Below are 56,460 nucleotides of genomic sequence, written 5' to 3'. Positions count from 1 at the left end.
CGCGACCGTCATCTTGCCCTTGGACCGGACATAGACGCTGCTCGCCGGATCTTCGCCCACCAGCACGACGGCGAGGCCCGGCTTGCGCCCGGTCGCCTCGACGAAAGCGCCGACGCCGTCGGCCACCTTGTCGCGCAGGGTGGCGGCAAAGGCCTTGCCGTCGATGATCTTGCCGATGGTCATGTCTGTTCTACCCATGTTGTAATGAGGGCGGTCAGGCGCGCCGACGCCCCGCCACCGCCGATAATCCGCAATCGCTTTAGCCGGTTGGTATCGCCCGATTCCAGCAAAATCGCGCTGCGCGGCCAATCCAGCCGCTTGGCCAACAACGCGATCAGCGCAGCATTGGCCTTGCCCTTCTCCGGCACCGCCCGCACCCGCACTGCCAGCCAGCCCGCGCCCTGCGCATCGGTCCAGCCACCGCCGATCGCCTCCTTCGCCGATCCCGGCGTCAGCCGGACGCTCAGCAGCAGGTCATCGCCCGCCGCGCTCCATACAGCGTTCAGGCCACGGCCCGCATCAGCGCCGCGAACAGATTCTGCCGGATCGGCCCTTGCAGGATGATGATCGCCAGCAGCACCACCATCGGCGCCAGGTCCAGCGCGCCCAGGTCGGGCATGAACTTGCGCACCGGGCGATAGAGCGGCTCGGTCATCCGGTCGAGCGCATAGAGGCCGTTGCGGACATATTCGTTGGAGGTGTTGATGACGTTGAACACGATCAGCCAGCTCAGCACCGCCTGCACGATGATGATCCACCAGATCGCTTCCAGCACGATGTAGACGATGCCGTTCAGGGCGTTGAGAAGTTCGAACAAGCTACCGGCCTTCCATGCTGCGCTGCCGCGAATGTGACGCTATATCTAGCGGCGGGGCGCCGCCGGGACAAGCATCGGCCGACGCTTATTCCACCAACATCGCGTCGCGTCGGCCAGCGACGGGTCGCCCATAGCCGACGGGAAGGGCCAGATCACCCGGCTTGATCCCCCTGCCCCCCGCGCCTACACCCGCACGCATGACCTACGCACCCTATCCGGCGCTGCGCCTGCGCCGCACCCGTGCATCGGCCTGGAGCCGGGCGATGCATGCCGAAAACCGCCTGTCGCCCAGCGACTTCATCTGGCCGCTGTTCGTGACTGAAGGCAAAGGCGTGGAAGAACCGATCGGCGCCCTGCCCGGCGTGTCGCGCTGGTCGGTGGACCTGATGGTCGAACGGGCGAAGGACGCGCGCGATGCCGGCATCCCCTGCCTTGCCCTCTTCCCCAATACGCAGGCGGACCGGCGCAGCGATGACGGGGCCGAAGCGCTCAATCCCGATAACCTCATGTGCCGGGCGATCCGCGCGATCAAGGATGCGGTGCCCGATATCGGCATCCTGACCGACGTCGCGCTCGACCCCTACACCGCCCATGGGCAGGACGGGTTGCTGGACGACACCGGCTATGTCCTCAACGACGCGACGATCGACGTGCTGATCGGCCAGTCGCTCAATCAGGCGGCGGCGGGTGCGGACATCATTGCCCCCAGCGACATGATGGACGGCCGCGTCGGCGCGATCCGCGCCGCGCTGGAACAGAGCGGCCACGCCAATGTGCAGATCATGGCCTATGCCGCCAAATATGCGAGCGCCTTCTACGGCCCGTTCCGCGATGCGGTGGGATCGCGCGGCCTGCTGAAGGGCGACAAGAAAAATTACCAGATGGACCCCGCCAATGGCGAGGAAGCCCTGCGCGAGGTCGCGCTGGATCTGGCCGAAGGCGCCGACAGCGTGATGGTGAAGCCGGGCTTGCCCTATCTGGACATCGTCGCGCGCGTGCGCGACCGCTTCGCCGTGCCGGTCTTCGCCTATCAGGTGTCGGGCGAATATGCGATGATCGAACATGCCGTCGCCGCCGGATCGGCGGATCGCGATGCGATCGTGCTGGAAACGCTGATGGCGTTCAAGCGCGCCGGCTGCGCGGGCGTGCTGACCTATCATGCGCTCCACGCGGCACGGTTGCTGGGCGGCTGATTCAAAACCGCCTTCGGTGATCTTCCGCTTGTCTCCTGTCTGCCTGCTGCCCCATGAAAGGGGCCGGGGCGACAGGAGGACAGGCATTTGATCGGCACGCGCACCCGCTTCGTCATCACGATCTGCGCGGGGTCGTTCCTGCTCTTCCTGGTCCAGCCGATGATCGCCCGCATGGCGCTCCCGCGCCTCGGCGGCGCGCCGTCGGTCTGGAACTCGGCCATGCTGGTCTATCAGGCGCTGCTGCTGGCGGGCTATGCCTATGCACATCTGCTGGGCCAGATGCCCGCACGGCGGCAGGCGCTGATCCATCTCGGTCTCTTCCTCCTCTCCGCCATCTTCCTGCCGATCGGGCTGATGGACTGGCAACCACCCGCCGCCATGGAACCGGCCATCTGGATATTGTGGCTGCTCGGCGCATCGATCGGCCCGCTCTTCTTCGTCGTCGCGGCACAGGCACCGCTGCTGCAACGCTGGTATGCCCTGTCGGAAGGGCGCGATCCCTATCCGCTCTATGCCGCGTCGAACCTCGGCAGTTTCGCCGGCCTGATCGCCTATCCCCTGCTGGTCGAACCGCTGCTGGCGCTCAAGGCGCAGAGCATCCTCTGGTCGCTCTGCTATGGCGCGCTCTTCTTCCTCGTCTATCTGAGCGCCCGGCGCCTGCCGGCCGACAGCCCCGGCGAAGTGGCTGTGGCGGCAAGCGACGCGCCGCCGCCCGACCGGCGACGCAGGCTGCACTGGCTGGCATTGTCGGCCGTGCCATCCGGGCTGATGCTGGCGACCAGCCTCTATCTCACCACCGACATCGTCGCCATGCCTTTGCTGTGGATCGTGCCGCTCGGCCTCTATCTGCTCAGTTTCTCGGTCGCCTTTTCGGCGCGGCGCGGCGCGGCCGACCTCTGCCTGTCGATCGCCCCTCTGGCCCTGCTGATCGGCGCCTGCATCGCCTTTACCGGCGGCGTGCATTTCCCGGTCTTCATCGCGCTCGGCATCGTGACCGTGCTGTTCGTCGCCGCGACCGCGCTCCATGCCCGGCTCTATGACCTGCGCCCCGCACCGGCGCATCTGACCCGCTTCTATCTGCTGATGTCGGTCGGCGGCATGTTGGGCGGGCTGTTCTGCGCGCTGGTCGCACCGCTGATCTTCGACTGGACCTATGAATATCCGATCCTGCTGGTGGCCGCCGCGCTGCTGCTGCCCGATCGGGAGGCGATGTTGCGCCTGCCCCGCCTGATCTGGAAAAATCCGCACAGGCGAGTCTGGCTGGCGACGATCCTGCTGCTGCTCGGCCTGGCCCTCTCGCTGGTCGGCGGCGGGCTCGTGCCCGATCTCAAGACGCCGGTCATCAAGACTATCAGTTTCGTCACCATCATCGCGCTGGCGGTGCTGGCGCTCGGCCATCGCTGGCTGACGGCCGGCATGCTCGTCTATCTGATGCTGTGCCTCAGCGGATGGGAGAAGCTGGCTCAGTCGGCCAGCGGCATGCTGACGCGCAGCTATTTCGGCGTCTATGGCGTGGCGAACAAGGGGACGGGCGAACGCATCCTCTTCCACGGCACCACCCTGCACGGCATCCAGAACCGGGCAAAGGATCGGGAACTGGACCCGACCAGCTATTATGCGCCGGCCTCCGGCGTCGGGCTGGCGATGCGCCATGCGCCCGCCTTGTTCGGCCCGACCGCCCGGATCGATGTGGTGGGCCTCGGCGCGGGCACGCTGGCCTGCTATATCCGGCCGGGGCAGCGATGGCGCTTTTACGAGATCGACCCGGCGATGGCGGCCATCGCCCGCAACCCGGCCGACTTCACTTTCCTCTCGCGCTGCCAGCCGGACGCGGACATCGTCATCGGCGACGCGCGCATGACGCTGGCGCGGCAGCCGGCCGGCGGCGCGGACCTGCTGGTGATCGACGCCTTTTCCTCCGACTCCATTCCCATGCACCTGCTCACGCGCGAGGCGCTGGACATTTACGGCCGCCGGCTGGCGCGCCATGGCGTGCTGCTCATCCATATCTCCAACCGCTATCTCGACCTGCGGCCGGTGGTCGCCGGCGATGCCGCGGCGGAAGGCTGGCATGCCCGGCTGCGCCATTATGTGCCGGACAAGCGTGACGAGGGACGACATTATACCGCGTCGATCTGGGTTGCCTTGTCCCGCGATCCCGCGCAACTGGATCATCTGGTCCGCCTGTCCGGCTCGAACAACTGGCAGTTGCTGCCGGTCCGGCCGGGCTTTACGGCCTGGACCGACGACCATGCCAGCATCCTGCCCGTGCTGAAGATCAGACCTTGAGAGGAGAGCCATAATGGCCGCGACCGATTATCCCGATGCCAGCATCATCCCCTTCAACGGCAAGACCCCACGCATCCACCCCAGCGCCTTCATTGCGCCGGGATGCCGGATCGTGGGCGATGTCGAAATCGGCGAGGATGCGAGCATCTGGTATAATTGCGTCATCCGCGGCGACGTGAACCGGGTGCGGATCGGCGCGCGGACCAATGTGCAGGATGGCACCGTCATCCATTGCGACAGCCCCGGCGACCGGGCCGACGGCCGCCCCGCCGACGGCTGGCCGGCGATCATCGGCGACGATGTGCTGATCGGCCATATGGCGATGATCCATGGCTGCGTGCTGGAGGATCGGGCATTCGTCGGGCTGGGCGCGATCGTGATGAGCGGGTGCACGGTGGAATGCGACGCGATGCTGGCCGCCGGCGCCCTGCTGTCGCCGGGCAAGCGGGTGCTGCATCGCCAGCTCTGGGCCGGACGCCCGGCCAAATATATGCGCGACCTCAGCGATTCGGCGCTGATCGACATGCGCGAAGGCGTCGATCATTATGTCCATAATGCCAAGGCGCATAAGGGCGCGGTCAAGGCCAGCCTGGAATAGCCGCCAGGATTCCGGCCGCGCTTCGGGTTCGGGTCGGGCGGCCCCCGACCCCACGCCTGATCCTATTTGCGGACCAGCGTACCCGCACCGCGATCGGTGAAGATTTCCAGCAGCATCGCATGCGGCACCCGGCCGTCCAGGATGACCGCCGCGTCCACGCCGCCTTCGACCGCGCGGACGCAGGTTTCCAGCTTGGGAATCATGCCGCCGCTGATCGTACCGTCATTCTGCAACACATCGATCGCTGCCGGATCAAGGTCCGTCAGCAACTGGCCCTGCTTGTCCAGCACCCCCGCCACATCGGTCAGCAGGAAGAAGCGCGATGCCTTCAGCTCCGCTGCAATGGCCCCCGCCATCGTGTCGGCGTTGACATTATAGGTATGGCCGTCGGTGCCGATGCCGACCGGCGCCACCACCGGAATGATGCCGCTGGCCGCCAGCGTATCAAGGATGCGGCGGTCGACCGACACCGGATCGCCGACGAAGCCCAGGTCGACATTGCGCTCGATCCCCGAATTGGGGTCCGCCTCGCGCTTGCCCGCCACCTTCTCGCACAGGACCAGACCACCATCCTTGCCCGAAATGCCCACGGCCCGGCCGCCCGCGCCAGCGATCCAGGCGACGATTTCCTTGTTGATGGACCCGGCCAGCACCATTTCGGCGATCTTGGCGGTTTCCGCATCGGTCACGCGCAGCCCGCCTACGAACTGCGATTCGACGCCCAGCTTCTTGAGCATCGCGCCGATCTGCGGCCCGCCGCCATGGACGACGACGACATTGATGCCCACCGCCTTCATCAGCACAACATCCTCGGCAAAGTCGCGCGCGGCTTCGGGATCGCCCATGGCATGACCGCCATATTTGACCACGAAGGTCTGGCCGGCATATCGCTGCATATAGGGCAGCGCCTCGACAAGGGTTTCGGCCTTCGCGAGGAGCGCGGGATCGGGAGCGTGCTTGCTGTTCATGCGCGCGCGCATAGGGCTATATGGTGCGCACCGCAAGTTTTGCGCACCGATCCTGATTTAATTAGTTAGCTAAGCAATGAAATTGCCGTAGCAATTCACCTGTCTAAATCGCTGTCTCACTTATGCGCCCGGACGATCCAGCCGCCGCCCCAGCCCCACCAGCAGATAGATGACCGGCGGCACCAATATGGCGGACAGCAAAACCTTGGCCAGCATCTGCCCCAGCAGCAGTTCGCCGATCGGAAACACGCCATAGAAAGCGATCGACACGAACAGCAACGTATCCACGATCTGCGACAATATGCTCGCCGTCGCGGCGCGCAGCCACAGCATCCGGCTCCCCTCCCGCCCCTTGAGCGCCGCGAACAGGGTCACGTTCAGCGTCTGCGAAATGCCATAGGCGATGATCCCGCCCAGCCAGATGCGCGGCGTACCGCCCATCATCATGGCAAAGGCTTTCGCCCGTTCCGGGTCCATGTCCCCCGCTGCCGGTGCGGCCAGCACCAGGATGGAAATCAGGATCGACGCGATCAGCGGCAGGAAACCGATCTGCACCAGCCGGTTGGCGGTCTTGCGGCCATGCAGTTCCGCCACGGCGCTGGAAATGGTGACCAGTAGCAGGAAGGCGAAGATGCCCGCCTCCACCGCCAGCGGCCCCAGCCCGACCATCGGCCCGATCGCCGAGAGCGGCCCCAATGCCACCTGCTTGTTCCCCAGCACGCCCGCAATGCAGACCATGCCGCCATAGAAGATCGAAAAGGCGAAGAGCGAACGGCTGATGGGCGCGGGCGATGCAGTCATCGGCCGCCCTTACCGGGATTCATCCGCCGGGGGAAGATGGGGACTCGTCACGCCGCCGACCCGATTTTGCCTTGGCGGTCGCCCGGCGCTTCGCCTATCCCTCTGCCATGAAAACATCGCTGACCCTTCGCTCCGCCCTTGCGGCGATCGCCATCGCCTCCACCCCGGCCCTGATCGCCGCCGCCCCGGCCACCACCGACGACCCCTTCCTCTGGCTGGAGGATATTGAAGGGGCAAAGGCCATCGCCCAGGTCGAACAATGGAACGGGCAAACCGACCGGCTGCTGCGCGCCGCGCCCACCTTCGAACAGGATCGCGCCCGCGCCCGCGCCATCCTCGACGATGAAAGCCAGATCGCCCTGCCCGACCGGGTCATGGGCGACCGCGTCACGAACCTGTGGCGCGATGCGAAGAACCCGCGCGGCCTCTGGCGCTCCAGCGACCTGGCCGCCTATCTGGCCGGCAAGCCCAACTGGAAAACGATCATCGACGTCGATGCGCTCGGCAAGGCAGAGGGCAAGAGCTGGGTCTGGCACAATGCCGACTGCCTCGCCCCCGATTACAGCCGCTGCCTCGTCTCGCTCAGCCCCGGCGGCACCGACGCTGACGTCGTGCGCGAATATGACCTGGCCACCGGCCAGTTCGTCAAGGACGGCTTCACCCTGCCCGAAGCCAAGAGCAATGTCGCCTGGGCGGATCGGGACACGTTGCTGGTCGCGACCGATTATGGCGCCGGCTCGCTCACCGATTCGGGCTATCCGCGCATCGTGAAGCGCTGGAAGCGGGGCACGCCCCTGTCCGCCGCCACGCTGGTGAAGGAAGGCGTCGCCGCCGACATCTCCGTTCGCCCCCGCGCCGAAATGGATGGCGACCGGCGCTGGACCTTCATCGACCGGGGTTTGAGCTTCTACGCCAGCGAACTCTATGTCGAGGGCAAGGACGGCACGCTGATCCGCACCCCGCTCCCCGAAACCGCCGATTTCCGCGGCCTGTTCGACGGCCAGATGATCGTGCTGCTGAACGATCCGCTGGGCAACATCCCGGCCGGGTCGCTCGTCTCCTGGCCCATCGCCGACGTCGCGGCGGGCAAGGCCGGCGCGCCGCAAGTCGTGCTCAAGCCCACCGCGACGACCGTGGTGGAGGAAGTCCGCGCCACCGACCATATCCTCTGGGTCAAGCAACTGGACAATGTCTCGGGCGCGCTGCTCGCCATGACCCGCGACGCCGCCACCGGCCGCTGGACCAGCCGCCCCGTCCCGCTCGCGGACAAGGCGACCGTGCATCTGGTCGGCACCGCCGACAGGCAGGACATGGTCTTTGCCTCGGTCGAAGGGATGCTGACTCCGCCCAGCCTGATGGCGGCGGGCGCATCCGGTCCGGCCCGCACCGTCCAGCAACTGCCCGCTCGCTTCGACGCCAGCCAGTTCACCGTCGAACAGCGTTTCGCCACGTCGAAGGACGGCACCCGCATCCCCTATTTCCTCGCCCGCAAGAAGGGCGTGAAGGGTCCGGTCCCCGCCTTCATCCATGCCTATGGCGGCTTCCGCGCGGCGCAGACGCCCACCTACCTCACCACCGAACCCTATCGCGCCGGGCCGCTCGGCCTGTTCTGGGTGGAGGATGGCAATGCCTATGTCCTCGCCAACATCCGGGGCGGCGGCGAATATGGCCCGACCTGGCATCAGGCGGCGCTGCGCGAAAAGCGCCAGAACGCCTTTGACGATCTCGCCGCCGTGGCGGAGGATCTGGTGAAGACCGGCGTATCTACGAAGGGCCGCATCGGCATCTCCGGCCGCTCCAATGGCGGCGTGCTGGTCGGCGCGGCGATGACGCAGCGCCCAGACCTCTATGGCGCGGTCATTGCCGGGTCGCCGCTGGAGGATATGAAGCGCTATTCGCACCTCTCGGCCGGCGCCTCCTGGGTCGCGGAATTCGGCGATCCCGACAATCCGTCCGACTGGGCCTTCCTGTCGAAATGGTCGCCCTATCAGAATGTGAAGACCGGCGTGACATATCCGCCCGCCTTCTTCTACCTGTCGACCAAGGATGATCGCGTCCATCCCGGCCACGCCCGCAAGATGGCGGCGAAGCTGATGGGCACCGGCAGCGCCGTTTATTATCATGAATATCGCGAAGGCGGCCATTCGGTCGGCGCCGACCATGCCGAAGACGCGGTGCGCGCCGCCCTGCTCCACGCCTTCCTGACGAAGGAACTGGTGCAGAAGAAATAAACGGAAATGGGGCGGCCAACCGGTCGCCCCGACCTTTTACGCCTGCACGCTCAGCAACTGATATTTCAGCCCCATGGCCTGCGCCAGATTCTTCAACCGCCGCTCGACCGCCTCGCCATAAAGATCGGCGTCGCCATCGCGCAGATGCAGGTCGATCCGGTCCCCCTGCCGCTCCAGATGCGACACCGCCAGCGGCCCTTCGACCCCACCCGACAGCCGCTGCGCCAGCCGGATCGCCAGCCCCCACCAGGCCGCCCGGCGCAGCCCATCGGCCGGCGCGATTCGATCCAGTTCCATCGGCGCCGTCATCCCGCCACCGAAATGGCTGTGCAGCGCCTGCCCCAGCATCGCCCGCTCTGCCGCTGTGATGCCCACCCAATTGCTGTGCAGCGCAATCTCGACACCCCGCTCCGCCCGAAAATCCGGGTTGGCGCGCCAACTGACATCGGCCAGCAGACAGGCGGCACGGCGGATGCGCCGGGCGGCGGCATCGTCATCGGGGAAGAGCGGCGCGATCCAGCGGTCGATCCGGTCGCCATGGCCGCGGAAGCGCGCCTGCGCCTCCCCTTCGGCCTCGGCCGCAACCAGCAGCGGGTCATGCGCGCGGATATCCTCGGGCAGATCCTCGTACAGCAGCCCTTCGCGCAGGCCATAGGCCGACACGATCATCCGGCTGGACCGCAACTGCCGCACCACGATCGACAGCAAGGCGGTCGCATCCGGCATGGTCGGCACGCGCGATCCGGTCATCGCCGGTATCTGCTTCAACCGGGTCCGGTCGACATGGCTGACGATCCGCGTCAGCTGCTCGGCCCGCGCCGCGCTCATCTCATATTGATGGACCACGGGCAGCGGGAAACTGGTCAACTGCATGTCGAACCGCGCCAGCGCCCGCCAGGAACCACCCACCAGATAGAAGGGCAGGTCCGGCTCGACGGCCCATCCCGCCTTGTCCAGCATCTTGGCAACGGTCCGCTCCAGCGCGCGCGCCCCCTTTGCGCGTATCTGCGGCAGGCGCAACACACCCAGCGGCAGCGATATGGTCTGCTCCACCGCGCCATTGCGCACCCGCGCCAGTTCCAGACTGCCCCCGCCCAGATCGCCGACGATCCCGTCCGCGCCGGGAATGCCGGACATCACCCCCATCGCCGCGCCGATCGCCTCCTGCGCGCCGGTCAGCAATTCGACGGTCAGGCCCATATCTTTCGCCCGTGCGATAAACTCGGCCCCATTGGTCGCGTCCCGCACCGCCGCCGTGGCGACGCAGCGTATCTCGGTCACCTTCATCGCCCGACACAGATGGGCAAAGCGCCCCACGGCGCGCAGCCCGCGATCCATGGCTTCGGGTTCGATCGTGCCGGTCCGCGCCAGCGACGCGCCCAGCCCCGCCATCACCTTTTCATTGAACAGGATGAACGGGATGCGCCTCGGCCCGTCATAGACGACCAGACGCACGCTGTTCGACCCGATGTCGATGATCGCGGTGCGCGCATGCGCCGGTTCGGGCGATGTCGTCATCTGCTCGGCGACGGCCCGCACCCGGCTCAGCATCGAATTCATGCTGTCAGGCCCCGCAAGCGCAGCGTCGGCACCGCCTCATTGTCGAACGCCGCCCCGCGCCCGGACAGGGACGGATTGGTCATGAAATAGCGGTGCAGGTTGAACGGCTTGTCGCCCGGCTCCAGCCGCGCATAATGGCCATCGCTGTCCAGCGACCAGCTTTGCTCGGTGTCGATCAGATTGGCGACCATCACCTGATCCAAAATCTGGTCATGGACCGTCCGATTCTCCACCGGCGCCAGGAATTCGACCCGCCGGTCGAAATTGCGCGGCATCCAGTCGGCCGAACTGATGAAGACCTTGGCGCCATTATTGGGCAGCGCCTTGCCATTGCCGAACACCGCGATGCGGCTATGCTCCAGGAAGCGGCCGACGATCGACTTCACCCGGATATTCTCCGACATGCCTGGCACGCCCGGCCGCAGGCAGCAAATGCCCCGGATAATGAGGTCGACCTGCACCCCGGCATTGCTCGCGGCATAGAGTTTCTCGATCATCGCCGGATCGACCAGACTGTTCATCTTGGCCCAGATCGTCCCCGGTCGCCCGGCGCGCGCATGTTCGATCTCCGCGTCGATCAACTGACATAGCGTATTGCGCAGGTCGCGCGGGCTCATCACCAGCTTTTCCAGCTGCTTGGGCTCGACATAGCCGGTGATGTAATTGAACAGCGCGGCCGCGTCGCGGCTATAGGCCGGATCGGCGGTAAAGAAGCTGAGGTCGGTATAGATACGCGCCGTGATCGGGTGATAATTGCCCGTGCCGAAATGACAGTAGCTGCGGAACTGCTCGCCCTCGCGCCGGATCACCATCGAAATCTTGGCGTGGGTCTTCCAGTCAATGAAGCCATAGACCACCTGCACGCCTGCCCGCTCCAGCGCGTCGGCCCACATCAGGTTCTGCTCTTCGTCGAACCGCGCCTTCAGCTCGACCACGGCGGTCACGGACTTGCCCGCCTCCGCCGCGTCGATCAGCGCGCGGATGATCGCCGACTGCTTGCCCGCGCGGTACAGCGTCTGCTTGATCGCCACCACGTCCGGGTCGGATGCCGCCTGCTTCAGGAAGGATACGACGACGTCGAACGCCTCATAGGGGTGATGGACGACGATGTCCTTGGCCCGGATTGCGGCAAAGCAATCGCCGCCATATTCGCGGATACGCTCGGGAAAGCGCGGGACATAGGGTTCGAACTTCAGGTCCGGGCGGTCCGTATCGACGATACCGGACAGGTCACCGATGCCGATAAAGCCCTCCACCTCATCGACGATCGCCTCGTGCCCTTGCAGCATGTCCTGCAACATCTCCTCGACCGGTTCGGGGATGCGCTCTTCTATCTCCATGCGGATCACGCGCCCGCGCCGGCGACGCTTGATCGCGCTGCGGAAGTAACGGACCAGATCCTCCGCCTCTTCCTCGATCTCGATATCGCTGTCGCGGATGATGCGGAACACGCCGCTGTTGCGCACCCGATATCCAGGGAAGAGATCGGCCGAAAAGCGCCGGATCACCGCTTCCAGCGCCATATAGCGTACCGGCTCGCCCGGCACTCGCACGAAGCGGGCGAGCGAGGACGGGATCATCACCAGTTCGCGGATCGGCTGCTTGTCCGACAATCGCTCCAGATCGAAAACGATCGACAAACCCTGATTGGGGATGAAGGGAAAGGGATGGGCCGGGTCCAAAGCCTGCGGCGTCAGGATCGGGAACACCTGCGTCAGGAAATGCTCGCGCAGCCAGCCAGCGCACACCACATCCATCTCGGCGGACGGGCCGATCACCTCGATCCCGACCTGCGTCAGTTCGGCATGGACTGCGCCCCACACCTTCTGCTGCGCCCGCATCAGCCGCGCGCTTTCCTCGGTGATGGCGGCCAGTTGCTGCCCCGGAGTCAGCCCGTCGGCGGAGCGCAGGTCGACATCCTGCAATTGCTGCCCCTTCAGCCCCGCCACCCGGACGGAGAAGAATTCGTCCAGATTGGCGCCCGAAATCGACAGGAAGCGCAGCCGCTCCAGCAGCGGATGGGCGCGGTTCATCGCCTCCTCCAGCACCCTCTGGTTGAACGCCAGCCAGGACAGCTCGCGATTGAAATAGCGGTCGCTGGGCAGCGCCAGGCTGGCGGAGGGATCGGCTTCGGCCACGGATTACTCGCGTTGCGGAGGGGGAGGATCGGACGGGACTATAGGCAGAAAGCCTGCGGATTGCAGGGTCTCTTTCGCCATTGCGACAGAAATCTTGCGTCCAGATGACAATGCAGCGCGATCAAGCAGCCCCGTCACCTGCGCAATCACGTCATAACGGCGCTCGACCCGGCGCAGCAGCCAGTCGGGCACATCCGGCGCATAGCTGGCCCCCGCCAGATCGAATGCACGGCAGATCAGCGCGCGCGCCAGCAACTCGTCCGGCGCCTCGATCGCGACATGCGGCACGGCGGCCAGCCGCGATCGCAGGTCGGGCAGCTGCACGTCCCAGCCGGACGGCGGCGTATCGCCCACCATCAGCAACGGCCGGTGCGCGGTCTGCGCCTCGTTCCAGGCATGGAAGAGGAAATGGTCATCGCGCCGCCCTTTTATCCCTTGGGCATCGTCGATCACCTCGCCCCCGCTCATCTGCGCGAAATGACGGGCCAGGATGGATCGGCCGGACAGCGCAGGCCCGGTCAGCACGCTGATCGACAGCGGCCATTCGCGCCATCTCTCCAGATGGGCGACGGCGATGCGATTGGCATCGCTGACCAGGAAATCACCTTCGCTTGATCCCCCATGCCGTTCGAAGGGCAGGCTGATCTGGCTCATTGCGGCGGCGGGGATGCCTGACGCCGCGTAATCCGCAGCGTGTTGCCGGACGCCGCGACGGTAAAGCCACGCGCCTGCAAGCCCGCCCGCAGCATGTCGACCGTGCCGTCGAAGCTGACCTGCATCACCGACGTACCGCCCAGCGCCAGGCTGCTCGTATTGGCCAGCCTTACGCCGGGGATCGACCGCACGCTCGCCTCGCCCGATCCGACCGACGCGACGTCGGGCGTGTCGAACTGGATGGTGAAGCTGGCGCCGCTAGTGGCCACGGTCGGCAGGTCGAGCGCCTCGACCGGCGCTTCCACCGCATTTTCGATTTCCAGCGCGGCAGGATCGACCGGCTCCTCGATGACCAGCGACGGATCGGGGCGCAGGCGACCATCGTTCAGCGCGCGGATATAGAGTTCGTCGATCCGGCGCGCGCCCTCGTCCATCATCTGCGGGATGCCGCTGTCATTGGACGCGCGCAGCGTGACGCTGCCGATCAGGCTGTCGTCAGGGCCATAGCGCGCGGTGAAGGTGCCGGTGACGGGACCGCCGGGATAGGCCCGGTCCAGCCGCGCGATCGGCACGACCACATCGGCCGCGCCATATTGGTCCAGCAGCACGCGCCACCACAAGCGCCCGCGCCGCCCGGTCTGGCCGGCATTCAGCAGGATCGGATCGGCGATGGAGCCGGCCACACGCACATAATCGATCGCGCTGTCCCCGGTGCGGTATCGCGCCCAGGCCTTTTGCCACTCATTCGTCCGCTCATAGGATACGGCGCTGCCGCCATCCCACAGCACTGGAATCACCAGCAACGGGGGCGATCGCATCACATTGCCGGACACGCCCAGCAACTGCCCGGTCCGCGCGCGATCGAACAGGATGCCCAGCGTCGCGACATAGCGATTGGGGCCATTCTGCTCATATTCCACCTCGATGCCCGACACCATCGCCTCGATCTGCGAATCGGACAGGGCCGGCGCGCCGCCGCCGCCATGGGTGCGGGTCCACAGCATCCGCCACGCCTGCCGCTGCGCCATGCGCCATCCGGCATAGCGGGCGCTGTCGGCATCCTTGGCGAACACATCGACCTTGACCCCGCGCACCTCGAAGTCGCCGCCGCTGGCGATCGGCGGCACGCCGCGCTCGCCTTCCATCTGCGCGAACAGCGCCGCGGCGGCGAGGCCGATCAGAATCGCGATGATGATCTGGACGGGCCGCGAAAGCAGCCGAACAAAGGCTGCCGGGCGGGGAAGGGTCTGGCTCAGGCTCACGGGCGCCCTTTTGGCGAACATTGCCCGCAATGCCAAGCGGCAAGGCGTGACTTATCCCCACCTTTCGCCTCAGCGCTCTTATATAGGAAAGCTTCTCAACCTCCGTTCGTCCTGAGCCTGTCGAAGGACGCGGGCACGCCCTTCGACAGGCTCAGGACGAACGGGTAGATGCGTATGACGGCGCAAAACTCGACATTGTGGCGTTTCGACCGTAGAGCGCTGCCTCATGAGCGACAACGAATCCTACAGCTACGCCAAGGCTGGCGTCGACATCGCCGCCGGCAACGCCCTTGTCCGTGCCATTGCCCCGCTGGCCAAGGCCACCCGCCGCCCCGGCGCCGACGCCGAACTGGGCGGCTTTGGCGGCTTCTTCGACCTCAAGGCCGCCGGCTATGACGATCCCCTGCTGGTCGCGGCCAATGATGGCGTCGGCACCAAACTCAAACTGGCGATCGACCATGACCGCCACGACGGCGTGGGCATCGACCTCGTCGCCATGTGCGCCAACGACCTGATCGTGCAGGGCGCCGAACCGCTCTTCTTCCTCGACTATTATGCCACCGGCAAGCTGGAGTCGGGCGTGGCCGAGCGCGTCATCGCCGGCATCGCCGACGGCTGCCGCATCGCCGGCTGCGCGCTGATCGGTGGCGAAACCGCCGAAATGCCCGGCATGTACAGCGATGGCGACTATGATCTTGCCGGCTTCTGCGTCGGCGCGGTGGAACGCTCCAAGGCGTTGACCGGCAACAAGGTGAAGGCCGGCGACGTCCTCATCGGCCTCGCTTCGTCGGGCGTCCACTCCAACGGCTTCTCGCTGGTCCGCCGCCTCGCCACCGACAAGGGCTGGAAGCTCGACCGCCCCGCCCTGTTCGACAATGAGGTGCTGCTGATCGACGCGCTGATGGCGCCCACGAAGATCTATGTGAAGAGCCTGCTCCCGCTGGTCCGCGCCGGCATGATCAATGCCCTCGCCCACATCACCGGCGGCGGCCTGCTGGAAAACATCCCCCGCGTCCTGCCCGACGGCGCCCATGCCACGGTGAACGCCGATGCGTGGGAACAGCCGCGCCTGATGGCCTTCCTCCAGGCCCAGGGCAATATCGAGCCGCAGGAAATGGCGCGCACCTTCAACTGCGGCATCGGCATGGTGCTGGCCGTGGACGAAGCCCATGTCGCCGCCGTCACCAAGGCGCTGGAGGATGCGGGCGAAACCGTGTTCCGCATCGGCGCGGTGGAAGACGGCGAGAAGGGCTGCACCGTCAAGGGCAGCGCCGAGACCTGGAGCGCCAAGGCCGACTGGTCCGCCACGCATCTGGGCTGACAATTACGCAACCTCCGTTCGGTTCGAGCTTGTCGAGAACGGCGCGCAGGGTTCTCGACAAGCTCGAACCGAACGGGGTTGGTTATGCAAAAGGCAAAAGTCGGCGTCCTGATTTCCGGCCGTGGCTCGAACATGGCGGCTTTGCTCTACGCGGCCAAGGCTGACGACTGCCCCTATGAGATCATACTGGTCGCCGCCAACGATCCGCAAGCCCCCGGCCTTGCTCTCGCCGCCGCCGAAGGCATCCCCACCTTCGGCCAGAGCCACAAGGGCCTGAAGCGCGCCGAATTCGACCGCATCATCGACGCGCAGCTACGCGAAGCCGGCGCCCATTATGTCGCGCTCGCCGGCTATATGCGCCTGCTCTCGCCGGAATTCGTCGCCGGCTGGGAAGGTCGGATGCTCAACATTCACCCCAGCCTGCTCCCCAAATACAAGGGCCTCGACACCCACCAGCGCGCGATCGACGCGGGCGACAGCCATGCCGGCTGCTCGGTCCATATCGTCACCGCGCAGCTGGACGACGGCCCGGTGCTGGGTCAGACCCCGGTCGCGATCCTGCCCGGCGACACCGAAGACAGCCTTGCCGCCCGCATCCTGATCGCCGAACATCAACTCTATTCCCGTACCCTCGCCAGCTTCGTCACGCGCGAACGGCAACCCGACTGGCTGCTCAACAAGGTCCGCGAAGCCGCCCTCGCTTTGCCGCAGGCGGATGAGATCGTCTCCCACGGCATGCCCTGTTTCGGCGTCGTGAAGGGCAAGAAATTCGCTTATTTCACCCGCGACCATCATGGCGATGGCATCATCGCCGTCCTGGTGAAGACCACCGCGCCGGAAGAACAGGCGACGCTGATGGAAGCGGACCCGGAACGCTATTACCGCCCGGCCTATTTCGGCACCGACTGGGTCGGCATCCGCCTCGACCTCGGCGACACCGACTGGGACCATATCGCCGACCGCCTCCGCTCCAGCTGGCGCGAGATCGCGCCGAAAAAGCTGCTGGGCCTGATGGATATCGCGGACGAGTTTTGACGGGGCAGGAAGGCCGCGTTTTTAGCCCTCTCCCGCTTTCCGTGGGATAGGGTCTTTCTTCCGGTATCTCTGCACGAATTTATTCGGTCCGGCGCCAGATCAGTCTGCCCTTTCCTACACGCGCCTTTTCTGATCCATACTCTCGGATGGACCAGCCCCTTCTCCCCCAGCCGCCCGCCCCCGCAACCCGCGCCGCGCGCGCCCGCTGGACACCAGCGAAGCAGCGGCTCTTCCTCGCCGCCCTGCTTGAATTTGGCAGCGTCGGCCGCGCCGCGCAGGCGGCGGGCATGTCACGGTCCAGCGCGCACCGGCTGCGCGCGCGCCTGCCTGGCAGCGCCTTCGACCGCATCTGGGCCAACGCACTGGCCCTGCACGCCGCGCGGCTGGCCGATCCCTTCGCCCCGCCAGCACCCCGCCAACCCACGCCCCGGCCAGTCCGATGAAAATCGCCCCGCCCGGCGTCCCGTTCCGGTCGCTTACCTGTCGCGTCAGTGGCGCGCACCTGTCGCGTCAGGAGCGCGTTCGTGACGCGCGCCGGTCGCCTCGCGGGCGCTTCCCTGACGCAATGGCCCCGAAATGCCCCCGCAGACCCCCGCAACGGTGTGAACTTCGCCTGTCGCGTCGCCTCAGCCTCTTTCTTTCCCCTGCTTCCATCCCCATAGAGCAAGCATGACCGACGCCCCGCAAGCCGCAATCGAGATCCGCAACCTCACCAAAGTCTATAAGGGCGGCAAGCGCGCGCTCGACGGGATCAACCTCAGCATTCCGCGCGGCCAGATTTACGGGCTGCTCGGCCCCAATGGCGCGGGCAAGTCGACCACGATCAACATTCTGGCCGGCATGGTGAACAAAACGGCGGGCGATGTCAGCATCTGGGGCTTCGACATCGACGCGCACCCGCGCAATGCGAAGAACAGCATCGGCATCGTACCGCAGGAAATCGTTTTCGATCCCTTCTTCACCCCGTTCGAGACGCTGGAAAATCAGGCCGGCTATTATGGCGTGCCCAAGGACCGCCGCCGCTCGATGGAATTGCTGCGCGCCGTCCATCTGGACGACAAGGCCAATGCCTATGCCCGCACGCTCTCGGGCGGCATGAAGCGTCGCCTGCTGGTGGCCAAGGCAATGGTCCATTCGCCGCCCATCCTGGTGCTGGACGAGCCGACCGCCGGCGTCGACGTGCAACTGCGCCAGCAGCTCTGGGAATATGTTCGCGAATTGAATGCACTTGGCGTCACGATCGTGCTGACGACGCACTATCTGGAAGAAGCCGAGGAACTGTGCGACCGCATCGGCATCATCAACCATGGCAAGGTGATCACCGACAAGCCGACCCGCGAATTGCTGGCGATGGCGCAGGAAAAGGTGGTGCAGGTCACGGTCGACCGCGACGTGACGGTCGCTCCTGACGCGCCCTGTTTCGAAAAGGTCGAACTTTCGGGCGAGCGCACGCTCACCATCACCTATATGAAGGACCGCGCCAATGCCGGCCAGGTGTTGAGCGCCGTGCAGGCCAGCGGCCTTGCCATTGTCGATGTCGTCACGCGCGACCCGGATCTGGAGGATGTCTTCCTCAACCTGACTGCGGCTGCATAAGGCCCATTCAATCCCCCGTTCGCCCTGGGCTTGTCGAAGGGCATCACTTGCTTGAAAACAAGGGCTGGGCTTCGACAGGCTCAGCCCGAACGGACAGAGAAGTCGGAGTTTAGTTGATGCCCACCATCACCCATGACGTCATCATCATCGGTTCCGGCGCGGCGGGGCTGACGGCCGCCATCAACCTGGCGCAGGACCGCAAGGTGCTGGTGCTGGCCAAGGGCGCGCTCGATGGCGGGTCGACCAACTGGGCGCAGGGCGGCATTGCCGCCGTACTCGACGCGGGTGACAGTTTCGAGGCGCATGTCCATGACACGATGGTCGCGGGCGCGGGCCTCAACAATCTGGACACGGTCCGGTTCGTCGTATCCGAAGCCCCAGCCGCGATCGAGCGGCTCGCCGACCTCGGCGTCCCCTTCAATGGTGGCGAAGCCTTCGGCAAGCGCTGGGATCTGACCCGCGAAGGCGGCCACAGCCATCGCCGCATCGTCCATGTCGATGACGCCACTGGCCATGCCGTGCAGGTCGCGCTGCTGAAAGCCGCCCGCGCCAATCCCAACATCACCCTGATGGAGGACATGGTCGCCATCGACCTCATCACATCCCGCCATGGGGAACGCTATTCGGGCGACGGCCATGTCTGGGGCGTCTATGCCTTCAACCGCGCGACCAAGCGGGTGGATGCCCTGCTCGGCCGGGCAACGATCCTGTGCACCGGCGGCGCAGGCCGCACCTACCTCTTCTCCACCGCGCCCCGCGGCGCGACCGGCGACGGCATCGCCATGGCCTGGCGCGCGGGCTGCCGCGTGTCGAACATGGAAATGAACCAGTTCCACCCGACCTGCCTCTACGATCTGGAGGTCAAGAATTTCCTGATCACAGAGGCGGTGCGCGGCGAAGGTGGCCATCTCAAGCTCCCCCCCGGCGTCCCCGGCGGCGGCGAGCGCTTCATGCCCCGCTTTGACTCACGCGCCGAACTCGCCCCACGCGACGTGGTCGCCCGCGCCATCGACCATGAAATCAAGCGCTTGGGCCTCGACTATGTCCATCTGGACATCAGCCACAAAGACCCGGAGTTCGTGAAGCATCACTTCCCGACCATCTATGCCCGGCTGCTGGACCTCGACATCGACATCACCAAGGAGCCGATTCCGGTCGTTCCGGCGCAGCATTATACCTGCGGCGGGGTGGTGATCGACCTCGACGGCCGCACCGACCTGCCCGGCCTCTATGCCGCCGGCGAAGTCAGCGAAAGCGGCCTGCACGGCGCCAACCGCCTCGCGTCCAACTCGCTGCTCGAATGTTTCGTCTTCGGTGAAGCGGCGGCGAAGCATATCCGCGCCAACTGGGAAGATTTGCCGTCCCCGCCGCCGATCCGGCCATGGGACGAAAGCCGCGTCACCAACAGCGACGAAGAGGTGATCGTCCAGCATAACTGGAAGGAAATCCGCCGCTTCATGTGGGACTATGTCGGTATCGTCCGCACCACCAAGCGGCTGGAGCGCGCCCAGCACCGAATCGATCTGCTCTCGAAGGAAGTCGATGATTATTACGGCAATTTCCGGGTGACGCCTGACCTGATCGAACTGCGCAATCTGCTGGAAGTGGCACGCCTGGTGGTCCGCTCCGCCCTCCACCGCAAGGAAAGCCGCGGCCTCCATTACACGCTCGACTATCCCGAAACCCTGGCCGAGGCGGTCGACACGGTGCTGACACCATAAAAAATGACGCGGTCGTCCGGGGGGACGCCGCGCCATGAGGTGGAGGAGGGAAGCGCTGAAAGCGCATCCGGTTCTGCTTTCCTACTTACCCTTTCCCCGTCATGGTTTGACCGGTGTCAAAGGGCGAGAAAATCCTTCAGCAAAGCATTGAAGCGGGCGGGTTGGTCGGCCATCACCATATGGCCGCTAGGCCCCAGCGCTTTCAGCACCGCGCCTTTCTTCCCCGCATAGGCGCTCTGGAAACTGCGTGTAATCGACGCCGCCTGCTGCGCATCGCTGCCGACGGCATAGACTACCTCGAGCGGTGCGCCCAGCCGCGACAGCTGCGGCGCCAGATCGATATTCGCCAGATCGCGCAGCGCATTGGCGATGACGTCGGGATCACTGCCCTTCGCGCCCGGCGCCTGCGCGACGATTTGCGCCAGATAGCGGCGCCCCGCCTGCGTGCCGGTGAAATAGCCGCTCAACTGATCCGCCAGATAGCCCATGCCGCTGGCCGTCCCACCGACCATCGCCGCGCCGGCCGGCAGCATGTCGACCACCATGACCCGGCTCGCCAGCCCCTTGAGGCCCAGCAACATCGCCAGCGTACCGCCCATGCTATGCCCGACGATTGCCGGACGCTTCAGGCCGGCGGCGGTCGCATAGCGGGCAATCTCGTCGGCGATCGGCTGGAGCAGCGTCCCGCTGGCGTTGCCGTCAGGCGCCAGCCCGGCGAAGCCCCGCACATGTACCAGATGATAGCGATATCCCGTCACCCCGCCCAGCACCCCGTTCCATATGCCGGGACCGCTGGCGAGACCGGGGATCAGGATCACGTCGCGGCCCGCGCCCCGTACGGCCATGGATATCCGACGCGACACGAAAGGTGCTGCCCACGCCGTTCCGCTCCGCATCATCATGCCAGCCGCAATACCCAGCAGCAGCGCCCGTCTATCCAGTCCGTCCATTGTCATATGTCCGCCATTGCCCGTCTGCTCCTGAACCGCAACGGAACGATCTTGCGCCGGATCAAGCGGTTGCGTCGTTCATCCTCCTTACATCGCATTTGTGGAATCATTCGTCGCATGAGTCTTGCCGGGCGAGCGGCAGGCCGCCCCTATTGTGGCTTGAGAGAGTGCGGGGACGCTAATGACATCGAATGAAAGCCGGGCAGCTTCGGCGCGTCTGGTCCTGCTGGTAGCGGCGCTGTCCGCCTGTGTAAGCGCACCCGAACCACCCCGTGCGCAAGCCGCCGCGGCGGTACCACAAAAGCCGATCCCCGGTCGGCCACAGCCGACCACCAACACATGGCCGATCCGTGCCGTGGCCAATCCGCCGCTGCCCTATCGCGACATCGACCAGAATGAAACGCCGCCGCCCGCGCTGGTCAGCGTCGTGCGCAACCTCGGCCAGAGCTTCCGGGGCAAGGTCGGCATCGCGGTACGCCGCGTGGGTGCCGACTGGACCGTCGCCTGGAACGGCACCTCGCTCTTCCCGCAGCAGAGCGTGTCGAAACTCTGGGTGTCGATGACCTTCCTCGACGCGGTCGATCGCGGCAAGCTGCGCATCACCGACACCACCACCATCACCCGCAACGATCTGACCCTGTTCCATCAGCCGTCCGCCGCCCTGGTTGCCCAGAATGGTGGCTGGACCACCAGCTATTCTGATCTGATGCGCCGGGCGATGACGCAAAGCGACAATACCGCCAACGACACGCTGCTGCGCGCCGTCGGCGGGCCGGACGCGGTGCGCGGCTTCCTGGCGCGCCGGATGATCAAGGATATCCGCTTTGGCCCCGGCGAACGGCTGCTACAATCGGCCACCGCCGGTCTCGACTGGCGACAGGATTATTCGATCGGCCGCAACTTCTACACCGCACGGTCGAAGCTGCCCATGTCCGTGCGGCAAAAGGCGCTCGACAATTATCTCGCCAGCCCACCCGACGGCGCAGCGCCCTCCTCGATCGTGCAGGCGCTGGCGAAACTGAAGCAGAATGACATGCTCTCCCCCGCGTCCTCGCGACTGCTGCTCTCGATCATGTCGGAAGCGAAGACCGGGCCGCAGCGGATCAAGGGCGGCGTACCGCCCGGCTGGTCCTATCTGCACAAGACCGGGACCGGTCAGGATCTGCCGCCTCGCTCCACCGGCTTCAACGATATCGGCATCATGACCGCACCGGACGGCACCAGCTATGCGGTGGCGGTGATGATCGGATCGACCACCGTCGCCATTCCCGAACGCTGGGCACTCATGCAGGCCGTGGCCAAGGCCGTCGTGGCCAACCACGAACCGCGCTGAGTCAGAAACGCCGGACGACGCCGAAATAGACTTCCCCATCCGGGCTGTCCGCATTCAGCCCGGCATTGACGCCGATGTCGAACTGCATGTCGCCATTGGGCTGCCAGGCGAAGGACAGGCCGGCCAGCGTCTCAGTGGTATGGCCGGACGGATCATCGTCGCGAATCAGCGACGCTTCGATGGTCCCGGACAGGCTATCGCTCAGGTCAAAGCCCAGCCCGGCGACACTGCCATAGGCGACATGCCGGCCGGACCGGTCTTCGTCGACCGCGGCGTCGATCTCCGGCACCCATTCCAGCGACAGGCCATGGCCGATATCGAAGCTTACCGGCAGCAACAGCCCCGCTCCCCAATCGCCATCCCCGATCGCCGATCCGCCGGTCGGCACAGAGGCATAGGGCATCAGCGCCACCGAAAAGCCCGATCCATCCGGGTTACGCAGGTTCCGCCGCAGCGCCACCCGCATATCCCCGACCCCGCCATCCGTCTCAATCGCACCGCTTACCCGGTCGCGCGTGCGAACATGGCCATAGGCGGTCCAGCCGACCTGCGCTTCCAGATGCTCGGTCAGACCAAACCGCACCAGCATGTCGCCGGTCTGGATCATGTCGGTCCGACTTGCCCCGTCCTGGTTCTGCGCCCAGTCGCCCAGCCCCAGTTCCACCACGACACGCCTCTTGTCGACCGTACAGGCCGGCGTGCCCAGCCCCGGCCGGTCCGCACATAGATCGCGTGGTTCGTCCGTCTGTGCGAACGCCATCCCCGGCATCAGCACAGCCAACAACATGCAAATCCGCTTCACCCTCATCCCCCTCTTGTTGCCAGGCAGCATAGCAGGAAACAGACTGGAAATAATCGACTTCCTGCACGCAATCTGGCCAAAGGCGCGCCGTTGCGGCATGAACCAGCGATGGCATGGGCCCGATCTCTGTCGAAGCCGATCAGCGCGCGCACCATTGATGAGGGCGAATGCGTCACGTCGGTCCTGCTGGCGATCCTGGTCGCCCATCTGCTTGGCGCAACCCACATCTCCTGGGCCGCCTTTGCCGGCTATATGGTCATACGCGGCCATGCCGCCGAAACACTGATACGCGGCGCGCTGCGGATCGTCGGCACGCTAGCCGGCGGCCTGCTGGCGCTGGGCGTTGCGCCGCTTATCCTCCCCTTCTGGCCGGTCGTGGCACTGGCGATGATGCTGGTCGGCACCGTCAGCCTCTATGCCGCCATCACGTCCCGCCGTTCCTATGCCTGGCTCTTCTTCGGCCTGACCTTCGCCATGGTGCTGCTCGACAAGCTGGAGCATCCGGACATCGCGCTCGCCGCCTTCGTGCAAACCCGCATCCTCGAAACGGTGGCCGGCATCGCCGCCTGCCTTACCGTCAGTCTAATCAGCACGCTCACTCTACGGCGACGCTGGCCCGCCCCACCTACGCCACCGCCGGTCGGTGCGCGCTGGCACCGCGATGCCTTCCGCCATGCCTGTCAGGCCGGCGTCGCGCTCGCCTTGCTGGTAGCGCTCGGTACTTTCCTTCCCATTCCCGCGCTCGCGCAAGGCGCAATCATGATCATGGCAGTCATGGTCCTCCCCGCGACCGGCATCGGCCAGAGCAGCCTTGCCCCGGTCAGCCGCCGCATTCTCCAGCGCACCATCGGCTGCGGCATCGGCGCACTCTTTTCCGCCGCTTTCCTGCTGGGGGCTGGCGGGTCGGCCCTGCCCCTGCTGGTTGGCACCGCCATCGGCACGGCGCTGGGGCGGCATCTGGAAAATGGTGAGCCGGCCCATCGCTATATCGGCACGCAATTCACCCTCGTCGTGCTGGTGACGCTCGTGCCTGACCGCTACGACGCTGCCGAACTTCTGCCGGCGCTGGAGCGGCTGACCGCTATCTTCGTCGGCATCGCCATGCTGCTGCCGGTGCTGCTGATCGGCCATGCAATCGGCTTCCGTCGGCCACCCACGCCCGCACCGCAACCGCAGGATGATGCCGGCGGCGTCTGATGGAATAAACATGAGTCGGCAGGCGTATGCCCGGCATGAACGCCTTTTCCCCTACTGCCATTTCTTCCAGCGTCGTGCCGATCCGGCCGATCGCAACCAGCCGGCCGCCGCTCCGCATCGCCCTCTTTTCCGGCAATTATGACTGCGTCCGCGATGGCGCCAACCGCGCACTTAATCGGCTCGTCGCTCATCTTTTGCACCGGATCGGCGCGCAGGTCCGCGTCTATTCGCCCACTGCGCCCCGGCCCGCCTTCGCCTCGGTCGGCGACGTTCATTCTGTCCCCTCGCTCAGCCTCCCCGGCCGGCCGGAATATCGGCTCGCCATCGGCCTGACGCGCGGGGTGCGCCGCGATCTCGACGCCTTCGCGCCGGACATCATCCACCTCTCCGCCCCTGACCTGCTGGGCCGACAGGCGCAGAAACATGCACAGGCCCGTGGCATACCGGTCGTCGCCAGCCTGCACACGCGGTTCGAAACCTATCTCGATTATTATCGGCTTGGTTTTCTGCGCGGGACGATGGAGCGTTATCTCGATCGCTTTTACGGCGATGCCGACTGCATATTGGCACCAACCCCACCGATCCGCGACGAAATGGCCGCCCGTCATGGCATGGCGAAGGTAGCTGTCTGGGGCCGGGGCATCGACCCGACCCAGTTTGCCCCGACATTGCGAGATCCCGCATTGCGGTCTGCGCTCGGCTATGAGGATCGGGATGTCGTGCCGCTCTTCTTCGGCCGGTTGGTACTGGAAAAGGGATTGGCCATCTTCGCCGATGCCATCGCCGCGATCCGAGCGCGCGGACATCAGGTCCGCCCGCTGATTGTGGGGGAAGGGCCCGCCCGGTCCTGGCTGGCGCAGCGCCTGCCCAATGCCAATTTCATGGGCCATCTGAGCGGCGCCGACCTCGGCCGCGCGGTGGCAAGCGCCGATCTGCTCATCAACCCCAGCGTCACCGAAGCCTTTGGCAACGTCAATCTGGAGGCAATGGCCTCCGGCCTCGCCGTCCTGTCCGCTGACGTCCCCAGCGCTGCCAGCTTGATCGACGCCGGCCATACCGGGTTGCTGCTGCCCCCAACGGACGCGGACGCCTATGCCGATGCCGCCGCGATGCTGATCCGGACGCCAACGCGCCTCGCCGCCATGCGCCGGGCGGCTGCCAATGCCGCCAGTCGCCATCGCTGGGATGATGTGCTGCAATCGGTCGTGCAGGCCTATGCGCGCCTGCTCGGCATTCCGACGCCCGCCGATCGCCAGGCACTAGCGATCGCCGCTTGCCCCGCCCGCGCCGGCACGGGATAAGCCGCCCATGGACGACCCGCGCGACATGGAGGCGGACCTGCTGGCGATGCGCCGCTATGCCCGGTCGCTCGCCCGCGACCATGTGGATGCCGACGATGTCGTGCAGGACGCGCTGCTGCGCGCGATCGAGCGCAAGGCGACCTATCAGCCCGATCGCAGCCGCACCCGCTGGTTGCTGGCGATCGTCCATAATGTGTTCGTTTCGGGCAAACGGCGCCAGGCCGCCGAAACGCGCCGGAACGACCGATTCGCCGAAACCCTGCTATCCAGTGTCGATCCGCAGCAGGAAGAGCATGTGCGGCTGGCGGAGATTGCGCAGGGCTTCGCCGCCCTGCCCGACGCCCAGCGCGCGGTGCTGCATCTGACCGCGATCGAGGGGCTGAGCTATCAGCAGGCGGCCGACATATTGGACATTCCGATCGGCACCGTGATGTCGCGGCTGTCGCGGGCGCGGGCTGCGCTTCGAGAAGGGCAAACAGGGAAAAGCCAGCCGCACCTGCGGCTGGTGGGAGGACAGGATGAGCAATGACGTCAACGCGCTGGAAATCGACGCCTATGTCGACGATCAGCTCGACTTGTCCCGCCGCTTCGTGGTGGAGACGCATCTGTCCCGCCATCCCGATCAGGCGGCGCAGGTCATGGCCGATCTTTCGACCCGCAGCGCCCTGCGGATGATGGCGCCGCGTCCCGATGCGATCCCGCCGGCCATGGCCGACGCAGCCGCCCGGTTGCAGGCCGCTCCCACCCGGCCACGCTGGCGCCGGGCCCTGCCGCTGGTGGCCCCGCTCGCGGCGGCGGCCGGTCTGGCTCTGGCCTTTCTGCCTCCGTCCGGCCCGCCCGACTATGTCGATTATGCGGTCAATTCGCACCGCATCGCGATGATGCGCGCGGCCATGGTATCGCAGGTGGAAACCCCCAGATATGACGCCCGCGAAATCGCGTCCAACACCCGGATCGCCATGCCGCATCTGCCCGACGACTGGCGGGTGACCGACGTCCAGCTCTTCCCCACCGAGCGTGGCCCGGCGCTGGTGGTGGCGGTGAAGACGGAAGGGGGCCAGAATTTCTCGCTCTTTGCCCTGCGCGATCGCAGCCGTGCGCCCGAACGGCCCGACGCGGTGCAGGAAGGCGCGGAATCGGTCGCCTATTGGCGGCGCGGCGACATGTCCTATGCCCTGACCGGCAGCGGCGAACCGCGCCTGATGGACGCCACGGCAGAGGCTTTGACGCGCGACTGGTCCTGAAGGCTGGAGGGGATAGACGTTAAGGGACTTTTTGTCGTCGCATCGCTAGAGCAGAAAACCGGTTCCCACTTTTCTGCGCGATGCTTTATCGCTCTCCCCATGACCCAGAATCATCTCTACCTTGTCGACGGCAGTGGCTATATTTTCCGCGCCTACCACCAGCTTCCCCCGCTCACCAACCAGCATGGCCAGCCGGTCGGCGCGGTCTATGGCTATACGACGATGCTGTGGAAACTGGCCGAGGATCTGGGCAAGGCGGAAGGCCCCACCCACCTCGCCGTCGTGCTGGACAAGGGATCGCACACCTTTCGCAACGACATGTACGACCAGTATAAGGCGAACCGTCCGCCTGCGCCGGAAGACCTCGTCCCGCAATTCCCCATGATCCGCGACGCGACCCGCGCCTTCTCCCTCCCCTGCATCGAGGAAGCGGGGTTCGAGGCCGACGACATCATCGCCAGCTATACGCAGGCCGCCGTGCGCGCAGGATGGCATGTCACCATCGTCAGCTCCGACAAGGATCTGATGCAGCTGATCCAGCCTGGCGTCGACATGTACGACACGATGAAGAATGAACGGCGCGGCGCGGACTATGTGGTCGGCAAGTTCGGCGTGCAGCCGGAGCAACTGGGCGACGTCCTCGCGCTGATGGGCGACAGCGTGGATAATGTCCCCGGCATCCCCGGCATCGGCCCCAAGACGGCGGCCAAGCTGATCACCGAATATGGATCGCTGGAGGCCGCACTGGAGGCTGCGCCTTCGATGAAGAAGTCGAAGATGCAGGAAAACCTGATCGCCCATGCCGACATGGCCCGGCTGTCGCGGCGGCTGGTGGCGCTGCATGACAGCATGGATCTGCCCGAACCGCTGGACGACCTGACGCTCAAGGGCATTCCCAAGGAACCCTTGCAGGAGTTTCTGTCGCATCATGGTTTCAAGACGCTGCTCAATCGTCTGGGGGCGCCCGCTGCTGCCGTCGCGGTGGCAGCCACAGCTGCGACCAATGAGGCGATCGCTCCCGCGGCCCCGGCGCCTGTAGAAGAACCCGCTATCGACCGCAGCCTTTATGAAACGGTCGTGACGCAGGATGCTCTGGATAGGTGGATCGCCGCTGCCTATGCCGAGGGGCTGGTAGCCGTCGATACCGAGACGGACATGCTGGATGCCATATCCTGCCAACTGGTCGGCATCAGCCTGGCCACCGGCCCGAACAAGGCCTGCTATATCCCGGTCGGCCATGGCGGCACCGACATGTTCGCCGAACGACCGGAGCAGTTGGACAAGGCGCTGGTCATCGCGAAGCTGAAGCCGCTGCTGGAGGATGACTCCATCCTCAAGATCGGCCAGAATCTGAAATATGACCTGACTGTGCTGCGCCGCCACGGCATAGAAATCGCGCCCTATGACGACACCATCGTCATGAGCTTCGATCTGGACGCGGGGCAAAGCCTCGCCGGTCATGGCATGGACGAGGCGGCCAAGACCCACCTCAATCACATCTGCATCAGCTTCAAGGAGGTGGTCGGCACCGGCAAGAGCCAGATCAGCTTCGCCGAAGTGCCCCTGCCCCGCGCCACCGAATATGCGGCCGAGGATGCCGATGTGACGCTGCGCCTGTGGAAGCGGTTCAAGACGCGCGTCGCCAATGAGGGCGCCAACCGCGTCTACGAACTGGTCGATCGCCCGCTGGTCGGCGTAATCGCCGCGATGGAGCATCGGGGCATCAAGGTCGATCGCGAGCATCTGTCGCGCCTGTCGGCCGAGTTCACCGCCGGGATCGCCGCGCTGGAAACCGAAATCCACGAGATTGCGGGGCAGCCCTTCGCGATCGGATCGACCCAGCAGCTTGGCGCGATCCTGTTCGACAAGATGGGTTATAAGGGCGGCAAGAAGGGCAAGTCGGGGGCCTACTCCACCGACGTTACGATCCTGGAGCAGTTGAAGGCCCAGGGCGCGCCGATCGCGGACAAGGTGCTGGAATGGCGGCAGCTATCGAAGCTGAAGTCCACCTATACCGATGCGCTTCAGGCGCAGATCAACAAGAATACGGGCCGCGTCCATACCAGCTACTCGCTGACCGGCGCGCAAACCGGTCGCCTGTCCTCGACCGACCCGAACCTCCAGAACATCCCGATCCGCACCGAGGTCGGTCGGCAGATCCGCCATGCCTTCGTCGCGGAGCCGGGCAATGTCATTTTGGCGGCGGACTATAGCCAGATCGAATTGCGGCTGGCGGCGCATATGGCCGATGTCCCGGCGCTCAAGGACGCCTTCGCAAACGGCGAGGATATTCACGCCGCCACCGCGATGCAGCTGTTTGGCGAGGTCAATCGCGACACGCGCGGCCGGGCGAAGACGATCAACTTCGCGATCCTCTACGGCATTTCGCGCTGGGGGCTGGCCGGCCGGCTGGAGATCAGCGCGGACGAGGCGCAGGACATGATCAGCCGCTATTATGAGCGCTTCCCCGGCATCAGCATCTATATCAACGAGACGATCGAGAAGGCTCGGGAGCGCGGCTATACCGAGACATTGTTCGGCCGGAAGACATGGTTCCCCCGCATCAAGGCGTCGATCCAGCATGAGCGTCAGGGCGCCGAACGCGCCGCGATCAACGCGCCCATTCAGGGCACCAGTGCCGACATCATCAAGCGGGCCATGGCGCGCATGGGACCGGCGCTGGAGGCGGCGAGCCTGCCCAATGTGAAGATGCTGCTGCAAGTGCATGACGAACTGGTGTTCGAACTACCCGAAGACGATGTGGATGCGGCCAGCGCGGTCATCCGGCAGGTGATGGAGAGCGCCGCAGAACCGATCGTGAAGCTGAGCGTCCCGCTGGGCGTGGAGATCGGCACGGGACCGAGTTGGGGCGCGGCGCATTAATGGCAAAAGGCCGGCCCCATCGGGACCGGCCTTTCTTCAATCGAACAGCTCTTCCAGAAAGCTCTTCTTGCGCTTCTTCTGATAGTGGCGCCCATCATCGCGATAGTCCCGGTCCGGGCGATAGCTTTGTTGGGCGAAAGGGGCGGGCTGCGGCGTGGGGGCGCTCGCCTGCCCGGATCGTTCGATGATCTTGTCCAGTTCGCCCCGGTCCAGCCAGACGCCCCGGCATTGCGGGCAATAGTCGATCTCGACCCCCTGCCGGCCCGTCATCGCCAAACCGACATGACAGACCGGGCAGAGCATCGCCGACACCTGAGCGGGATCGCGCATTATTCGCGTTCGCCCGTCAGGCTGAGCAGCATCTGGAACAGGTTGACGAAGTTCAGGTAAAGCGACAGCGCGCCCATCACCTGCATCTTCCCTGCTACTTCATGGCCGGCATAGTAGAAATATTCCGACTTGATGCGCTGCACGTCCCAAGCGGTGAGGCCGGTGAAGACCACCACGCCGATGATCGAGATGACCATGGCCATCGCCGACGAACCGATGAAGATGTTGATCAGGCTGGCCACCATGATGCCGATCAGGCCCATGATGAGGAAGCTGCCCATCTTCGTCAGGTCACGCTGGGTAGTATAGCCCCACAGCGCCATGGCGAGGAACATGACCGCGGCCGAGAAGAAGGCCTGAGCGATGCTGCCGCCGGTGAAGACCAGGAAGACGCTGCCCAGCGACACGCCCATGACGGCGGCGAAGGCGTAGAAGGCGGTACGAGCGCCCGAGGTCGTCATCTTTTCCATACGGAAGCTGAAGAAGAAGACGAAGGCCAGCGGCGCGAAGATCGCGACCCACTTCAACGGCGTGCCATAGATGGCGGCGGCCAGCGCCGGGGTATTGCCGACCAGCGCGGCGACCAGACCTGTGATAACCAGGCCGATACCCATATTGCGGAAGACGCCCAGCATGTGCGCGCGCAGGCCGGCGTCGGTCTGCGCCGTCTGGCTGGCACCATAGCCGGGCATGCGAACGGGATTATTCATCGGAAACACTCACTCCAAAAAAGTTGGTTCGAGTGGCCCGGTGCGGTCTCCTGCGGCGACGAGAGGGGGCAAATCGCCGCAAAACCTGCACCGGGCACACCCGATGCGGTCCGACATCGCGACAGGATAAAGGGGGAATCCATGTCGCCAGAGGGGCCCGGCCCGCATCAGCAATATCGGGTGGCCAACGCCAGGCTGCAAGGGATCGGCCCGTCCGCAACATTTTATTACAATCGGACTGGGTCGCCCCGCCACGAAGGGGGCGGCGGTCACGAATGAGACAGCGAGTTAGACACCTAAAATTGCCCGTGCAGTTTCGTTGCTTAGCTAACTAAATAAATCTCTGCCTTGCGATGTGCGGGAAGGATTGACCCCCGTCCCGCTTCGCGACATGGCTTGCCACCATGTCCGACGACCAGCATATCCCCGCGCCGCTGCGCCTGTTCAACAGCCTGACCCGCACGATCGAGCCGTTCACGCCGATCGAGGGCCATCATGCGCGCGTCTATAGCTGCGGCCCGACCGTCTATAATTACGCCCATATCGGCAATTTGCGCGCTTACGTCTTTGTCGACACGCTGCGCCGGACATTGTTGTGGAAGGGGCTGGACGTCACCCAGATCATCAACATCACCGATGTCGGCCATTTGACCAGCGACGCCGATGCAGGCGACGACAAGATGGAGGCAGCGGCCAAGGCCAGCGCCAGGAGCATCTGGGACATTGCGGCGCACTATACCGAGGCGTTCAAGTCCAATATTGCGGCCCTCAACATCATCAGCCCAAGCGAATGGACGGTTGCAACCGACTATGTGCCGCAGATGATCGAATTTGCGGAGAAGATCGCGCCGGATCATTGCTATGAACTGGAGAGCGGCCTTTATTTCGACAGCAGCACTGTACCTGACTATGGCGCGCTGGCCGGTGGCCGCGATGACGCGGCCCATGCCCGCATCGATCCGGTGGCAGGCAAGCGCAATCCGTCCGATTTCGCCATCTGGCGCAAGTCACCGCCGGGCGAGCAGCGCCAGATGGAATGGGACAGCCCCTGGGGCAAGGGGGCACCGGGCTGGCATCTGGAATGTTCGGTCATGTCGCAAGCCCGGCTTGGCCAGCCGTTCGATATCCATACCGGCGGCATCGACCATCGCGAGATTCATCATCCCAACGAGATCGCCCAGAATCAGGCATATCATCAGGCTGGCCATAGCTGCTGCGGCGAACCCAGTGCGGCGGAAGCCGGCTTCACTGGCGCGCGCTGGTGGATGCACAACAACTTCCTCGTCGACCGGCAAGGGAAGATGTCGAAGTCGAAAGGCGGCTTCACCACCCTGTTCAGCCTGATCGACGCGGGGGTGCATCCGATCGCCTACCGCCTGCTGTGCCTTGGCGCGCATTACCGGTCGGAACTGGAGTTCAGCGCGGACAATCTGGCGGCGGCGCTGACACGGCTCAAGCGACTGGTCATGGGCGTCGAGGGGCTGAAGGCCCGCGCCGAGGGCGTGACCTGGCAATCGCCACGGCTCGACTATCTGCGCGCCAATCTCCATCCCAAGCTGGCGCCACTGCTGGAACAGTTCGATGCGGCGATCGCCGATGATCTGATGACGCCGCGCGCGCTGCCGCTGCTGGAGGAAGCCATTGGCATGAAGAAGGTGCCGGTGGATGAGAAGCTCTGCCTGATCGCCGCTTTCGATGCTGCGCTTGGCCTCAACCTGCTGACGCTCAGCCGCGCCGACCTGCGCCTCCAGCCCAAGGATGCACAGATTACGCCGGAGGCGATCGAGGCCGAACTGGAGCGGCGCACCGCCGCGCGCGCGGAAAAGGATTTCGCCCTGTCGGACGAGATTCGCGACGCGCTGATCGCGCGCGGGGTCGAGGTGATGGACGGCGATCCGCTGCGCTGGGACTGGCGGCTGACACTGGCCTGAGGGGATATGGGCGCGGCGTCCTCTTGACGCCCGCCTGCACCGGACCCATGAGACGCAAAGGTCGCGCCATGGTGGGGGTAAGATGAGACTTTCCGCTGCTGTTTCGGCTGTCCTGCTGACGCTGGCCCTGCCTGCGCCGATCGCCCTCGCCGCGCCGCCCGCCGGCTTTTCCGCGACCGACCCCCGCCATGCGCGGCTATATGCGCTGGAGCGGCAGGCGTCGGACCTGTTCAACAGCGACGATTATGCCCTGTCCATGTCGCAAAAGACCCGCGACGCCTGGACCCGCCTGCATGGCGCTGCGGCAAAGGTGAAGGTAGACGGCAAACCGCATCCGCTCGCCGGTGTCGCGCTCATCAACCTGTCCTCCATGGACCAGATTGACGGCAAGAATACCGATGCGCTGGCCCGGTCGAGCGAGGGCCTCGCCCTGCTCGCCCCCTTTGCCGATGCCTATCCCGTCGCCTGGATGCAGGGCCTGTCGATCAAGGGGTTCATCCAGGCGGCTCTGGGCGACGTGACCGGCGCGGCGGACACGCTGGCGCAGGCGAGCGCCTATATGGACGGCTATATCGCCCGCACCCCGGCCGGCCAGCAGGATGAATCGACCCAGATGCTGCGGTCGAACATCGCCTTCTCCCATGCGCAGGCCCTCACCCGCCTTGGCCGCAATGACGAGGCCGTGGAGGCGCAGAAGGCCAGCATGGAGGCGCGCATTCTGGCGGCGGGGCCGAACAGCGCCGACACGATCGGTTCCTATTACAGCTATGCCCAGATGCTCGCCCGCGCCGATCGCGACGCGGAAGCGGAAAAATATGCGCGCATGGCGGTGGAGATCGCCACCGACTATGTCGATCGCAAGCATCCCAGCTACGCCCGCGCGCTGGAGGCGCTGGGCCTGCTCCTGTCCCGTACCGGGCGCCGAACCGAGAGCCTGGACTATCTGCAACGGGCCATCGCCATCAAGCGCGAGACGGTCGGCACCAGCAGCCTCTATTTCCAGTTCGGGCTGCAAAATCTGGGTACGGTGCTGCTGCCGCTGGAACGCTATGCCGACGCGGAATCGCTGTTCATGGAGGCGGAGCGCGGCTTTCGCGGGCTGGAGGGCGAGGATAGTCCGCAGTCCGCCCGTGCGCTGGCGTTCGCCGCATCGGCCGCGCTGGCGGAGGGGCATCGCGAGCAGGCGATCGAGCGGCTGACGGATGCGCTGGCGCGCGTGCATGCAGGGTCGGACAAGGACCGCGACATCGGCCAGCGCGTCTATCCCTATCTTGTCCCGGCCCTGATCGCGGCGAAGCGGGGCGACGATGCCCGCCGCGCCGCCGACGCCTTTGCCGCTGAGTCCCGGCAACTCGACAATGCCCCTGCCATTCCGCTGGCGCAGGCGGCGATGCTGGTCGCCTGGACCCGGCAGGATCAGGCCGCGCTGGGACCGGCCGCGCGCCAGCTTGTCGGCCTGCTGCGCGACAATGCCAGCGTCAATGACGATGGCGAGTTGAACGAGGAGCAGCGCGCCGCGCTCGACACGGTCCTGGCGGTGGCAGCCGAGACTCAGGACGGGGCGCTGGCGCTGGATGCGATGGCGATCCTGGCCGGGTCGCGCATCGCGCAGGCCAACCGGCTGGTGGCGCAGCGACTGGTCGCCGATCCGGCGCTGGCCGCGCGCGTGCGCAGCCTTCAGGACCGGACCAAGATATTGCAGGCGGCCGACAGCCGGCTGCTGAAAGCGCTGGCGATCGACAGCGGCGTGGCCGAGGCGCGCGCGGACCGTGCCGCCGTCGCGGCGGCGGTGGACGCCGAGCGGGCCGCCATTGCCCGCGACTATCCGCGCTGGGTGGAGGCGCATGGCGGGGAGCGGCCCGATCTTGGCGCTCTGCGTGCCAGTCTGGGCAAGGATGAGGCGCTGCTGGCGGTGATGCCGGCGTTTGATGGGGTCTACCTGCTCGCGGTCGGCCAGGACGCCGTGCATGTCGAGCGGGCGCAGATGGACCGCGCCGGGCTGGTGGCGCTGGTCGGGAAACTGCGGGGGTCGCTTACGCCGGCCGGGTTCGACCAGAGCAGCGCGCACAGCCTGTATCGCCAGATCTTCACACCCGGCATCCTTGCGACGCTGGGCAAGGCAAGCAGCCTGCGGATCGTGCCGACCGGTGCCTTCGCCTCCCTGCCCTTCTCCATGCTGCCGCAGCGGCCGGTGGCGGCGGTGACGCGCACGACGCCCTGGCTGATCCACCGCTTCGCGATCGAGGTGCAGCCCGGCTTCTCGACCGGCGGGCAGCAGCGGCACCAGCTTGCAGCGCGCGACCAGCGCTTCCTGGGCATCGGCGCGCCGCAATTGTTCGGCGATGTACAGTCGGCGGATGCGCCGCGCGGGAGCGGCACGCTACTGGCGGCCAGTCAATATTTCCGCAATGGCGCCGCCGATGCGCAGGCGCTGGCGCAACTGCCGCCGCTACCCGGATCGCAGGCCGAGTTGCAGGCGGTCGCGCACCGGTTCGGCGCGGCGCGCACCACCTTGCTGCTGGGCGCACAGGCCAATGAGCGGGCGCTGCGCACGCTGGACCTGTCGGGCTATGGCGTGATCCTGTTCGCGACGCACGGGCTGGTCAGCGGCGAGATGGAGGGCGTGACCGAGCCGGCGCTGGTCCTGTCGCCGCCCGGTGCCGATGACCACCAAGATGACGGCCTGCTGACCGCGTCGGAAGTGGCGACGATGCGGATCGGCGCCGACTGGGTGATCCTGTCCGCCTGCAACACAGCGGCGGGCGACAACAGCCAGTCGCCGGCCTATTCGGGACTGGCGCAGGCGTTCCGCTATGCCGGGGCGGGATCGCTGCTGGTATCGCACTGGCCGGTGCGGGACGATGCCAGCGCCTTCGTAACGCTGGAAACGGTCAAGGGCGCCAATCGCGGCCTGCCCCGGCCGGTAGCGCTACAACGGGCGATGCTGAAGCTGATCGCGTCGAAGCGGCCCAATGCGGTGCAGCCCTATATCTGGGCGCCGTTCATCCTGATGGGGCGGTGATAGGGGATAGTCCTTATAGGTTTCCGTACGCGGAAGGCGGATAGGTCGGGGCGACCTTTAAGCAAAGGATTATCCCATGATCGCGCTTGAAACCCGTTATGGCTTTCGCATCGACATTCGCGTCGCCAGCCATGCCGACGAACCGGCGCTGGCCGATTTCTTCGCCGCCGTGACGGACGAGGACCGGCGCTTCCGTTTCCTGTCGGCGGTGCGCCATGTCAGCCGGAACCAGCTGCACGACATCACCGCCTTCGACTATCACCGGCACGAGACGTTCGTGGCCTTCGCGCCGGGCGGGGACGAGATCATCGCCGCCGCCACGCTGGCCGCCGACCGGGAGGGCGGCACCGGCGAGGTGGCCATCTCCATCCTGCCCGACCACAAGGGCAAGGGGATCGGCTGGACCCTGCTGGACCATGTCGCGCAGGAGGCCAAAGGCTGGGGCATCCGCCGGCTCCAGTCGATCGAGAGCCGGGATAATCGCGCCGCCATCGCACTGGAGCGGGAAATGGGCTTTTCCGCACGCGCCGTGGAGGGCGACGCGGCGCTGGTGCTGCTGGAGCGGGTATTTTAAAACAGCGCGCTTTAAATATGATCCGTTCGTCCTGAGGACGAACGGAAATTAAGTGATCCAAATTTAACGCTCTATGCTCTAACCCGCTTCCAGCGCGGCGCCGGCTTCCATCCAGACTTCCTCGGCGGCTTCCAGCTTCTTTTCGACTTCGGCGCGCTTCATCATCAGCTGGCTGCTGGTCATCTTTGCCTCAGCACCCGTCGCGGTCTTGGGGTCTGACAGGGCGGCGTCGATCCGGCTGCGCTCATTGGACAGCGCGGTCATTTCGCGTTCCGCCTTGTTGACCGCGTTCTTCAGTACCTTCTGCTTTTCGCGCCATTCGGCGGCGGCTTTCTTGTCCGCCTTGCGGTCCACTTTCGGTGCGTCGCCGCTGCTGCTGTTGCCGTCCGCCTTGCGCAGAATGATGTCGGTATAATCATCCAGGCTGCCGTCGAACGGCTGGGCGGTGCCATTGTCGACCAGCACCAGCCGATCGGCGACCAGTTCGATCATGTGGCGGTCATGCGACACAATCACCACCGCGCCCGAATATTCGTTGAGCGCCTGCACCAACGCCTCGCGACTGTCGACGTCCAGATGGTTGGTCGGTTCGTCGAGGATCAACAGATGCGGCGCGTCGCGGGTGATGAGGGCGAGGGCCAGACGGGCGCGCTCGCCACCCGACATGGAGCCGACCTTCTGCGTCGCGCGCTCGCCCGAAAAGCCGAAGCGGCCAAGCTGGCCACGCACCGCGCCGGGGGTCGCGCCCTTCATCACGCGGGTCATATGTTCCAGCGGCGTGTCCGTGACGTCCAGTTCTTCCACCTGATATTGGGTGAAATAGCCGACATTCATCTTGGGACTGGAGGCCATGTCGCCTTCCATCGGCTTGAGCTGCGCGGCGATCAGGCGGGCCAGCGTCGTCTTGCCGTTGCCGTTGCGGCCGAGCAGCGCCAGCCGGTCGTCCGGGTCGATGCGCAGGTTGACGCGGCGCAGGATCGGCGTGTCGGTATAGCCGACCGAGGCCATGTCCATGGTGATGAGCGGGGGCTTGAGTTCCGCGGGGCTGGGGAAACCGAAATGCAGCGTCGGGTCTTCGATCGCCGCCGCAATGGGCTGCATCTTGGCCAGTGCCTTGGCACGGGACTGGGCCTGTTTCGCGGTCGAGGCGCGGGCCGAGTTGCGGGCGACATAGTCCTGCAACTTCTCGCGCTCCGCCTGCTGCTTGGACCGGGCGGCTTCCTGCTGGGCGAGCCGTTCGGCGCGCTGGCGTTCGAAGGCGTCATAGCCGCCGGGATAGAGGGTGATCTTCCCCCCTTCCAGATGGAGGATATAGTCGACCACATTGTTGAGCAGGTCGCGTTCGTGGCTGATGACGACCACGGTGCCGCGATAGGCTTTGAGGAAATTCTCCAGCCAGAGCGTCGCTTCAAGGTCCAAATGGTTCGACGGTTCGTCGAGCAGCAGCAGGTCGGGATTGGAGAAGAGCAAGGCGGCCAGCGCCACGCGCATTTTCCAGCCGCCCGAATAGCTGTCGAGCGGGCGGCCCTGCATTTCCTCGTCAAAGCCGAGGCCGACGAGGATGCGGGCGGCGCGGGCCGGCGCGGTATAGGCGTCGATCGTCGTCAGCCGCTCATAGATATGGCCGAGCCGATCGGGATCTTCGGTATGCTCCGCCTCCGCCATCAGTTCGGCGCGTTCCTTGTCGGCGGCCAGCACCGTGTCGAAGGGGGTCGCGGTGCCCGACGGGGCCTCCTGCGCGATATAGCCCAGCCGCGTGTCGCGGGGCATGTCGCATGAGCCCTCGTCCGGGTCGAGCTGGCCGATCATCACCTTCATCAGCGTGGACTTGCCCGCGCCGTTGCGGCCGATGAGGCCGACACGGCTGCGCGGCGGCAGCGCGGCGCTGGCACGATCGAGAATGGTGCGGCCGCCCAGGCGCACGGTGATACCGTTGAGGTTTAGCATGGGCGCGCCTGTAGCAGAGGTGTGGCGGGTGGCAAAGGCGCGAGGCGGCCTTTTGCAACAGGGTCAGGGATTGCGAAGTTCACACCGTCGTGGCTGACGCAAAAGCGTAGGCACGGACGGGTGGCGTCGATTTCGCAATAGGAAAATTTCTGCAAAATCAGACCCGCGCCGGTGCGAAGGCGCCGCGGGGTGGATGAAGCCGACGGTGGGAAAGAGCCGGCGGGAGGATGGCATGAAATGGGGGTGTAGGACAGGCGGCGATTGACCGATTGCAGAACGGCTGGCTTGGAGGGGATAGCTGATGTTCATAGGTATCTGCTGCCGACCAGAACCGGCGTTAGCGCAAGCGCCCAGCGTTGATTGCTTGGTATTTTCCGTGCACCTACTCAAACTTCACAGCGGGGAGGATTTGCGGACGCATGAAGAACATCTGGAACCTGATCGCTTTGGTAGGATCATCCTTGCTGGCGTTAATCACCTTCATGGCGAACCAGTCCGCAAGCGAGATGCAATCCAACATCGCGAGTTACGCAACAAACCCGCTGGTCCGCTCACTGCCAAACTGGCTTTTCAGGGTCGTACAGACTGACTGGTTTTTAGCTTTCGCATTTTTCGCACTAGGATGCGTCGCAACTGTGTTTGTTCGTCGTTGGCTGGGAAAGCGAAATCGTCCGAGCCCGCTTGAAGCTTTGGCCACTGATGTATCGCTTGCCGCTTACTCGCTCGATAACAGTAGCGCTATTTTCGCAAATCCAGCAGTCATCGCCAATCTCAATGTAGTAATGAATAAACTCCGTCGGCATGGCTTTTCTACTCCACCCGCCAACAGTGGCGGCTTCGCGAAAGACAAAATCTCCTACTATCTCCATCAAGTAGCGGCATACATGAGGGCGGATGGCATCGCCTCTGCCAAGCTATCCGCACAGTCTATTGTGGACGGCTGGAACAAGTAAGCTTGCTTTAGCGAGAGTAGAGTTGCCATTCGACGTATCGCTCGGAGACGATAGGAATCCGCTAGAGCCTACCAAGAATTTTTGACGTCCACCTCCAAGCATGAAAGAATCGCTGCCCGACGCCGACAACGGGGTACAAACCATCCCCTCACCCGCTCCCAAACATCTTCGTCCCCACAACCCCCACCACGATCATCGCCATGAAACCCGCCTGCACCGCGTTTACGCGGTCGCCGAAGAAGATCATGCCGCCGATGATGACGCCCACGGCGCCAAGGCCGGTCCAGACCGCATAGGCGGTGCCGGCGGGGATGCCTTTCATGGCGAGGGCGAGCAGCCCCATGTTGAGGAAGCTGAGCGCAATCGGTACGGCACTGGCCTGCCAGCTGCCGATGGTGGCGGCCCATTTCAGGCTGAGCGCCCAACAGATTTCGGTGAAGACGGCGATGCCGAGGATGAGCCACGCCATAGGGCGCTTCCCTTTCAGACGGGCGGGCTCGAAAAGGCGACGCGGTGGCCGGAAACCCGAAAGAGGCGGCGCGCCGGAGGACCGTTTTTCTGGGGAAAGGCTTGGTGGACGCACTAGGGCTCGAACCTAGGACCCGCTGATTAAGAGTCAGCTGCTCTACCAACTGAGCTATGCGTCCACACTGGCCTGTTTCCGCCCCTTCATGAAGGGGGTGACTGCATCGGCCCGATGCAGTGGTGGACAGGGCTGGATTCGAACCAGCGTACGGGAAACCCGGGCAGATTTACAGTCTGCTGCCTTTAACCACTCGGCCACCTGTCCAGTGCCCTACGCTTTGGAAAACTGCGTTCCCGCTGCGTTGGAGGCGGCCTAATGGCGAATGGAGACTTGCCTGTCAATGGCCTGATGTGAAAAGAGCGAAATCATGAAAAAGCCCAATCGCTCCACCAAGCCCAAGAGCGCCTTTCCGCGCTTCTATGGCCGTCATGCCGTTATCGCGGCGCTCGCCAACCCCGACCGCATCGTGCGCAAGATATGGGGGACGCGCGAGGCGCTCGGCGCCCTCGACCTGCCGCCGGTGCTGCCGATCGTCTATTCCGACGTCGCCGACATGGGCCGCATGGTCCCGTCCGACGCGCCGCATCAGGGCATCGTCGCCGAAGTCGAGCCGCTGGACGATGTGTGGCTGGGCGAGATTCTGGAACAGGGTCAGGATGACAAGCGGCCGATTCTGGTGCTGGATCAGGTGACGGACCCGCATAATGTGGGCGCGATCCTGCGCTCCGCCGCCGCGTTCGACGCGCTGTGCATCGTCACGCAGGACCGGCATGCGCCGCCCGAATCGGGGGTGCTGGCGCGCGCGGCGTCGGGCGCGCTGGAGAGCGTGCCATGGGTGCGGGTCGTCAATCTGGCCCGCGCGCTGGAGGAGATTGCCGAGGCCGGTTACTGGCGCATCGGGCTGGACGGCGAGGCAGAGACGACGATCGGCGAGGCGATCGGCGAATCGCGGGTTGCGCTGGTGCTGGGGGCCGAGGGCGAAGGGCTGCGCCACAATACGATCGCCCATTGCGACATCATCGCCAAGCTGCCGATCAGCCCGCGCATGGAGAGCCTGAACGTCTCCAATGCGGCGGCGATCGCGCTCTACGCCGCTACGGTCGGCTGAGAGGGGCAAGAGGGGGGAGCGTGACCATGGACCGGCTGTATCGCACTTTGGGGGCGCTGGCGGGCTTGCTGGCGCTCTCCGCCTGTCTGGTGACGCCGGGCCGGTTCGAATCGAGTCTGGATATCCGCGCCGACCGCAGTTTCAGCTTCGCCTATAAGGGCGAGATACTGGCGTCGGACATGGGCAAGGAGGCGCTGACGGGCGCTTCCTCCTCATCCGGCGACGATGCGACAGAGGGCGAGGCGGAGAACAGCCCGACCTTGATGCAGATCGCGGCGCAGGAGGAGGATTTCAGCGACGCGGCCGGCGACAAAAACGATGACGCGCAGATGCAGGCGATCGCGGCGGCGCTGAGCAAGGAGAAGGGATTTCGGTCGGCCCGTTACATGGGCCATCACAAGTTCGAGATCGACTATGCGATCGCGGGCCGGCTGGACCATGCCTTCCTCTTCCCCTTCAACATCGACGCGCAGATCATCCTGCCCTTCGTCGCGGTTGAGATGCGCGGGGACGACCGGGTGCGGGTGAAGGCGCCGGGCTTTGCCAACGGCTTCGACAAGAGCCAGGGGCCTGCGGGGATCGGCAGCACGGGGGATGAGGCCGCGAAGGCGCTGAACGGAACCTTCACGCTCACGACCGATGCGGAGATCGTCAGCCAGAACCAGGAAGAGGGCGCGCAAAGCACGCCACAGGGCAAGCGGATCGTCTGGGCGATCACGCCGCTGACCAGCGACGCGCCGGCCGCGACGTTGCGGGTGAAGCATTGATCTGGTTCAGCAAAGCTGAACGGTACGGCACCGGCCCACACCCCCACCCGGCCTCCCACAGCATAACTGGACGGGAAACCGGGTGGGGGCGTGGGCCGGAGCGACTATATCAAAGGATCAGTCTTCCGGTGCGATGGTGACGCGCAGGCCGTCCAGCGCGTCGTTCAGCACCAGCTGACAGGACAGGCGGCTGCTGTCGTTGCGATGGTCGCTGCTGTCGAGCAGGTCATTCTCATCCTCGCTCATGGCCGGCAGCGCGTCGGCAAAGGCGGGATCGACATAGATATGGCAGGTCGCGCAGGAGCAGCAACCGCCGCACAGCGCGAGCAATTCGTCAAAGCCGTTGTCGCGGATGACTTCCATCACCGACAGGCCATTGTCGCCATCGACAGCCTGTTCTTCACCCGCACGGTTGACCACGATCAGTTTCGGCATCTACCCTGTTCCCCTAAAATTTTTTCCGCTCTGACCGACAGGGACCGGGAAATCAAGGGGTCAATCCATCAGAGGTCTTGGCGCAGCAATATGGTGAACAGTGTCGATCAGTTGCGTGACAGCCTGGACGCGATCGCCGCGCTGGAGCCGGGCTTCGTCGCCGCGATCGCGCGGGTCGGCTATCCCGCGCCACGGGTAAGGGAGCCGGGCTATGAGACGCTGCTGCGCACGATCGTGGGCCAGCAGGTGAGCGTCGCGGCAGCGGCGGCAGTGTGGCGCAAGCTGGAGGCGGAACTGGGCGAAGGCTGCGCACCCGCGGCATTGCTGGCGCGGGATTTCGACACTTTGCGGGCGTGCGGCCTGTCACGGCAGAAACAGGGCTATGCCCGCAGCCTGGCCGAACTGGTCGTGTCGGGCGAACTGGACCTGCACGCGCTGCCGGCCGATGACGAGGAAGCGATCGCGCAACTGGTGCAGATCAAGGGGATCGGCCGCTGGTCGGCGGAAATCTATCTGTTGTTCGCGGAAGGACGGCCCGATATCTGGCCCGCCGGCGATCTGGCTGTGCAGATCGAGATCGGCCGGATATTGGGAATGCCCGAACGGCCGAGCGAGAAACTGACCCGCGCAGTCGCCGAAGCCTGGCGCCCGCATCGTGGCGCTGCCGCGATCATGGCCTGGCACCATTATAACACCGAGGTACTCTGACCCATGCCCCTGCCCCACGCCCGCTACATCGTCCTCCAGCACGAGGGCGTCTGGAAGATCAATCTGGACAATAAATATTATGGCCCCTTCCCGACACAGGCGCTGGCGGTGGACAGCGCCACCGGCACCGCGCGCAAGGCAAGCGAGGCCGGCTATCCCGCGTCGGTGCTGCTGATGCAGGGGACGCAGTTCGAGACGCTGTGGACCAGCGTCGCCGAAGGCGAAACCAGCGCGCCGTAGAGGTATTTTAGCGCTCAATGGGAACCTAAGCGCTGATCCCGAATTTAATTGATCCAGATTTATGGGTCATGGAATGCGCAAGAAGGTTCTGATCGTCGAAGACGAGATTTTCGTCGCACTGGAAATCGAGCAGATTGTCGAGGATGCCGGATTCGCGGTCGGGGCGATCGCCGCCGATCGCGAAAGCGCCCTCGCCAGTGCCGATGATTGCGACATCGCGCTGGTCGACCTCAACCTGCGCGACGGGCCGACCGGGCCGCAGATCGGCATGGAACTGGCGACGCGCCATGGCATCCGCGTGATTTATGTGACGGCAAATCCGGCGCAGATCGGCGAAGCCTCGGTCGCTGCGCTGGGTGTCATCACCAAGCCGTTCCGCCCCCAGAGCATCAGCGCTACGCTGCAACTGGCCGCCGCCGAACAGCCTGACCTGACCGATGCGGAGATTGCCGGCTTTACGCCCTTCCGCCCGCACGGCTCATGGACCGGGATGGAATCCAGAGGCTGATGCGCAGCCCGTCGGGCTGCCACTGACGTTCGATCCGCCCACCCAGTTGCCGTTCGACACTGAGCGTCATCAGCCGGCTGCCAAAGCCGTCCACGCCGCCGGGCACGACCGCCGGGCCACCCATTTCCTGCCAGTCGATCCGCACCGCATCGCCATCCAGCGATATGTGCAGCGCGATCGATCCGTCGGCGACGGACAAGGCGCCATATTTGGCGGCATTGGTCGCCAGTTCATGAAACAGCAGCGCCAGCGGCGTCGCCGACCGATCATCGATCGAGGGATTTTCACCCGACAGGATGATGCGGCTCTGGTCATCGCCGCTGCGATAGGGCGCGAAAATCTGGTCGAGTATGCCCCAGAGCCGCCCTTCCCCATCGCCGATCTGCGCCGCCGATTCGATACTGTGCGGCCGGACGAAATCATGGGCACGGCCCAGCGCGAGAATCCGGTCGCGCAGATCGTCCGCCACATCGGCGATGACCGGGTTCTGCCGCGCCGACAGGCCGATGAGGCCCGCGATGACCGAGAAGATATTCTTGATCCGGTGCGACAGTTCGTGCGCGATCATCTCGCGCTCGTCGATCATCAATTTCTGTTCGTGGATGTCGGTGCAGGTGCCGATCCAGCGCACGATCAGGCCGTCAGCATCGCGGATCGGCAGCGCGCGGCCCAGCGTCCAGCGATAATCGCCGCCATGATGGCGCAGACGATATTCGATCTCATAGGGTTCGCCGGAGGACAGGCTATGGCGCCAGCGCGCCCAGGCCCGGTCCTGATCGTCGGGATGGAACATGCCGTTCCAGCCGGCGCCGTCGGTCGATCCGGCCGGGACGCCGGTATATTCGTACCAGCGGGCGTTATAATAATCATGATAGCCGTCTGGCAGCGTCGACCAGACCATTTGCGGCATGGTGTCGGCGAGCGAGCGGAACATCCGGTCGCTTTCGGCGACGGCCGCCGCATCGAGCCGCTGACGCATGATCATGTCGCGGTCGCGGCGGCGCCCCTCCAGTTCCACCATCACCTGCCGGGCGAGCAAGGTCAGCCCCTGCCGTTGCAGCGGGGTCAGGTCTGCGCGCGGCAAAGTGTCGATGACGCAGATCGCCCCCAGCGGCTCACCGTCCGCCCCCACCAGCGGCGCACCGGCATAGAAGCGGATATGGGGTGCCCCCGTGACCAGAGCGTTATCGGCGAAGCGCGGATCGCTGGTCGCGTCGGGCACAATGAAGATGTCGTCGCCGAGCATCGCCAGCGCGCAGAAGGAGACGTCGCGCGGCGTTTCCTCCGCATCCAGCCCGACGCGCGCCAGGAAGCGCTGGCGCACATCCTCGACAATGCTGACCAGCGCGATCGGCGCGCCGCACAATTCGGACGCGAAGCCGGTAATGTCATCGAGATTGCGGAAGCCGCCGGCGTCGAGGTCGTACAGCGCCAGCAGCGCCGCGCGATCCGTTGCCAGCCCCCGTCCGTCAGCCATTGCGGGCTTCAGCCATCACTGACCCGTTCGATATCGGCGCCAACGGCGGACAGCTTCTCTTCCAGCCGTTCATAGCCGCGATCGAGATGATAGACGCGCTGGACCTGCGTTTCGCCCTCGGCAGCCAGACCGGCGAGGATGAGGCTCATCGAGGCGCGCAGGTCGGTCGCCATCACCGGCGCGCCGACCAGTCTGTCGACGCCGCGCACCACGGCGGTGCGGCCGTTAACAGCGATGTCCGCGCCCATACGCGCCAGTTCGGGCACATGCATGTAGCGGTTTTCGAAGATGGTTTCGGTCAGCACCGACGCGCCATCCGCCTTCGTCAGCATCGCCATGAACTGCGCCTGCATATCGGTCGGGAAGGCCGGGAAGGGCGCAGTCGAGAGCGTCAGGGGTTTCAGCTTCCCATCCGACGAGATGCGGATGCCGTCCTTGTGCGGATCGACCTGCACCCCCGCGTCGCGCAATGCGGCGAGGATGGCGTGCATGTCGTCGGCATTGGCGCCGACCAGATCGACCGAGCCGCCGGTGATGGCGGCGGCGCAGGCATAGCTACCCGCCTCGATCCGGTCGGGCATGACGCTGTAGGTCGCGCCGTGCAGCCGCTCGCGGCCGTGGATGATGAGCTTGTCGGTGCCGATCCCTTCAATGTCCGCGCCCATGGCGACGAGCAGGTTGCACAGGTCGACGATTTCCGGTTCGCGCGCCGCATTTTCGAGGATGCAGGTGCCCTTGGCGAGCGAGGCGGCCATCACGGCGTTCTCGGTGGCGCCGACCGACACGACCGGGAAGGTGTAGATGCCGCCGGGCAGGCCGCCATCCGGCACGCTGGCGCGGACATAGCCTGCGGTGGTTTCCAGCGTCGCGCCGAACGCTTCCAGCGCCTTCAAATGGAGGTCGATCGGGCGGTTGCCGATGGCGCAGCCGCCCGGCAGCGACACGCGCGCTTCGCCGACACGGGCGAGCAGCGGACCCAGCACCAGGATCGAGGCGCGCATTTTCCGCACGATGTCATAGGGCGCCTCGGTCGAGGTGACGCGGCCCGCGCGCATGGTGAGGACGCGGCCGAAATCCTCCGGCCTTGCCCCCTCGATCATGGTCGATACGCCCAGCTGGTTGAGCAGATGACCGAAACTGTCGACATCGGCGAGGCGCGGCAGGTTGCGCAGCGTCACCGGCTCGTCAGTGAGCAACGCGCAGGGCAGCAGCGTCAGGGCGGCGTTCTTCGCGCCGGAGATGGGAAGGCGGCCGTTGAGCGTGTTGCCGCCGCGAATGTGAATGCGGTCCATTGGGCAGGGTTAATAACGTCTAATGCGGCCCGCGCAAGGCGGCTGCTGGGTCATTTGACGCCGCAAACCGGCCGGGATGACCGCAATGTGAAACATTATTGCAAAGCGCGGCCCGACCTTGATCGAGTTTAGTGCGCGTTCTGAAAATGCAGCCAAAAGGCGGATAGGGCGTTCTGCCATCGTAACGACAACAGGAAAAAGGTGTTTTTGGTGGCAACGAGTTGTTTCGCGGAAAGGCTGGCAAAACAGGTGCCGCTGTCCGATGCGGAAAAGAAGGCATTGGCCCGGCTCGAAGAAAATCCGCGCAAGGTGAAGCGTGGTGCGATGATCCAGCGGGTCAACGACACGGTTACCGAGCTGTTCGTGCTGCGCGAAGGCCGGGTGATGAGCTTCGTCATCCTGCCCGACGGCAGCCGCCAGATCCTGCGCGTCTATTTCCCCGGCGATTTTATCGGATCGGCCAGTACCATCTACAGCAAGGCGCCCGAATCGCTGGTCGCGCTGTCGGATGCGATCGTCTGTCCGTTCGACAAACATGCGTTGCGCCGGCTGCTGGACGAATATCCGCGCGTCGCGGCGCTCTTGTTCCTGCTGTCCAATGCGGAACGGGTGGCGATGACCGACCGGCTGGCGGCGCTGGGCCGGACATCGGCCAAGGCGCGCGTCGCGTCCTTCCTGCTCGACATGTTCGACCGGCTGCGCGTGACCGACGACAGCATCACCGACAGTTTCGACCTGAAGCTGACGCAGGAGGAGATCGGCGATTCGATCGGCCTGACATCCGTCCATGTGAACCGCATGATCCGCCAGATGGAGCAGGAGGGCCTCATCAGCCGCTCCAATGGCCGCATCATCCTCAATGACATGGCGCGGCTGGAAGAGATCGGCCATTATACCAACCGGCACAAGGACATGGATCTGGACTGGCTGCCGACGAGCTGAGCCGCCGCCCCTGCCCGTCAGGCATATCCGTCAGGCCAGCAGTTCGACATCCCAGTAGAGCCAGTCGTGCCAGCTTTCGTGCAGATAGCCGGGCGGGAAGGCACGGCCATGTTCCTGCAACTGCCAGCTGGTCGGTCGGATCGGCGGGATATGCAGGCTCATGCCCGCTTCCTTCGGCGTACGCCCGCCCTTTTTGAGGTTGCAGGGCGAACAAGCGGTCGCGACATTTTCCCATGTGGTGCGCCCGCCCGCGCGGCGCGGCACGACATGGTCGAAGGTCAGGTCGCTGGTCTTGCCGCAATATTGGCAGGCGAACTTGTCCCGCAGGAACAGGTTGAAGCGGGTGAAGGCAGGATGTTCGGACGGCCGCACATATTGTTTGAGCGCGATGACCGAGGGGATCTTCATTTCCAGGCTGGGGCTGTGGACCTGCCGTTCATAGCTGGCGATGATGTCCACCCGGTCGAGGAACACCGCCTTGATTGCCGTCTGCCAGGGCCACAGGCTGAGCGGATAATAGCTGAGCGGCGTGAAATCCGCATTGAGAACGAGCGCCGGGCAATTTTCCGGATGCCGTATGAGGTCGGGATGGTACATAAAAACCTTCTTCCCCCTGGTCGACGCCGCTGATCGTCCAGCAACGTGACAAGGGCATGACAGCATTAACGAATATCTCCCGTCAAGAGCCTGTATGACTCATCTTGCCGCACCACAGCATATGGTGACCCGCTTCGCCCCCAGCCCCACGGGATTGCTGCATGTCGGCCATGGCTGGTCGGCGCTGATGGGACATGACATGGCGCGCGCGGCCGGCGGCGCCTTTCGCCTGCGGATCGAGGATATAGACGGGACGCGGAGTCGGCCGGAGCATGTCGCGGGGATATTGGCCGACCTGACATGGCTGGGCGTGGCGTGGGATGGCGAGGTGATGTTCCAGTCGCAGCGGCTGGACCAATATGACGCGGCGCTGGACAGGCTGCGCACGGAGGGGCTGCTCTATCCCTGTTTCTGCACCCGCGCGGACATACAGGCCAGCCTGACCGCGCCGCACGGGCCGGAAGGACCGGTCTATCCGGGAACGTGCCGGGGGTTGGACGAGCAGGAGCGGGCGCGACGGATCGCGGCGGGCGAGGCGCATGCCTGGCGGATCGACATGGGACGGGCGGTGGAACGGGCGGGCGCGCTGGAATGGATATCTTTGCCAAGTACCGTTCGTGCTGAGCCTGTCGAAGCCTCTTCCTCTTCTTCAAAGAAGTACGGCCCTTCGACAAGCTCAGGGCGAACGGTGCAAATAGCTGCCGCCCCCCTCACTCATGGCGATGTGGTGCTGGCACGCAAGGATGCGCCGGCCAGCTATCATCTGTCCTGCACGCTGGACGATGCCGCGATGGGCGTGACCCATGTGCTGCGCGGCGACGATCTCTATGGCGCCACCCATGTCCACCGGCTGATTCAGGCGCTGCTGGGCCTGCCCAGCCCCGCCTATGTCCATCATCCGCTGCTGCTGGGGGCCGATGGCAGGCGGCTGGCCAAGCGCGACGGGGCGATCGCGCTGGCCGATCTGCGCCGCGGCGGCATGGACTCGGCGATGCTGGCGGCGGACCTGCGCGCGGGACGCTTTCCCATTGGCATAAGCATCGCAAGCGCCTAGCATCGCGCCATGAACACGGTCCTCGTCATCGCCCTGATCCTTGCCATGGCCGCGACGCTGTTCGCGCTGATCCGCGGCATCATCGCCTTCCTCCAGACGACGAAGGAGGATCTGAACGCGCCGGAGGGCAGCGGCCCCAGCCCCGCCCGGCTGAAGCAGAACAAGATGATGATGAACCGCATCCTGTTTCAGGCGGCGGCGATCATCATCGTCGCCATATTGCTGATGTCCAAGGGGCACTGAGCGTTTTGAAGTCGGCTGGAACAGCCGACGGCGCGCAAAACGCGACACAAAAACGCTGCCAACAAACTCTGACAGACGAGCTACCCCGCCATGGTCAAGCTGAACAAGATCTACACCCGCACGGGTGACAAGGGGACGACGGGTCTGGTCGACGGATCGCGCCTGCCCAAACATGCACCGCGCATGCAGGCGGTGGGCGATGTGGATGAAGCGAACAGCGCGATCGGCCTGGCCATCGTCGCCATGGGTGCGGGCGAGGAAACGGACTGGCTGACGACCATCCAGAACGACCTGTTCGATCTGGGCGCCGATCTGGCCACGCCCATTCCCGACGGGGCGGACGAACCCTGGGCGCTGCGCATCGTGGCGAGCCAGGTCGCGCGGCTGGAGCAGCAGATCGATGCGATGAACGCGGATCTGGCGCCGCTGGACAGCTTCATCCTGCCGGGCGGATCGGCCGCGGCCGCCGCCGTCCACCTCGCCCGCGCCATCACGCGCCGGGCCGAACGCAGCGCCACCGCCGCCGCGGTCGAAGTGGCGCTGAACGGCCAGGCGCTCGCCTATCTCAACCGATTGTCCGACCTGCTGTTCGTGCTGGCGCGGCGGATCAATGACAATGGCGCAGCCGACGTCAAATGGGTACCGGGTGCGTCGCGCTGAACGCCGGCAACCGTCTGGAAACACGGCCCGACTCTCCACCGGCACGGCTTGCCGTATGCCATGGCATTAACCCTGTTTCTTCAGGCGGTATTTAGAGCCGGCCGGAAATTTGGCACCCGTTGATAATAAGCGGGGATCGCCATGCACTTTTATCTGGCCACTTCCTTCATTTTTCCGCGATCGTTGCGGCTACGCCTGTTCGCGCTTTGCTTCGTCGCGACGCATCTGCCGCTGATCGGCTATCTGGGCTGGGGCTTTGCCAGCGGGCGCATCCAACTGGCCGAATTCGTGCTGCTGACCACGGCCACGGTGGTCGGCACCGGCATCGCCTTGCTGGGCATCGGCGCGCTGCTCAATCCGATTCACGCGCTGGCCGACACGCTGCACCGGGGCGAGAGCGAAGCGCCCGCCCTGCCGGAGGTCGGCGACGTCATCCATACCCTCTATGCCGGGGTGCAGCGCGTCGCCACCGCGACCCGCGACCGGCTGGACCATCTGCACCAGGCCGCGCATGAAGACCCGCTGACCGGCATCGCCAATAGGCGTGGCTTTCTGACCCATATGGAGGCGCTGCCCGAAGAGCGGCGCAAGGGCTGTATCGCGATCATCGACATCGACTATTTCAAGCGGGTCAACGACCTGATGGGCCATGAGGAAGGCGACCGGGTGCTGGCCGCCTTCGCCACGCGCCTGTCCGCGCTGGTCCGCCGCGTCGACATGGTGTCGCGCTGGGGTGGCGAGGAGTTCGCCATCTTCTTCCAGGATTGTATCGAGGATGAGGCGAGCTGGTCGCTCGCCCGGATCGCCAGCCGGATGCGCAGCGACCCGATCGGCGAGGTGAACGACCGGCCGATCAGCTTTTCCGCCGGCATATGCCGCTGGACCGGCGGCGATCTGGAGGACGCGCTGCGCCGCGCCGACGATGCACTGTACGAGGCCAAGCAATCGGGCCGCGACCGGGTGTGCCGGGCCGCGCCAATCCTGCAAGAGGTCTGACCCCCAAAGCTTAGAGCCTGTTTGGAAAATGCGCCTCTGGCGCATCCGCACCGGCCCGCCCCCCCCACCCGACCGCCCAGACATGGTATCCTGATGGGTGGTCGGGTGGGGGCGCGGGCCGGTGCCGCATCGAAAATGCGCTCTTCCGCGCATTTCCAAACAGTCTCTTAGCCCAAGTCATTATGAAGGCGGCCGGAACCCCCGGCCGCCTTCATGCGCTTGTCCTTTCGAGAGCGGCCAACCGTATCGGAAAGGGCAGGCATGGCAAGAAGCTGGACAGAGGCCCATCAGGACGACCTGGAAGAGCGCTATCGCACGGTGCGGGCGCTGACGCAGGCGCTGACCGCCCCGCTGTCCGACGCCGACGCCACCGTCCAGTCGATGCCCGATGCATCGCCCGCCAAATGGCATCTGGCGCATGTAAGCTGGTTCTTCGAGACGTTCATATTGCGCGATCATGTGCCGGGTTATCGCCCGTTCGACCCGCGCTATGCCTTTCTGTTCAACAGCTATTATGAGGCGGAGGGCGCGCGCCATGCCCGGCCGCTGCGGGGCATGCTGACCCGTCCGTCGCTGACCGATATCTATGCCTATCGCGCCCATGTCGACGCGGAGCTGATCGATGCGCTGGGCATGTTGCCGCAGGCGGCGCGCGCGCTGGTGACGCTGGGCCTGCATCATGAGCAGCAGCATCAGGAATTGCTGCTGACCGACCTGCTCCACCTCTTTTCGCTCAACCCGCTGGAGCCGGCCCTGTTCGAAGCGCCCAGCGCCGTGCCGGTCGACCTGCCCGGCCCGCTCCACTGGATCGAGGGGCGCGAGGGGCTGGTGGAAGTGGGCGAAGATGGCCGCAGCGCCTTCGCCTTCGATTGCGAGGGGCCACGGCACAAGGCGGTGTTGCGCCCGCATGCGCTGGCGCACCGACCCATTAGCAACGGCGAATGGATCACCTTCATCGAGGATGGTGGCTATCGCACGGCCGCCCACTGGCTGTCGGACGGCTGGGCCTGGGTGCAGGCCGAAGGGATCGACGCGCCGCTCTACTGGAAACAGGGGGAGCAGGGCTGGACCCGGTTCGGGCTGGACGGGCGCCAGCCGGTCAATCCCGCCGCCCCCGTCACCCATATCAGCCTGTATGAGGCCGACGCCTATGCCAGCTGGGCCGACGCGCGCCTGCCGACCGAGGCGGAATGGGAATGTGCGGCGCAAAATGTCGCCGCGATCAGCGGCAACCAGCTGGACGGCCCCGCCTGTCCCCAGCCCCGCCCTGCCAAAGCGGGGACCAGCCTGACCCAGATGTTCGGCGATGTGTGGGAATGGACCGGCAGCGCCTATCGCCCCCATCCCGGCTTCCGCGCGGCACCGGGCGCGGTCGGCGAATATAATGGCAAGTTCATGTCCGGCCAGTTCGTGCTGAAGGGCGGCAGCTGCGCCACCCCACGCGGCCATGGCCGGGCCAGCTACCGCAATTTCTTCTACCCCCATCAACGCTGGCAGTTCACCGGGCTGCGGCTGGCCAAGGATCTGTAAGCCCCATGTTGCTGACCGACGACGCCCCCGCGATGCACCACGCCATCGACCCGGCCTTTCGCCATGACATCATGGACGGCCTGTCGCGCAGCCCCAAGGCGACGCCGCCCATCTGGTTCTATGACCGGCGCGGGTCGGAACTGTTCGAGGCGATCACCGACCTGCCCGAATATTATCCCACCCGCACCGAAACCGCACTGCTGCGCGACCATGGCCCGGATTTCGCCGCCGCGATCGGCCCCGGCCGGGCAGTGGTGGAGTTTGGCGCGGGCAGTTCCCGCAAGACGCCGCATTTGCTGCGCGCCATCGCACCGGCCGCCTATGTGCCGATCGACATCAGCGGCGACTTTCTCCATGCGAGCAGCGCGCAACTGGCGCAGGCCTTCCCCGCCCTGCCGGTGCTGCCGGTGGTGGGCGACTTCAACCGGCCGCTCGCTTTGCCCGCCGCGATCGAGGGGATGCCCCGGCTCGGCTTCTTTCCCGGCTCCACCATCGGCAATATGGAGCCGGACGCGGCGGTGGACCTGCTGCGCGCGATGCGCCGCCTGCTGGGCGATGATGCGCAATTGCTGATCGGCATGGACCGGATCAAGGATCGGGACCGGCTGATCGCCGCCTATGACGATGCGCAGGGCGTGACCGCCGCCTTCAACCTGAACCTGATCGCGCGGATCAACCGCGAACTGGAGGGCGATTTGCCGGTCGAGGGCTTTGCCCATCGCGCGGTCTGGAATGACGAGAAGGCGCGGATCGAAATGCATCTGGAGGCACGGCGGCCGCTGCATTTCCATGTCGCGGGGCAATGTTTCCACATGGACGCGGGCGAGACGATCCATACCGAAAGCAGCCACAAATATGGCGCGCGCGACGAACGCCTGCTGCTGCGCGCCGGCGGATGGGAGCCGGCGACGGAGTGGATGGATGACGAGGGCCTGTTTGCGCTGGTGCTGGCGGAGGCGGGGTAGAGGGAGGATCTTGGAAAGAGGTGGTCAGGCGCGGACGTATCGCGGTCTTTCCCATCTGCCCCATAGCCGTCACCCCAGCGCAGGCTGGGGTCTCAGGCGATAGTAGAAGGAGGCGGGCCACCTTGCGCTATCCGTTAGCGGAGTGCGCGCCTGCCTGAGATGCCAGCCTTCGCTGGCATGATGATGAAGGTCGGCTGACGACCAGAAGCGGATCTTCGCTGAGGCGACAGCAAAGGCCAGAATGTTCACGCGGAGGCGCGGAGACGCGGAGATTTCACCGCGCCTCCGCGTGAATCTAAAATCAGAAAGAATTTCGCGCAAAGGCGCAAAGGCCGCAGAGGGAAAGCGAGAAGCTGCTCTACGATCTCTGCGCCTCTGCGCGAACAAATATAAGCGCCTCCGGCGCGAAACCGGACCATCTCATTCCCACCCTACCCCGTCGCCAGCAGCAAATCGCGCAAATCCGTGAGGCTGGGCAGCACCTGCGCGCAGGCGAGCACCAGTTCTTCGGTCGGGGGCAGCAAATCAGGGACCATCACCGTCGCCATGCCCGCCGCCACGGCCGATCGGACGCCGGCATGGCTGTCCTCCACCGCGACGATATCGGCCGGGTCGATGCCCAGCCGCTGCGCGGCCAGCAGATAGGGTTCCGGGTGCGGCTTGGGCTGGTCGACGTCGCTGCGGGTGACGATGACGTCGAAATAATCGAGCAGGCCGCTCTTTTCCAGCCGTTGCTGCGCATAGGGCGCGGCCGTGGAGGTGGCGAGCGCCATGGGGATGCCGGCCTGTCGCAGATGATCGAGCAGCAGCAGCGCGCCGGGGCGCAGCGGGATGCCGGCATCGACCGCCGCCTCGAACAGGGCGTCGCTGTCGGCGTAGAAGCGGGCGAGCGGGAAGTCCGGTCCCAGATGCGCGGCCAGCATTCGCTCATTTTCGTCGCGATGGATGCCGACCATGGACAGGAGCAGTGCGTCCGACATCGGCCAGCCGATCGCCTCGCCCGTTTCCGCGAAAGCGCGACGGTGCGCCGCTTCGGTGTCGATCAGCGTCCCGTCCATGTCGAAGATGACCGCACGGATCGTCTCCGGCAGGTTGGAGGGGCTGGACGATGGGGCGGATTGGCGCAGCGGCTGGATCATGGCACCGATATGGCGGCGCCACGTTCAGATTCCATTGCAAAATCGGGTGAGGCGATTGCGGATATTGCCTTGGAAGACAGATTTATTCCGTCACCTGCGCCGACCATGTCCTGATCCAGTGCCAGGCGCCGCGGCATTCGCCCATGCTGGTCGCCTCGATCAGGCGGAAGCGGGTGCCGTCCCAGACATAGGCTTCGCTGCCGCCGCAATCGCCCAGCCCGCGCCCCTTGGCGAAGCTGTCGAGCCGCAGCTTGTCAGGGGTCCAACCCACATTGACCAGCATCGGCCGCGCCTCCTCCTCGCTCCAGCCCGGCTTCATGTCGAAGCCGGCCAGACGGAAGGCGCGGCGGCCGGGGTCGCCGGTCGCGATCACGGGGATGGAGGTGAAATTATAGGCGCCGCTGCCGCAAGGGACGAGGATCAGCGTCTCACCCTTCGACAGGCGGTAAAGCTGGGGCGGCTCGGCGCCCTTCATCTCCTCGGCGCAGCCGGTGAATTTGCCGATCGCGGTCAGTTCTTCCCGCCACAGCGCGGCGGGCGCGCTCGTGCCCGGCAGCGGGGCGCGGCGGATGGTGGGAGCGGTCGGCGCGGCGCGCACGGCGATCGGCCCCATGGCGCCGGTCGCGACCAGCGCGGTGCTGGTGCCCGCCCGCCCCTGCCGCGCGTCCATATAGCGCAGCGCCGCGCCCGATCCGGCCAGCGACGGCTTGCCGAGCGAGCGGTTGCCCGCCTTGATCTCCAGCACGCTGCCGCGCGCCATGGCGATGGCCAGCGCCGACGCCTGCGGCCCGCGCAGCGTGGCGTCGCCATCGCGGCTCATGGCGCTGGCGACCTTGCGCCCATCGACATGGAAGCTGAATTCGCCGCCGCCCTTGGCATCGCGGCTGACCCAGACTTCGGCGGCCCCGTCCGGCCCGGCGTCGCGGACCACGCCGACCATGATCGGACTGTCGGGCCATTCGCCGCCTTCGGGCAGCAGCGACACGGCTTCACAGCGGTTGCGATTGTCGCACCCGATGGTCCAGTCCTTGTAGGTTTCCAGCGTGCCGGGTTTCGGACCCGCCGGGCTTTTGATCGCTTCGGGCGCAGCCGCATGTACGGCCAATGCGCCCGTCGAGCCGAGTGCCGCCAACGCGGCCAGGAAAAAATGCTTTGCCCCCATGGGTTAACCATAACCGATTTGCATCGGCGGCGGTAGGGGTAACGTTACCGGGCCGTCACGACCGCCCCGGTCAGAGGCTGAGCATCAATCCTGCCAGCGCCGCGCTCATCAGATTGGCCAGGCTGCCGGCGACCAGCGCCTTCAGCCCCAGCTTCGCGATCATCGGTCGCTGATTGGGGGCGAGGTTGCCTGTCACCGCCATCTGGATCGCAATCGAGCTGAAATTGGCGAAGCCGCACAGCGCGAAGGTGATGATGGCGATGGTCGCGGGCGACAGCGCGCCCTGCACCTGGCCCAGGTTGATATAGGCGACGAATTCGTTGAGCACGACCTTCGTACCGAACAGGCCGCCGGCCACCTGCGCCTCGTTCCAGGGGATGTTGAGCAGATACATGACCGGCGAGAAGACATAGCCGAGCAGCATCTGGAAGCTGAGGTCGGGATAGCCGAACCAGGCGCCGATGCCGCCCAATATGCCATTGGCCAGCGCCACCAGCGCGACGAAGGCCAGCACCATGGCGCCGACCGCGACTGCAAGTTTGACACCCGTCTGCGCGCCCTGCGCCGCGGCCATGATGATGTTGGCGGGCTTTTCCTCGTCATGGGTGGCGACCGGCATCGGCTCGCCCGGCGTGGTTTCCGCGTTCAGCGCCTGCGATACCGCCGCGCTGCGGCGCGTTTCGGGCAGGTGGATATCGTCTTCCAGCGGCAGTTCCGGCTCGCACTCCGGTACGTCGGGCATCATGATCT

Annotated in this window: 53 protein-coding genes and 2 tRNA genes (2 of these 55 running past the window's edge); 31 read left to right on the top strand and 24 right to left on the bottom strand. The window is 65.4% G+C overall.

Annotation, left to right across the window (positions count from 1 at the left end):
• The 3 genes in view from folD to ACNHGR_RS17070 are tightly spaced (each overlapping or abutting the next) and all read right to left on the bottom strand, a layout consistent with a single transcriptional unit that may run on beyond the window.
• A protein-coding gene (gene folD / locus ACNHGR_RS17080; protein ID WP_184269701.1) for a bifunctional methylenetetrahydrofolate dehydrogenase/methenyltetrahydrofolate cyclohydrolase FolD crosses the window boundary here: on the bottom strand, positions 1–183 show its start. The gene continues 711 nt to the left of window position 1, outside the view; 183 of the gene's 894 nt are visible here — the first part of the coding sequence; it begins with the start codon at positions 181–183; its stop codon lies off the left edge, out of view.
• On the bottom strand, positions 180–506 hold the full coding sequence (locus ACNHGR_RS17075) for a DUF167 family protein (RefSeq protein ID WP_475288461.1): 327 nt from the start codon (positions 504–506) through the stop codon (positions 180–182). Before ACNHGR_RS17075 ends, folD begins: the two co-directional genes overlap by 4 nt.
• The gene (locus ACNHGR_RS17070; RefSeq protein ID WP_184269699.1) at positions 503–817 is read right to left on the bottom strand and encodes a YggT family protein; all 315 of its coding nucleotides are present in this window, start codon (positions 815–817) and stop codon (positions 503–505) included. The genes ACNHGR_RS17075 and ACNHGR_RS17070 overlap by 4 nt, the downstream gene beginning before the upstream one ends.
• Positions 818–1,014: 197 nt before the next feature.
• Here ACNHGR_RS17070 and hemB point away from each other — a divergent pair, with 197 nt between their 5' ends.
• The 3 genes from hemB (at position 1,015) to ACNHGR_RS17055 (ending at position 4,897) form a co-directional block, all read left to right on the top strand.
• Complete coding sequence (gene hemB / locus ACNHGR_RS17065) at positions 1,015–2,010, top strand: porphobilinogen synthase (RefSeq protein ID WP_475287620.1); 996 nt, start codon at positions 1,015–1,017, stop codon at positions 2,008–2,010.
• Positions 2,011–2,097: 87 nt separating this feature from the next.
• Entirely contained in the window at positions 2,098–4,299 is a 2,202-nt protein-coding gene (locus ACNHGR_RS17060; protein ID WP_475287618.1) for a spermidine synthase, read from the top strand.
• A gap of 13 nt (positions 4,300–4,312) precedes the next feature.
• A complete protein-coding gene (locus ACNHGR_RS17055) occupies positions 4,313–4,897 on the top strand; it encodes a gamma carbonic anhydrase family protein (RefSeq protein WP_475287616.1) in 585 nt (194 codons plus the stop codon).
• A gap of 62 nt (positions 4,898–4,959) precedes the next feature.
• Here the strand turns inward: ACNHGR_RS17055 and argB are convergent, their stop codons facing one another.
• Entirely contained in the window at positions 4,960–5,877 is a 918-nt protein-coding gene (gene argB, locus ACNHGR_RS17050; protein ID WP_475287614.1) for an acetylglutamate kinase, read from the bottom strand.
• A gap of 108 nt (positions 5,878–5,985) precedes the next feature.
• A complete protein-coding gene (locus ACNHGR_RS17045) occupies positions 5,986–6,666 on the bottom strand; it encodes a queuosine precursor transporter (protein ID WP_184269692.1) in 681 nt (226 codons plus the stop codon).
• Between the two features lie 107 nt (positions 6,667–6,773).
• On the opposite strand from ACNHGR_RS17045, the gene ACNHGR_RS17040 reads away from it, so the two are divergent.
• Positions 6,774–8,897 (top strand): prolyl oligopeptidase family serine peptidase, encoded by a 2,124-nt coding sequence (locus ACNHGR_RS17040; RefSeq protein ID WP_475288459.1) that lies wholly within the window; start codon positions 6,774–6,776, stop codon positions 8,895–8,897.
• 36 nt (positions 8,898–8,933) lie between these two features.
• Here ACNHGR_RS17040 and ACNHGR_RS17035 read toward each other — a convergent pair whose 3' ends face one another.
• Genes ACNHGR_RS17035 through ACNHGR_RS17020 form a run of 4 tightly spaced genes read right to left on the bottom strand, consistent with a single transcriptional unit; the run spans position 8,934 to position 14,511 of the window.
• Positions 8,934–10,457 (bottom strand): Ppx/GppA phosphatase family protein, encoded by a 1,524-nt coding sequence (locus tag ACNHGR_RS17035; RefSeq protein ID WP_475287612.1) that lies wholly within the window; start codon positions 10,455–10,457, stop codon positions 8,934–8,936.
• A complete protein-coding gene (locus ACNHGR_RS17030; RefSeq protein ID WP_475287610.1) occupies positions 10,454–12,595 on the bottom strand; it encodes an RNA degradosome polyphosphate kinase in 2,142 nt (713 codons plus the stop codon). The genes ACNHGR_RS17035 and ACNHGR_RS17030 overlap by 4 nt, the downstream gene beginning before the upstream one ends.
• A 3-nt stretch (positions 12,596–12,598) precedes the next feature.
• Complete coding sequence (locus ACNHGR_RS17025; protein ID WP_475287608.1) at positions 12,599–13,249, bottom strand: P-loop NTPase family protein; 651 nt, start codon at positions 13,247–13,249, stop codon at positions 12,599–12,601.
• Complete coding sequence (locus tag ACNHGR_RS17020) at positions 13,246–14,511, bottom strand: heavy-metal-associated domain-containing protein (RefSeq protein ID WP_184269684.1); 1,266 nt, start codon at positions 14,509–14,511, stop codon at positions 13,246–13,248. Before ACNHGR_RS17020 ends, ACNHGR_RS17025 begins: the two co-directional genes overlap by 4 nt.
• Positions 14,512–14,737: 226 nt before the next feature.
• Between ACNHGR_RS17020 and purM the strand changes: the two genes are divergently transcribed.
• From purM to nadB, 5 genes are all read left to right on the top strand, one after another.
• Positions 14,738–15,832 (top strand): phosphoribosylformylglycinamidine cyclo-ligase, encoded by a 1,095-nt coding sequence (purM, locus tag ACNHGR_RS17015; protein ID WP_475287606.1) that lies wholly within the window; start codon positions 14,738–14,740, stop codon positions 15,830–15,832.
• Between the two features lie 84 nt (positions 15,833–15,916).
• A complete protein-coding gene (purN, locus tag ACNHGR_RS17010; protein ID WP_475287604.1) occupies positions 15,917–16,867 on the top strand; it encodes a phosphoribosylglycinamide formyltransferase in 951 nt (316 codons plus the stop codon).
• Positions 16,868–17,013: 146 nt separating this feature from the next.
• The gene (locus tag ACNHGR_RS17005; RefSeq protein ID WP_475287602.1) at positions 17,014–17,310 is read left to right on the top strand and encodes a LysR family transcriptional regulator; all 297 of its coding nucleotides are present in this window, start codon (positions 17,014–17,016) and stop codon (positions 17,308–17,310) included.
• Positions 17,311–17,536: 226 nt separating this feature from the next.
• Positions 17,537–18,463, top strand: coding sequence for an ABC transporter ATP-binding protein (locus ACNHGR_RS17000; protein WP_475287600.1), 927 nt, complete (start codon positions 17,537–17,539; stop codon positions 18,461–18,463).
• Between the two features lie 116 nt (positions 18,464–18,579).
• Entirely contained in the window at positions 18,580–20,184 is a 1,605-nt protein-coding gene (nadB, locus tag ACNHGR_RS16995; protein WP_475287598.1) for an L-aspartate oxidase, read from the top strand.
• 116 nt (positions 20,185–20,300) lie between these two features.
• On the opposite strand, the gene ACNHGR_RS16990 is transcribed toward nadB, so the two are convergent.
• Positions 20,301–21,140: an alpha/beta fold hydrolase gene (locus ACNHGR_RS16990; protein ID WP_184269672.1), complete on the bottom strand. Its 840-nt coding sequence runs from the start codon at positions 21,138–21,140 to the stop codon at positions 20,301–20,303.
• Between the two features lie 175 nt (positions 21,141–21,315).
• Between ACNHGR_RS16990 and ACNHGR_RS16985 the strand changes: the two genes are divergently transcribed.
• Positions 21,316–22,467, top strand: a complete 1,152-nt coding sequence (locus ACNHGR_RS16985; RefSeq protein ID WP_184269671.1) for a serine hydrolase — start codon at positions 21,316–21,318, stop codon at positions 22,465–22,467.
• Position 22,468: 1 nt separating this feature from the next.
• Here ACNHGR_RS16985 and ACNHGR_RS16980 read toward each other — a convergent pair whose 3' ends face one another.
• Complete coding sequence (locus tag ACNHGR_RS16980) at positions 22,469–23,254, bottom strand: transporter (protein WP_475287596.1); 786 nt, start codon at positions 23,252–23,254, stop codon at positions 22,469–22,471.
• 123 nt (positions 23,255–23,377) lie between these two features.
• Between ACNHGR_RS16980 and ACNHGR_RS16975 the strand changes: the two genes are divergently transcribed.
• The 5 genes from ACNHGR_RS16975 to polA all read left to right on the top strand — a co-directional run bounded on the left by ACNHGR_RS16975 (position 23,378) and on the right by polA (position 29,894).
• Positions 23,378–24,466, top strand: a complete 1,089-nt coding sequence (locus ACNHGR_RS16975; protein WP_475287594.1) for an FUSC family protein — start codon at positions 23,378–23,380, stop codon at positions 24,464–24,466.
• A gap of 35 nt (positions 24,467–24,501) precedes the next feature.
• Entirely contained in the window at positions 24,502–25,767 is a 1,266-nt protein-coding gene (locus tag ACNHGR_RS16970; protein WP_475287592.1) for a glycosyltransferase family 4 protein, read from the top strand.
• Positions 25,768–25,774: 7 nt separating this feature from the next.
• A complete protein-coding gene (locus tag ACNHGR_RS16965; RefSeq protein ID WP_475287590.1) occupies positions 25,775–26,296 on the top strand; it encodes a sigma-70 family RNA polymerase sigma factor in 522 nt (173 codons plus the stop codon).
• Positions 26,286–27,011, top strand: a complete 726-nt coding sequence (locus ACNHGR_RS16960) for an anti-sigma factor family protein (RefSeq protein ID WP_475287588.1) — start codon at positions 26,286–26,288, stop codon at positions 27,009–27,011. The genes ACNHGR_RS16965 and ACNHGR_RS16960 overlap by 11 nt, the downstream gene beginning before the upstream one ends.
• A gap of 99 nt (positions 27,012–27,110) precedes the next feature.
• Entirely contained in the window at positions 27,111–29,894 is a 2,784-nt protein-coding gene (polA, locus tag ACNHGR_RS16955) for a DNA polymerase I (protein WP_475287586.1), read from the top strand.
• A 36-nt stretch (positions 29,895–29,930) separates the two neighbouring features.
• Here polA and ACNHGR_RS16950 read toward each other — a convergent pair whose 3' ends face one another.
• Positions 29,931–30,224 (bottom strand): TFIIB-type zinc ribbon-containing protein, encoded by a 294-nt coding sequence (locus ACNHGR_RS16950; protein WP_475287584.1) that lies wholly within the window; start codon positions 30,222–30,224, stop codon positions 29,931–29,933.
• On the bottom strand, positions 30,224–30,934 hold the full coding sequence (locus ACNHGR_RS16945; RefSeq protein WP_475287582.1) for a Bax inhibitor-1/YccA family protein: 711 nt from the start codon (positions 30,932–30,934) through the stop codon (positions 30,224–30,226). The genes ACNHGR_RS16950 and ACNHGR_RS16945 overlap by 1 nt, the downstream gene beginning before the upstream one ends.
• 404 nt (positions 30,935–31,338) lie before the next feature.
• Between ACNHGR_RS16945 and cysS the strand changes: the two genes are divergently transcribed.
• From cysS to ACNHGR_RS16930, 3 genes are all read left to right on the top strand, one after another.
• On the top strand, positions 31,339–32,865 hold the full coding sequence (cysS, locus tag ACNHGR_RS16940) for a cysteine--tRNA ligase (RefSeq protein ID WP_475287580.1): 1,527 nt from the start codon (positions 31,339–31,341) through the stop codon (positions 32,863–32,865).
• A gap of 82 nt (positions 32,866–32,947) precedes the next feature.
• Positions 32,948–35,887: a CHAT domain-containing tetratricopeptide repeat protein gene (locus ACNHGR_RS16935; protein WP_475287579.1), complete on the top strand. Its 2,940-nt coding sequence runs from the start codon at positions 32,948–32,950 to the stop codon at positions 35,885–35,887.
• 76 nt (positions 35,888–35,963) lie between these two features.
• On the top strand, positions 35,964–36,461 hold the full coding sequence (locus tag ACNHGR_RS16930; RefSeq protein WP_184269648.1) for a GNAT family N-acetyltransferase: 498 nt from the start codon (positions 35,964–35,966) through the stop codon (positions 36,459–36,461).
• Positions 36,462–36,539: 78 nt separating this feature from the next.
• Here the strand turns inward: ACNHGR_RS16930 and ACNHGR_RS16925 are convergent, their stop codons facing one another.
• A complete protein-coding gene (locus tag ACNHGR_RS16925) occupies positions 36,540–38,408 on the bottom strand; it encodes an ABC-F family ATP-binding cassette domain-containing protein (protein ID WP_475287576.1) in 1,869 nt (622 codons plus the stop codon).
• A gap of 419 nt (positions 38,409–38,827) precedes the next feature.
• On the opposite strand from ACNHGR_RS16925, the gene ACNHGR_RS16920 reads away from it, so the two are divergent.
• On the top strand, positions 38,828–39,361 hold the full coding sequence (locus ACNHGR_RS16920; protein WP_475287574.1) for a hypothetical protein: 534 nt from the start codon (positions 38,828–38,830) through the stop codon (positions 39,359–39,361).
• Positions 39,362–39,509: 148 nt separating this feature from the next.
• Here the strand turns inward: ACNHGR_RS16920 and ACNHGR_RS16915 are convergent, their stop codons facing one another.
• The 3 genes from ACNHGR_RS16915 to ACNHGR_RS16905 all read right to left on the bottom strand — a co-directional run bounded on the left by ACNHGR_RS16915 (position 39,510) and on the right by ACNHGR_RS16905 (position 40,151).
• Positions 39,510–39,830 carry a DMT family transporter gene (locus ACNHGR_RS16915; RefSeq protein ID WP_475287572.1) on the bottom strand — a complete coding sequence of 107 codons (321 nt, stop codon included), beginning with the start codon at positions 39,828–39,830 and terminating at the stop codon, positions 39,510–39,512.
• Positions 39,831–39,932: 102 nt separating this feature from the next.
• A tRNA-Lys gene (locus tag ACNHGR_RS16910) sits at positions 39,933–40,008 on the bottom strand.
• A gap of 56 nt (positions 40,009–40,064) precedes the next feature.
• Positions 40,065–40,151: transfer RNA gene (locus ACNHGR_RS16905), tRNA-Tyr, on the bottom strand.
• A 103-nt stretch (positions 40,152–40,254) separates the two neighbouring features.
• Here ACNHGR_RS16905 and rlmB point away from each other — a divergent pair.
• Together rlmB and ACNHGR_RS16895 are read left to right on the top strand one after the other, a co-directional pair.
• The gene (gene rlmB / locus ACNHGR_RS16900) at positions 40,255–40,995 is read left to right on the top strand and encodes a 23S rRNA (guanosine(2251)-2'-O)-methyltransferase RlmB (RefSeq protein WP_475287570.1); all 741 of its coding nucleotides are present in this window, start codon (positions 40,255–40,257) and stop codon (positions 40,993–40,995) included.
• Positions 40,996–41,021: 26 nt separating this feature from the next.
• Positions 41,022–41,762, top strand: a complete 741-nt coding sequence (locus ACNHGR_RS16895) for a hypothetical protein (protein WP_475287568.1) — start codon at positions 41,022–41,024, stop codon at positions 41,760–41,762.
• Between the two features lie 117 nt (positions 41,763–41,879).
• On the opposite strand, the gene ACNHGR_RS16890 is transcribed toward ACNHGR_RS16895, so the two are convergent.
• Positions 41,880–42,197, bottom strand: coding sequence for a 2Fe-2S iron-sulfur cluster-binding protein (locus ACNHGR_RS16890; RefSeq protein WP_184269637.1), 318 nt, complete (start codon positions 42,195–42,197; stop codon positions 41,880–41,882).
• Between the two features lie 90 nt (positions 42,198–42,287).
• Between ACNHGR_RS16890 and ACNHGR_RS16885 the strand changes: the two genes are divergently transcribed.
• The 3 genes from ACNHGR_RS16885 (at position 42,288) to ACNHGR_RS16875 (ending at position 43,653) form a co-directional block, all read left to right on the top strand.
• On the top strand, positions 42,288–42,905 hold the full coding sequence (locus ACNHGR_RS16885; RefSeq protein WP_184269635.1) for a DNA-3-methyladenine glycosylase 2 family protein: 618 nt from the start codon (positions 42,288–42,290) through the stop codon (positions 42,903–42,905).
• A gap of 3 nt (positions 42,906–42,908) precedes the next feature.
• A complete protein-coding gene (locus ACNHGR_RS16880) occupies positions 42,909–43,145 on the top strand; it encodes a DUF2188 domain-containing protein (RefSeq protein WP_184269632.1) in 237 nt (78 codons plus the stop codon).
• A gap of 73 nt (positions 43,146–43,218) precedes the next feature.
• Positions 43,219–43,653 carry a response regulator gene (locus tag ACNHGR_RS16875; RefSeq protein ID WP_475287565.1) on the top strand — a complete coding sequence of 145 codons (435 nt, stop codon included), beginning with the start codon at positions 43,219–43,221 and terminating at the stop codon, positions 43,651–43,653.
• Here ACNHGR_RS16875 and ACNHGR_RS16870 read toward each other — a convergent pair.
• Positions 43,601–45,130, bottom strand: a complete 1,530-nt coding sequence (locus ACNHGR_RS16870; RefSeq protein ID WP_475287563.1) for a sensor histidine kinase — start codon at positions 45,128–45,130, stop codon at positions 43,601–43,603. The two genes, ACNHGR_RS16875 and ACNHGR_RS16870, sit on opposite strands and share 53 nt — an antisense overlap.
• A gap of 8 nt (positions 45,131–45,138) precedes the next feature.
• Positions 45,139–46,422: a UDP-N-acetylglucosamine 1-carboxyvinyltransferase gene (gene murA, locus ACNHGR_RS16865; protein ID WP_475287561.1), complete on the bottom strand. Its 1,284-nt coding sequence runs from the start codon at positions 46,420–46,422 to the stop codon at positions 45,139–45,141.
• Between the two features lie 207 nt (positions 46,423–46,629).
• On the opposite strand from murA, the gene ACNHGR_RS16860 reads away from it, so the two are divergent.
• A complete protein-coding gene (locus ACNHGR_RS16860; RefSeq protein WP_475287559.1) occupies positions 46,630–47,364 on the top strand; it encodes a Crp/Fnr family transcriptional regulator in 735 nt (244 codons plus the stop codon).
• A 30-nt stretch (positions 47,365–47,394) separates the two neighbouring features.
• On the opposite strand, the gene ACNHGR_RS16855 is transcribed toward ACNHGR_RS16860, so the two are convergent.
• The gene (locus tag ACNHGR_RS16855; RefSeq protein WP_475287557.1) at positions 47,395–47,961 is read right to left on the bottom strand and encodes an HNH endonuclease; all 567 of its coding nucleotides are present in this window, start codon (positions 47,959–47,961) and stop codon (positions 47,395–47,397) included.
• 94 nt (positions 47,962–48,055) lie between these two features.
• Here ACNHGR_RS16855 and gluQRS point away from each other — a divergent pair, with 94 nt between their 5' ends.
• The 6 genes from gluQRS to egtD all read left to right on the top strand — a co-directional run bounded on the left by gluQRS (position 48,056) and on the right by egtD (position 53,409).
• Positions 48,056–49,015, top strand: coding sequence for a tRNA glutamyl-Q(34) synthetase GluQRS (gene gluQRS / locus ACNHGR_RS16850; RefSeq protein WP_475287555.1), 960 nt, complete (start codon positions 48,056–48,058; stop codon positions 49,013–49,015).
• A 9-nt stretch (positions 49,016–49,024) separates the two neighbouring features.
• Positions 49,025–49,258 carry a twin transmembrane helix small protein gene (locus ACNHGR_RS16845; RefSeq protein WP_184269618.1) on the top strand — a complete coding sequence of 78 codons (234 nt, stop codon included), beginning with the start codon at positions 49,025–49,027 and terminating at the stop codon, positions 49,256–49,258.
• Positions 49,259–49,348: 90 nt separating this feature from the next.
• Positions 49,349–49,918 carry a cob(I)yrinic acid a,c-diamide adenosyltransferase gene (locus ACNHGR_RS16840; RefSeq protein WP_475287553.1) on the top strand — a complete coding sequence of 190 codons (570 nt, stop codon included), beginning with the start codon at positions 49,349–49,351 and terminating at the stop codon, positions 49,916–49,918.
• 141 nt (positions 49,919–50,059) lie between these two features.
• Positions 50,060–50,914: a GGDEF domain-containing protein gene (locus ACNHGR_RS16835; protein WP_475287551.1), complete on the top strand. Its 855-nt coding sequence runs from the start codon at positions 50,060–50,062 to the stop codon at positions 50,912–50,914.
• Positions 50,915–51,175: 261 nt separating this feature from the next.
• Positions 51,176–52,444, top strand: coding sequence for an ergothioneine biosynthesis protein EgtB (gene egtB / locus ACNHGR_RS16830; protein WP_475287549.1), 1,269 nt, complete (start codon positions 51,176–51,178; stop codon positions 52,442–52,444).
• A gap of 5 nt (positions 52,445–52,449) precedes the next feature.
• On the top strand, positions 52,450–53,409 hold the full coding sequence (egtD, locus tag ACNHGR_RS16825; protein WP_475287547.1) for an L-histidine N(alpha)-methyltransferase: 960 nt from the start codon (positions 52,450–52,452) through the stop codon (positions 53,407–53,409).
• A gap of 431 nt (positions 53,410–53,840) precedes the next feature.
• Here the strand turns inward: egtD and ACNHGR_RS16820 are convergent, their stop codons facing one another.
• The 3 genes from ACNHGR_RS16820 to ACNHGR_RS16810 all read right to left on the bottom strand — a co-directional run.
• A complete protein-coding gene (locus tag ACNHGR_RS16820) occupies positions 53,841–54,548 on the bottom strand; it encodes an HAD family hydrolase (RefSeq protein ID WP_475287545.1) in 708 nt (235 codons plus the stop codon).
• Between the two features lie 82 nt (positions 54,549–54,630).
• Entirely contained in the window at positions 54,631–55,710 is a 1,080-nt protein-coding gene (locus ACNHGR_RS16815) for a DUF1176 domain-containing protein (RefSeq protein ID WP_475287544.1), read from the bottom strand.
• Positions 55,711–55,780: 70 nt separating this feature from the next.
• Positions 55,781–56,460 carry the 3' portion of a NupC/NupG family nucleoside CNT transporter gene (locus tag ACNHGR_RS16810; RefSeq protein WP_475287542.1) on the bottom strand. Its footprint extends 634 nt past the window's final position, so the window shows 680 of its 1,314 coding nt (coding positions 635–1,314); its start codon lies beyond the right edge, outside the window — the gene reads right to left on this strand; it ends in the stop codon at positions 55,781–55,783.

Source organism: Sphingobium sp. RS1 (assembly GCF_056156825.1).
This window is presented reverse-complemented; position numbering and strand designations above follow the sequence as displayed.

Coding starts and splice junctions, on each gene's coding strand:
- ACNHGR_RS16890 (WP_184269637.1), bottom strand. CDS start 42,197: ATGCCGAAACTGATCGTGGTCAACCGTGCGGGTGAAGAACAGGCTGTC.
- cysS (WP_475287580.1), top strand. CDS start 31,339: ATGTCCGACGACCAGCATATCCCCGCGCCGCTGCGCCTGTTCAACAGC.
- ACNHGR_RS16875 (WP_475287565.1), top strand. CDS start 43,219: ATGCGCAAGAAGGTTCTGATCGTCGAAGACGAGATTTTCGTCGCACTG.
- ACNHGR_RS16935 (WP_475287579.1), top strand. CDS start 32,948: ATGAGACTTTCCGCTGCTGTTTCGGCTGTCCTGCTGACGCTGGCCCTG.
- ACNHGR_RS16815 (WP_475287544.1), bottom strand. CDS start 55,710: ATGGGGGCAAAGCATTTTTTCCTGGCCGCGTTGGCGGCACTCGGCTCG.
- ACNHGR_RS16920 (WP_475287574.1), top strand. CDS start 38,828: ATGAAGAACATCTGGAACCTGATCGCTTTGGTAGGATCATCCTTGCTG.
- ACNHGR_RS17055 (WP_475287616.1), top strand. CDS start 4,313: ATGGCCGCGACCGATTATCCCGATGCCAGCATCATCCCCTTCAACGGC.
- ACNHGR_RS16975 (WP_475287594.1), top strand. CDS start 23,378: ATGGCATGGGCCCGATCTCTGTCGAAGCCGATCAGCGCGCGCACCATT.
- purM (WP_475287606.1), top strand. CDS start 14,738: ATGAGCGACAACGAATCCTACAGCTACGCCAAGGCTGGCGTCGACATC.
- ACNHGR_RS16960 (WP_475287588.1), top strand. CDS start 26,286: ATGAGCAATGACGTCAACGCGCTGGAAATCGACGCCTATGTCGACGAT.
- ACNHGR_RS16930 (WP_184269648.1), top strand. CDS start 35,964: ATGATCGCGCTTGAAACCCGTTATGGCTTTCGCATCGACATTCGCGTC.
- ACNHGR_RS16915 (WP_475287572.1), bottom strand. CDS start 39,830: ATGGCGTGGCTCATCCTCGGCATCGCCGTCTTCACCGAAATCTGTTGG.
- gluQRS (WP_475287555.1), top strand. CDS start 48,056: ATGACTCATCTTGCCGCACCACAGCATATGGTGACCCGCTTCGCCCCC.
- ACNHGR_RS17035 (WP_475287612.1), bottom strand. CDS start 10,457: ATGAATTCGATGCTGAGCCGGGTGCGGGCCGTCGCCGAGCAGATGACG.
- nadB (WP_475287598.1), top strand. CDS start 18,580: ATGCCCACCATCACCCATGACGTCATCATCATCGGTTCCGGCGCGGCG.
- ACNHGR_RS16925 (WP_475287576.1), bottom strand. CDS start 38,408: ATGCTAAACCTCAACGGTATCACCGTGCGCCTGGGCGGCCGCACCATT.
- polA (WP_475287586.1), top strand. CDS start 27,111: ATGACCCAGAATCATCTCTACCTTGTCGACGGCAGTGGCTATATTTTC.
- ACNHGR_RS16965 (WP_475287590.1), top strand. CDS start 25,775: ATGGACGACCCGCGCGACATGGAGGCGGACCTGCTGGCGATGCGCCGC.
- ACNHGR_RS16885 (WP_184269635.1), top strand. CDS start 42,288: ATGGTGAACAGTGTCGATCAGTTGCGTGACAGCCTGGACGCGATCGCC.
- egtB (WP_475287549.1), top strand. CDS start 51,176: ATGGCAAGAAGCTGGACAGAGGCCCATCAGGACGACCTGGAAGAGCGC.
- ACNHGR_RS16870 (WP_475287563.1), bottom strand. CDS start 45,130: ATGGCTGACGGACGGGGGCTGGCAACGGATCGCGCGGCGCTGCTGGCG.
- ACNHGR_RS17005 (WP_475287602.1), top strand. CDS start 17,014: ATGGACCAGCCCCTTCTCCCCCAGCCGCCCGCCCCCGCAACCCGCGCC.
- ACNHGR_RS16835 (WP_475287551.1), top strand. CDS start 50,060: ATGCACTTTTATCTGGCCACTTCCTTCATTTTTCCGCGATCGTTGCGG.
- ACNHGR_RS16880 (WP_184269632.1), top strand. CDS start 42,909: ATGCCCCTGCCCCACGCCCGCTACATCGTCCTCCAGCACGAGGGCGTC.
- ACNHGR_RS16985 (WP_184269671.1), top strand. CDS start 21,316: ATGACATCGAATGAAAGCCGGGCAGCTTCGGCGCGTCTGGTCCTGCTG.
- argB (WP_475287614.1), bottom strand. CDS start 5,877: ATGCGCGCGCGCATGAACAGCAAGCACGCTCCCGATCCCGCGCTCCTC.
- ACNHGR_RS16980 (WP_475287596.1), bottom strand. CDS start 23,254: ATGTTGTTGGCTGTGCTGATGCCGGGGATGGCGTTCGCACAGACGGAC.
- ACNHGR_RS16990 (WP_184269672.1), bottom strand. CDS start 21,140: ATGACAATGGACGGACTGGATAGACGGGCGCTGCTGCTGGGTATTGCG.
- ACNHGR_RS16945 (WP_475287582.1), bottom strand. CDS start 30,934: ATGAATAATCCCGTTCGCATGCCCGGCTATGGTGCCAGCCAGACGGCG.
- ACNHGR_RS16950 (WP_475287584.1), bottom strand. CDS start 30,224: ATGCGCGATCCCGCTCAGGTGTCGGCGATGCTCTGCCCGGTCTGTCAT.
- ACNHGR_RS16855 (WP_475287557.1), bottom strand. CDS start 47,961: ATGTACCATCCCGACCTCATACGGCATCCGGAAAATTGCCCGGCGCTC.
- murA (WP_475287561.1), bottom strand. CDS start 46,422: ATGGACCGCATTCACATTCGCGGCGGCAACACGCTCAACGGCCGCCTT.
- ACNHGR_RS16840 (WP_475287553.1), top strand. CDS start 49,349: ATGGTCAAGCTGAACAAGATCTACACCCGCACGGGTGACAAGGGGACG.
- egtD (WP_475287547.1), top strand. CDS start 52,450: ATGTTGCTGACCGACGACGCCCCCGCGATGCACCACGCCATCGACCCG.
- hemB (WP_475287620.1), top strand. CDS start 1,015: ATGACCTACGCACCCTATCCGGCGCTGCGCCTGCGCCGCACCCGTGCA.
- ACNHGR_RS16820 (WP_475287545.1), bottom strand. CDS start 54,548: ATGATCCAGCCGCTGCGCCAATCCGCCCCATCGTCCAGCCCCTCCAAC.
- ACNHGR_RS17045 (WP_184269692.1), bottom strand. CDS start 6,666: ATGACTGCATCGCCCGCGCCCATCAGCCGTTCGCTCTTCGCCTTTTCG.
- purN (WP_475287604.1), top strand. CDS start 15,917: ATGCAAAAGGCAAAAGTCGGCGTCCTGATTTCCGGCCGTGGCTCGAAC.
- ACNHGR_RS17025 (WP_475287608.1), bottom strand. CDS start 13,249: ATGAGCCAGATCAGCCTGCCCTTCGAACGGCATGGGGGATCAAGCGAA.
- ACNHGR_RS16895 (WP_475287568.1), top strand. CDS start 41,022: ATGGACCGGCTGTATCGCACTTTGGGGGCGCTGGCGGGCTTGCTGGCG.
- ACNHGR_RS16845 (WP_184269618.1), top strand. CDS start 49,025: ATGAACACGGTCCTCGTCATCGCCCTGATCCTTGCCATGGCCGCGACG.
- ACNHGR_RS17040 (WP_475288459.1), top strand. CDS start 6,774: ATGAAAACATCGCTGACCCTTCGCTCCGCCCTTGCGGCGATCGCCATC.
- ACNHGR_RS17000 (WP_475287600.1), top strand. CDS start 17,537: ATGACCGACGCCCCGCAAGCCGCAATCGAGATCCGCAACCTCACCAAA.
- ACNHGR_RS16970 (WP_475287592.1), top strand. CDS start 24,502: ATGAACGCCTTTTCCCCTACTGCCATTTCTTCCAGCGTCGTGCCGATC.
- rlmB (WP_475287570.1), top strand. CDS start 40,255: ATGAAAAAGCCCAATCGCTCCACCAAGCCCAAGAGCGCCTTTCCGCGC.